The organism is Caryophanon latum (assembly GCF_001700325.1).
GTDB classification, from domain to species: domain Bacteria; phylum Bacillota; class Bacilli; order Bacillales_A; family Planococcaceae; genus Caryophanon; species Caryophanon latum.
The window spans coordinates 1-54,269 of the sequence record NZ_MATO01000025.1 but is presented as its reverse complement, the minus strand read 5'-3'; the positions used below and the strand labels follow the sequence as shown (position 1 = coordinate 54,269).

Genomic DNA, 54,269 nt, shown 5'->3' with positions numbered 1-54,269 from the left:
AGGCACGAACGACGAGGAGGCTTGAGGAAGGTGATAAACGCCACTACACGAGTCATCCCCTTCATGACAAACATCGTGTTCGCCTCCGCGCCCGCGGAAAGCCTGCCTCGACTTGAAAAGCAACCCCAAGTTATGGTGAAGAGCCAATAAATAACATGATTTATACAAGAAAAATGCTTGAAGTAGAATAAAATGTTGTTAGTGATAGTTATTTGATTTATAATGAAGGAAAATGAATGACTATTCATGAAAAAGGGGATGTTTCGAATGACGCTCGTACATACAGTGCAACAGCAGGCAATGACAACACCGACAAAAGTAGCCTATCATTTCGAAGGACAAAACGTGAGCTATGAGCAGCTAGAGCAGCAAGTAGGCAAGTTTGCACAAGGCTTACAGCAGCAAGGAATTGAACGAGGTGACCACGTAGCGCTGCTGCTTGGCAACACACCGCACTTTATCATTGCACTGTATGCCGTTATGCGCATCGGTGCAACGGCTGTACCTGTCAATCCGACATATACGAAGGATGAAATCAGTTATATTTTAAAAAACGCTGAAGTAAAAGGTGTGATCGCGCTTGATGTTATGTTGCCGCTTGTAGAAATTGCTGCGAGCGCATTCCCAGCAATTAAAACGTTCGTGCTTTGTGAGACGACGCCACATATTGCAGAGCGCATCGATGCAATGGAGCCGAATGTACGTGAAAAAACAAAGCTATTTCAGCGCGTGTTACAGCAAGTAAACGGTACGGCGGAAATCGCAAACATTCATGAAGATGATACAGCAGTTATTTTATATACATCAGGCACAACTGGTCAGCCAAAGGGCGCCATGTTAACGCACAAAAATTTATATAGTAATGCGCGTGATATTGGCGTCTATTTAAATATGAACGAGGATGACCGCATTATTGCGACGCTTCCAGTGTTCCACGTATTTGCACTGACAGTCGTTGTCAACGCACCGCTTATGAAAGGCGCTACAATATTGCTTGCACCGCGCTTTAGTCCGCAGCACATTTACGCGCTCGCAAAGGAACAGCAGGCGACGATTTTCGCTGGCGTGCCGACGATGTTTAACTTTTTACTGCAATGGCAAGACGGTGACCGCAGCGACTTCTCACATTTACGCTTAGCGATTTCAGGTGGGGCGTCGTTACCAGTGGCGCTATTACATGCGTTTGAAGAGCAGTTTAACGTGCGCATTTCAGAAGGGTACGGTTTATCGGAAGCCTCACCTGTTGCGTGCTTTAACCCGTTAGACCGCGAGCGTAAAGCAGGCTCAATCGGTACGTCGATTCCAAACGTTGAAAATAAAATCGTTAACGAGTACGGTGAGGAAGTGGCAATTGGTGAAGTTGGTGAGCTCATCGTGCGCGGACCGAACGTCATGAAAGGCTACTATAAAATGCCAGAAGAAACGGCGCTTGCGATTCGAGACGGCTGGCTTTATACAGGCGACTTGGCGAGGCAGGATGAGGAAGGTTATTTTTACATTGTTGATCGTAAAAAAGATTTAATTAACGTCGGTGGCTTCAACGTCTATCCGCGCGAGGTCGAGGAAGTTATTTATGCGCATCCGAACGTAGTCGAAGCGGCGGTCGTTGGTTTTCCAGACGCGACGTTTGGCGAAGCCGTTCACGCATTTATTGTGTTAAAGGAGCCGACGACAACAGTGGACGATATGGTCGCGCATTGTCGGGAGCATTTAGTGAAATACAAAGTGCCGACGACGATTGAGTTCATTGATGAGCTACCGAAAAATTCAACAGGCAAAATTTTACGACGCTCGTTTAAAGAGCAAATAGGAAGATAAATAGGAAGCACCGTTCGAATGTGGACGGTGCTTTCGTCGTTTCATACGTCATGATACAATTATTACGAAAATCGAAATAAAAGGAGCGAAACGATATGGAAATTGAAGATTTATATGCATTGCATTCCATTACAAACCCTCAGCTTGCACCGAATGAGCAGGAGGCAGTGTTCATTCGCACACAATTAAACGAAAAAGAAAATGATTACGAGGCGCATTTGTTCCATATTGATTTACAGACAGAAGAGGTGACGCAGTGGACGTTCGGGCATTCGCGCATCGCATCGCCAAAGTGGACACCGGACGGACGCGCTGTAACGTTTTTAAAAAAGCAAGACGATGTGCAGCAAGTGTGGTTGATGCAAAAAAATGGCGGGGAAGCGCGACCGATTACGGAGCTACCAAACGGCGTGTCGAGCTATTTATCGGCTCCGTGTGGCACGAAGCTGTACGTAACATCAATTGCAATTGATCGTGCACCGATTACCGAAAAAGCAGCGGACAAAAATGATAAAGATGTACAATCATATAAAGTGGACGGCATGAAATATAAGCTAGATGGCATCGGCTTACGTATGCAAAATCGCGTGCAGCATATTGCAGTTGTCGACGTTGAAACGGGAGAGGTGACGCAGCTAACAGACGGCGATTTTTCGTACACATTGCAGGCGATCAATCATGCAGGTACGCAAATTGTATATAGCGTCAACCGTACAGAAAACAAAGATTGGAACTTCGCCTCTCCGATGTATGTATATACGATAGAGACGCAGGAGGAAGTAGCAATTGAGCAGCGTGAAGGCTACTTCAGCGGTGCAGCATTTTCGTTTGATGACGGTTATATCGCATACGTCGGAGCAGATCAAACGTACAAAAACGCAACGCACTCCGATGTGTACGTATACGACGTGACGACGAGCATGACGATGAACATTACAGAGTATATTGATGCACCTGTTGGCGATTACGTCGTAGCAGACCATCAGCAAGCGGTGAATGCACCAGCTGTTGTGTGGACGGACACGAACGCGCTATACTTCCAACTATCGGTTATGGGAGATGTGCGCTTGTATTACGCAACGATTGACGGAGCGGTGTACCCAGCTTCACAAGAGGACGAGCACGTATACGATTATGCGGTCATGAAGTCAGGTAATACAGCGCTCATCGCGGTGAGTAACGCGGTATTCCCGGGTGAGCTATTTTACTATGACATTACGACAGGTGAGCGCACACAGCTAACACATTTTAACGATGCGTGGCTACAGCAAACACCGCTCGTGCAGCCAGAGCCGATTGTATATCGCGCAAAAGATGATCATTTCGACATTCATGGTTGGCTCATGAAACCAGCAAACTTTGAAGAGGGCAAAACGTATCCACTCATCGTCGAAATTCACGGCGGTCCGCATACGATGTACGGCAATTCGTTTTTCCATGAGCTCCAGCTGCTGGCGGCACAAGGTTACGGTGTACTGTACACGAACCCGCGCGGCAGTCACGGCTATAGCCAAATGTTTGTTGATGCATGCCGTCACGATTACGGCGGTGGTGACTATGAAGATATTATGGCAGGCGTTGATTATGTGTTAGCGCAATATGACTGGATTAATAAAGACGAATTAGGGGTAACGGGTGGTAGTTACGGTGGATTTATGACGAACTGGATTGTTGGGCATACGAACCGCTTTAAAGCAGCTGTGACACAACGTTCGATTTCAAACTGGATTAGCTTTTACGGTGTATCAGACATCGGCTATTACTTTACAGATTGGCAAATTGGCGACGACATGACGAACGTTGACAAGCTTTGGCAGCACTCACCGCTTAAATACGCAAGCAATGTGGAAACACCGCTATTAATTATGCATAGCGAAAATGATTACCGCTGTCCGATTGAGCAGGCGGAGCAACTATATGTGACGCTAAAAGCACAAGGCAAGGACACAGCATTCGTACGCTTCCCAAAGAGCGACCATAACTTGTCGCGTCAAGGTATTCCGTCGTTACGTGAAGCGCGTCTACGTGAAATGGTCGAGTGGTTCGCACGATATTTAGCGCATGACAAACAATAATGCCAATAGTAGAATGAACGTAAGTAAAAAGAACGTGTTGTAATTATTCATCATTTGTCAAAACGCAGGAAGGAGGGGGAAACATGGAAGTATTCGTTGGGAGACAGCCGATATTCGATGCGCAGGAGCAGGTCGTTGGCTACGAGCTGCTATATCGAACTTCGAAAGTGCGTACACATAGCGAAGTGAACGGAGATGATGCGACGACACAAGTGCTCGCCAATGCGCTATTGTCGATTGGCATTGATGAAGTAGCAAAAGGGAAGCTATGTTTTGTCAACTTTACCGAAAATTTATTAATGGGTCCATTGCTCGATTATTTAACACCGGCAATGATTGGCATTGAAGTGTTAGAGGACGTACCGATTACAGCAGCACTCATCAATCGTCTCGCTGTACTGAAAGCACGTGGCTTTAAAATTTCGATGGATGACTTCGTTGTGCAGCAAGATGTCGCACTATATGAGGAGCTGTTTCATTACATCGATTTTGTAAAGGTGGATTTTTTGACGACGACGCAGCAGGAGCGCCGATATATTGAGCATTTCATACGTGATCAGCATACGCACATTCAACTAATTGCGGAACGATTAGAAACGCGCAATCAATTCGATTTAGCATGTCGCGATGGTTATAGCATGTTCCAAGGCTTCTTCTTTGAGCAGCCACAGCTCGTGAAGTCGTATGAAATTCCAATTAATACGATGCAATATTTACAAGTACTTGCATTGTTAAAAGACCGTGACGTCGACATTAATGAGCTTGCGGTACAAATTGAGCGAGACGTGTCGTTGTCATTTAAGCTAATGCAATTTATTCGTATGAGTGATCCGCGCATTCGTCGCAAAGTGAGCTCGATTAAGCAAGCAATTGTTATGCTCGGGACGATCGAGCTACAAAAATGGATATACTTACTTGCGATTCGTGAAATGAAAAATATGCATGACTCAGGTGTATTTCAGCAACTGATGATTGTATCGTTATTTCGTGCACGCGTATGTGAGCAACTTGCACGAAAGCACCGTCGCAATCATTCCGAATACTTCTTAGTTGGCATGTTTTCACTCATTGATTCGCTACTGCAGCGGCCACTCCAGCAAATTTTAATGCAAATGCCGCTTGAAGACGCTATTGTCGACACACTCATCGGCGTCGAAACACCATATTCACCATTTTTAAAATTTAGCATTGCACTTGGTAAGTTGAAATGGGAAGAAGTGGAGAAGTATTATGAGCTACTGCGCATTACTGAAGAAGACGCACAGCAGCTGTATGATGATGCAATGACATGGGCGGAAAGTGCAGTCCATAGCACGATGAAATAAAACGTAGCCATTAGTGAATCCCACTAGTGGCTCGTTTCATTTACATAACTACAGAAGAAGTGAGGAATACAATATGACAAACGTACAATATGAGTTTAAAGATACGCTGCTTGAATACGTGTACGTCATTGCGGGAGCGGCAGTAATCGCGCTTGGCTTTAACTTATTTTTACTGCCGAACCAAGTCGCATCTGGTGGTGTGAGCGGAATCAGCACAATTTTAAACGGCTTATTCGGCTGGAATGCGGGGCTTGTGCAATATGCGTTTAACATTCCGCTATTCGTCGCAGGCGTTATGATTTTAGGCAAAAACTTCGGTATGAAATCACTCGTCGGAACGTTGACGCTTCCGGCAATTGTTATTTTGACGCAAAGCTGGCAGCCGGTAACGCTTAACCCGTTACTCGGTGCCATTTTCGGAGGGATCGTTGTCGGCTTCGGTATCGGTTTAGTATTTAAAGGAAAAGCATCAACAGGTGGGACGGACTTGCTCGCTCAAATTATTACGAAGTACACCGGTTTAACGTTAGGAACGAGCGTGCTGCTTATTGACGGCGTTATTGCGCTCAGTGCAGCACTCGTATTCGATATTGAAAAAGGGCTGTACGCCATTATCGGCTTATACGTCACGACGAAAACGATCGACGTTATTCAGCTTGGCTTTAGCCAGTCAAAAATGGTGTACATCATTTCCAATCAAGAGGACGAGCTGCGTGATACAATTTATGCGCAAATTGACCGCGGTGTAACGAAAGTACCTGCGATCGGCGGCTATACGAAAAAGGAGCGCTCGATGCTCATCGTCGTCGTATATCAAACAGAATTCACACGTTTGAAACAAATTATTCAAACGGTTGATCCGAAAGCGTTTGTCATCGTTTCGGATGCATATGAGGTGCTCGGAGAAGGTTTCAAGCGAGCGTAACGATGCTATAATAAAGAAGTAAATGCTTTTGAGGGGGAGAAAATATGAAAAAACGATTAGTAGCAACAATTGTATTAACGGCGTCAATGCTTATGGCGTGTAGCGCAGAAGAAGAAACGACAACATCAGAAGGGCCAGTAGATAGAGAGAAAGTTGTGACAGCATCTTGTGCAACATGTCACGGCGGCAACTTACAAGGTAAAGGCAACACACCGGCACTTAATGACGTTGGTGCACGCTTAACAGAGGCGGAAATTTTAGACATTATCGAAAACGGTAAAAACAACATGCCACCAGGTTTATTAAAAGGGGAAGAGGCAGAAGCGGCCGCAAAATGGTTAGCGGAGCAACAATAAGGAGTGGAGCGCGTCGAGTATTCGGCGCGCTTTTTTGCGTTGTCGGTGAAATGAATGTGCTAAAATAAATGAAGTAATAGGGATAGAGGTGTACATATGCAAGTAACGACAAGAGACGTAATGGAAGAATTTAATTTAAAGCTTGTTGGTGGCGAAGAAGGCATTGGGCGCACGATTGTGACGAGCGATATTTCACGACCAGGGCTCGAGATGGCGGGGTATTTCACACACTACCCAGCAAATCGTGTGCAGCTGCTTGGTACGACGGAGCTATCGTTTTTTGAAATGCTGCCGGAGCATACGAAAGTAGAGCGCATGCGCAAGCTTTGTTCGCTCGCAACGCCCGCAGTCATCATTTCGCGTGGCATTGACGTACCACAAGAGCTCATCGATGCAGCGAATGAGCATCAAGTACCGGTGTTATCGACGACGATGACGACGACGCGTTTTTCGAGCCGTTTAACGAACTATTTAGAAAGCAAGCTAGCACCGACGACCGCGGTACACGGCGTATTAGTCGACGTGTACGGCATTGGCATTTTATTGACGGGTAAAAGCGGCGTCGGTAAAAGTGAAACCGCGCTAGAGCTCGTAAAAAAAGGGCATCGTTTAGTGGCGGACGACTGCGTAGAAATTCGTCAAGAGGCAGAAAACTTACTCATTGGTGACCCGCCGCCGCTGCTTGAGCATTTACTTGAAATTCGCGGCGTCGGCATTATCGATATTATGACGTTATTTGGGGCGAGTGCCGTTCGACGCAACAAGCGCATTTCGCTCGTCATCGATCTTGAAATTTGGGATGAAAATAAAATGTACGATCGACTCGGACTAGACGAGCAAAAAATGAAAATTATCGACACGGAGCTAACGAAGCTTGTCATTCCGGTGCAACCCGGTCGAAACATTTCCGTTATTATCGAAGTGGCGGCGATGAACTATCGTCTAAAACGGATGGGTGTCAATGCCGCGGAGGAGTTTTCTCGCCGCTTAGATGCTATGATTGCAGATGAAGAATTTGAAGGATAGCGATGTGCGTAACTGAATCGTTTTTGATGCAGCGTACAGTGACCCATCGTGCAAGGCGAGACTCCTAGGGGAAAAGCGAAAGTTCCTTTTGCGACGAGTAATCGCAGGAGCATGAGCATTGAGACCCCACAGCGTAGCGAGGAGGCTCAAGCTATGCCCATAAAAAGCGAGCCGCCATGCACGAATGGGTCAAGTTCGAACGTGCACATCGAGAAAGGAAGAAACAGATGGATTTTTTAGTAGCGTTTGACCCGATCGCATTTGAAATCGGGGCATTAAAGGTGCGCTGGTACGGCTTAATTATCGTAACTGGCATTGTGCTTGCGTATTTATTTGCACAGCGCGAAGCAGTAAAGCGAGGATTGCCAGAGGACTTTTTAGCAGACTTGTTAATTTGGGCTGTACCAATGGCGATTATTTCTGCACGTATTTATTACGTCATTATGAAGTGGGAAAACTATAGCGATAACCCAATCGACATCATTAAAGTGTGGGAAGGCGGCATCGCCATTCACGGTGCATTAATCGGTGCATTCGTCACAGCGTACATTTTCTGTCGCATAAAAGGTGTGAGCTTCTTGAAAGTGGCAGATATCACAGCACCGAGCATTTTAATCGGGCAAATTATCGGGCGCTGGGGTAACTTCGTCAATCAAGAAGCGCACGGTGGGCCGGTATCGCGCGAGTTTTTAGAAAGCTTAATGATACCGAACTGGATTATCGACAACATGTATGTACAGCTCAATGGTGTCATGACGTACGTGCATCCTACGTTTTTATACGAGTCGCTTTGGAACGTCATCGGCTTAGTTATTTTAGTCATGCTGCGCAAGGCGAACTTAAAGCGCGGGGAAATGTTCTTTGGCTATTTAATTTGGTATTCAATCGGGCGCTTCTTCATTGAAGGGCTACGTACGGACAGCTTATATTTAATTGCGGAACTGCGCTCAGCACAAGTGGTGTCAATTATCGCGATTGCGTTTGCGGTCGGCATGATTATTTACCGCCGCTTCATTCAAAAGACGAGCGAGCACTACACCGACTAATACGGAGGTGACTACATGCGAAAAACAGAGCGTTACCGCATTCGTGAAGAAGCAAACGCATTATGGCACGTGTACGATACTGTATCGTTTTTTAAAGTGATGAAATGCTTTATCGTCATTCAAATTGGTCGTGTGACACCGGTCATGCGCTGGAAAAATTGGCTATATCGCACATTTTTGAAGATGGACATTGGTGATCGCGTGTCGCTTGCGCTCATGGTCATGCCGGATTCGATGTTCCCAGAGCGCATTACGATCGGCGACAACTCAATCGTCGGCTTTAATACGACGATTTTAGCGCACGAATATTTAGTCGATGAATACCGCCTCGGCGACGTCATCATCGGCAAAAACGTCATGATTGGCGCAAACTCAACGATTTTACCGGGTGTAACGATTGGCGACGGTGCGATCGTGTCGGCAATGACGCTCGTGCATAAAGACGTACCTGCAGGAAGCATGGTCGGCGGCAATCCGATGCAAATCATTTTCACGAAAGAGGAAATGGATGCGAGGAAAGCAGCGGACGTACCAGTGTGGGTGAAGGAGAAATAAATAGAGGATTGTGTTAACTGTCGAGAGGATGTTAACACAATCCTTTTTTGTTCATCACCGTAAGCTACGTACGGCGTATGAAGGTTGCTTGAAACAAGAGGCGGACTCCAGTGGGAAAAGCGAAAGTTTCTTTTGCGACGAGGAGGATTGAGGAAGGTGATAAGCGCCACTACACGAGCTATCACCTTCATAACAAACATCGTGTTCGCGCCTGCGGAAAGCGTGCTTCGATGTGAAAATCAACCGAAATGGACAGTGGAGAGAAATGCAAATCCAACACTGTTTCGCTAAGCGTTGATTTGTAGGCGCTTTCTTTTACAACGGGCTCGATTTTGTATTTGTTTCTCGTTCGCTTAGGTGTATAATTGACGGAATAATCAATACAGTGCGACGAATATTTACGGAGAAATCGCCATTTCATCAGTGAGAGGAAAGTGAGCTTTGACGAAGGAAGCGTAAACGATCCATTCCGTCTGTAACTGTTTAATGGAAAACATTGACGAAGGGCAACATATTCGTTAAAATACTTTTATATTCTACTACTCTAACACTCTAGTGTACTAAAGCGAAATAGGAAGTGACGAGCTAATGTCGATGATTCAAATGTTTGAAAAGCCACTAGGAATGCGTGATACATTCCCAGCTATATATGAAAAATTAGAAAACGTTCGGAAGACGGGGCGCAACTACTTACGTGCGCACGGCTACGAATTTATTAAAACGCCAACTGTCGAATATTACGACACAATCGGGAAAGCATCTGCCATTTACGATGCTTCATTATTTAAATTAGTTGATAGCCAAGGTAATACGCTTGTGCTACGTCCAGATATGACGACGCCGATCGCACGTGTGGCAACGTCAAAACTATTAAAGGAAAAAATTCCGCTACGTTTAGCGTACTTTGCGAACGTATTCCGCGCACAAGAAACAGAAGGCGGACGTCCTGCTGAGTTCGATCAAATGGGCATCGAGCTAATTGGCGATGCGAGCGTATATGCCGATGCGGAAGTTATTTTAACAGCGGCTGGTTTAATGAAAGAGTTTAGTGTGCCATCGTTTAAATTAACGATCGGGCATGCAGGTATTTTACAATCGATTTTAAATAGCTACACAGATACAGACGCACAAGCTGAAGAGCTGCGTATTTTATTAGTACAAAAAAACTTCGTTGGTTTTGAAGAAGCGGTGCTAGCATTTGAGTTACCGACGATGAAAACACAATCGTTGTTACAGTTTATCGAGGAAGCGTCGAACTTTTTATCGCTTTCGCAAATCGAAAAGTACGTAACGAAAAATGATGCGCTTTTATATATGAAAGAGCTTGAAGTGCTATTAACAGAAGCGGGCTTAACGGACGAAATTGCGTTTGACTTCACGCTTGCGAGCCATATGAATTACTACACAGGCATGCTGTTTGAAGTGTTCGCAGCAGGTTCAGGTTTCCCAATCGGCAACGGTGGGCGCTACGACGGTTTACTTCATTCATTCGGGCAAACAGTTGGCGCAACAGGCTTTGGGCTACGTGTTGACCGTTTACTCGAAGTGTTACCGAAAGAATTCGAGCAAGAAAGCGCAACGCTCGTATTATTTGAGCAAGGGGCGTACACGAAGGCATTAACGAAAGCGAACGCATTACGCGCACAAGGACAACGCGTAACGTTACAAGCGAAAGCATCATTAACAAACGAAGCAGCATTTACAGCAGGCTTTAGCGAAGTCGTTGTAGTCGGGCAGGAGGACTAACTATGAGCGTATTAACAATTGCGATGCCAAAAGGACGCATTTTTGAAGAAGCATATGAACTTTTAATACAAGCAGGCTTTAACTTACCAGCAGAAATGGATATGTCTCGTAAGCTAATGCTTGAAATCCCTGAGGAAAACATTCGCTTCATTTTAGCGAAGCCGATGGACGTACCGGTATATGTTGAGCATGGAGTAGCTGATATTGGCATCGCCGGCAAGGACGTATTACTTGAGCAAGGGCGCACGGTGCATGAGCTGCTTGATTTAAAAATTAGCACGTGCTACATCGCATCAGCTGGTTTACCGAACACGACGATGAACGAAATCGCACCACGTATCGCGACGAAATATCCTGAAATCGCAACGAAATATTATAAAGGCATCGGCGAGCAAGTCGAAATTATCGAGCTAAACGGTTCAATTGAGCTTGCGCCGATGATTGGCTTAGCAGACCGCATCGTCGACATCGTTTCAACAGGTCGCACGTTAAAGGAAAACGGTTTAGTCGAGTACGAGCACATTACAGACGTATCATCACGCTTAATCGCAAATCCTGTAAGCTACCGTTTAAAAGGAGAGCGCATTACAGACTTAGTGCGTCGCTTAAAGCCAATCGTAAATGAAAGGGTGGACGTATGAACATTTTAAACTTAAATGATGATGTGTCGTTAAAGCGCCCGTTAGAAGGTGGCAACGAGGCACAGCTTCAAACAGTACGTGAAGTGTTACAAGCGGTTCGCGAGCAAGGCGACGCAGCAGTAAAAGCATATACAGCAAAATGGGACGGCATTGAGCTTGATTCATTGCGCGTCACACAAGAGGAAATTGACGAGGCAGTTGCAGGCTTTGATCCACAGCTTTATGCGGATTTAGAGGAAGCAGCAGCAAACATTCGTCTTTACCACGAAGCACAAAAGCGCACAGGCTATGAAGTGCCATTGCAAGACGGCTCTTATTTAGCACAGCGCATTACACCACTTGATGCAGTTGGCTTATACGTACCAGGTGGAACAGCGGCGTACCCGTCGTCAGTACTGATGAACGTTATTCCTGCACAAGTTGCCGGCGTTGAGCGCATCGTTTTCGTTTCACCAGTGAGCAAAGACGGCAAGCAGCCAGCAGCAGTGCTTGTTGCAGCGCACATTTTAGGCATTACCGAAATTTATAAAATCGGCGGTGCACAAGCGATTGCAGCACTAGCATACGGCACAGAAACGATTGCGCCGGTTGATAAAATTACAGGGCCAGGAAACATTTTCGTTGCTCTTGCAAAACGTGAAGTGTTCGGTGAAGTTGATATCGATATGATTGCCGGACCGTCTGAAATTTGCGTATTAGCAGATGAAACAGGCTATGCGGACGAAATCGCAGCAGATTTACTATCGCAAGCAGAGCATGACGTCATGGCGTGTGCGGTGCTTATTACGACGAGCGATGATTTAGCGGACGCTGTAGCAGCAGAAGTTGAAAAGCAGCTGCAAAAATTACCGCGTGAGGCGATTGCGCGCAAATCGATTGAAACGTTCGGTCGCATTTACGTAGCCGAATCGATGGAGCAAGCGATCAAAGCGGTAAACACGCTAGCACCAGAGCATTTAGAAATTATTACAGCGAACGCAGAAGCGGATTCACAAAAAATTCGTCACGCCGGTGCGATTTTCTTAGGTCGCTACAGCTCAGAGCCAGTTGGAGACTACTTTGCAGGCACAAACCACGTGCTGCCGACGAACTCAACAGCGCGCTTTGCAAGTGGCTTAAACGTGGACGACTTCGTGAAGAAAACGAGCGTTGTTTATTATACGAAAGAAACGTGGGCACAAAACGCACCGAAAATTGCGCGTTTAGCACGTATGGAAGGCTTAGAAGGACATGCGCGTGCGGTTGAAGCGCGTGGCTGGAAAAAAGGAGAATAAACAGATGACAGAGCGTATTGCAAAAATTGAACGTAAAACGAATGAAACGCAAATCGCAGTCGAGTTAAACATCGACGGCTCAGGACAAGCAGAAATTAAAACAGGCGTTGGCTTCATGGATCACATGTTGGATTTATTCATTAAGCACGGCTTATTTGACGGCAAAATTGTCGCAAATGGTGATACGTGGATTGATGACCACCATACGACAGAAGACGTTGGCATCGTGCTTGGGCAAGCGTTCCGACAAGCGCTTGGCGACAAAAAAGGCATTAAGCGCTACGGCAATGCGTTCGTACCGATGGATGAGTCAATGGCACAAGTTGTTGTCGATTTATCAGACCGTCCAGCATTCGTCTACCGCGTTGAGCCGAAGTTAAACGAAAAAGTCGGCACGTTTGATACAGAGCTTGTGTATGAGTTTTTCTGGAAGTTCGCGTTAGAGGCACGCATTAACTTACATATTATCGTGCCATACGGACAAAACACACACCATATTATCGAGGCGATGTTTAAAGCAGTAGCGCGCGCGTTAGATGCAGCGGTGCAAATTGACCCACGCGTTAAAGGTGTACCGTCAACGAAAGGGCTGTTAGGTTCATGAAAATTGGTGTAATCGATTATGGAATGGGCAATTTATTTAGCGTCGAGCAAGCGTTGAAGCGTTTAGGCGTAGACGTTGTTGTGACAGCTGATGAGGCACAGCTTGAAGCAGCGGACGCACTTTTATTACCAGGTGTCGGCGCGTTCCCAGATGCGATGAAGCGCTTAGCGGAAACGAAGCTTGATGCGTTCATTTTAGCGCAAAAAGAGGCGAACAAGCCGCTTCTTGGCATTTGCTTAGGAATGCAGCTATTGTTTGAAGCAAGTGAAGAAGTAGCACCGACAAAAGGGCTAGGCATTTTCACAGGCAATATCGAGCGCTTTAGCGGTGTGTCACGCATTCCGCACATGGGCTGGAACGATTTACAGCTTCACCAAACACCGGCGTGGCTACAAGACGAACTACCAGCAGAGCGTCACGTGTACTTCGTGCATTCATTTTATGCGGCGAACATGGACGATGCGCAGCTTGTCGCGTTTGCGGACTACGAAGGCGTGCAAGTACCAGGTATCGTCATGAACGGCAGCTTCACAGGCATGCAGTTCCACCCAGAAAAATCAGGTCAGCTTGGCGTATTTTTACTGGAGCAATGGTTAAAAGGAGTGGCGGCGACATGTTAACAAAACGCATTATTCCATGTTTGGACGTAAAGGAAGGGCGCGTCGTAAAAGGCATTCAGTTTGTTGAATTGCGCGATGCGGGCGACCCGGTTGAACTTGCGAAGTTTTACGACGAGCAAGGAGCAGACGAGCTTGTATTTTTAGATATTTCCGCATCACATGAAGGGCGCGAAACGATGGTCGATGTCGTGCGTCAAACAGCGGCGAGCTTAGCGATTCCGTTTACAGTCGGTGGTGGCATTCGCACGCTTGACGATATGAAGCGCATACTTCGAGCAGGTGCTGACAAAGTATCGGTGAACACATCAGCGTTAGAGCGTCCAGAGCTTATTAAAGAAGGTTCGGACTACTTCGGTGCACAATGTATCGTCGTTGCTATCGATGCGCGCTACTCGGAAGAAGACGGCACGTGGATGGTTTACACGCACGGCGGCCGCAACAAAACGTCTTGGAAAGCAGTTGATTGGGCACAGGAAGCTGTACGTTTAGGCGCAGGTGAAATTTTACTGACGAGCATGAACCAAGACGGTGAAAAGTCAGGCTTTGATGTCAACTTAACGAAAGCGGTGCGCGACGCTGTAACAGTTCCAGTTATCGCAAGTGGCGGTGCAGGAAACGCCGAGCATTTCCGCGCAGTGCTACAAGACGTTGATACAGACGCAGCGCTAGCAGCAAGTATTTTCCACTATAAAGAAACGAGCGTAGCCGAAGTAAAGAGCTACTTACGTGAAAAGGGAGTTTGTGTACGATGATCGAAGGTTTAAAATTTAACGAGCAAGGCTTAATTACAGCTGTTGTACAAGATGCACGTTCTAAAGAAGTATTAACAGTAGCTTACATGAACGAAGAATCATTAAAAAAAACAATCGAAACGAATGAAACGTGGTTTTTCTCACGTTCACGTAACGAGCTATGGCATAAAGGGGCAACGAGCGGCAATACGCAACAAGTTGTATCAATTAAAGCTGATTGCGATCAAGACGCATTAGTTGTTGAAGTTGTACCAGCAGGACCAGCTTGTCATAATGGCACAACTTCTTGCTTCACAGAGACAGTTGTGCAAAACGAGCAAGTCGGCTCAGTCGGCATTTTATCGCAATTAAAAGACGTTATCGCACAGCGCGAAATCGACATGCCAGAAGGTGCGTACACGACGTATTTATTCGATAAAGGGATCGATAAAATTTGTAAAAAAGTCGGCGAGGAAGCGACGGAAGTTGTTATCGGCGCAAAAAACCGCGATGCAGAAGAAGTGAAGTGGGAATCAGCGGACTTACTTTACCACCTGCTTGTTTTATTACAAGAGCAAAAGGTAGATGTTTACGACGTATTAGGCGTATTAGAAGCGCGTCATAACCGTAAAAAAGGCGAGTAATTTCACGCTTTAAAAGGTGTATAGGCGGCAGGCAGCAACAGAAAATTGATGAAAGGCAAAGCGAGCGACGACGCAGCTTTGCCTTTTTACATGCGGCAATTTCGCTGTCATATGCTATAATAGGCGGAGTGATTTTTTACGCAAACTTTGTTTCGGAGGCAAAAAAATTTGGAAAATAATCGTCAACAAACACGAACTAACAATATTGTGTCGTTCATCCCAAGTGGCGCCTATTATAACGAGCGTGGAACAAAAGCGCTCAACGAAAATAAACTATTACAAGCACAGCGCTATTTACATCGCGCTTTACAATTTAATCCAACGTCTGTGGAATATTTAATTAATTGTGCATCAGTTGAAAGTGAGCTCGGTCATTACGAAGAGGCGCGACAACTATATTTGCAGGCGTATGAGCTATCGCCAAACGATGATGAAATTATTATTTCACTTGCAGAAATGGCATTAATGCTCGATGAATACGAGGGAGCTGTGCATTATGCGTCGCTTTATTTACAAAAGCATCCGCATGGCATGTATATGGGTGATGCATACGCCATTTTAGAAATGTACGCAATTGGTAATGATGATTCATTGCGCGTGCGTACGTTGCCAGAGGATCTTGTCGCGGCTGCGAAAATGCTTGAGCAGCAACAATTTATCGAGGCGCGAGATTATTTAGAAACGCTAGTTGAGCAAAACCCAAGCGTTGAGGCGTTTAACTTTTTAGCGCTGGCATATACGTATTTAACGGAATACGAGGAAGCGCGTGCAGTGCTGCATAATTTAGTGCGAACGGATCGTGCTAATTTAGAAACGTATTGCCAGATTGCGATGATTGCGTATTATGAAAGCGACCGTCAAGCGCTCGAAAAATATGTCACGATGCTTGAGGACGTGTACCCGCTGCATGTCGAAACAATTATTAAACTAGGTACGACGCTCGCTGTTGTTGGAAAGTACGAGCAAGCATATACCTCGTTTAAACGTTTAGAAGGCAATGAAATCGGTTCGGAGCGTGCGTATTATTATTGGCTAACGCAATGTGCTTATTACACAGGTGATTTTGATATCGCGGAGAAGTCGTGGCGAAATTTACTCGTGTTCTTCCCGGATATGGAAGGGTTTGAGCCATGGAAAGACGGTGTCGAGGAGCTCGATTTATTTGATTTAACACAAAACTGTGAGCGCATTATGACGCTGCTCCTTAGTCCGTTAGAACATGAGCGTATTTTCGGCATCCATTTGCTTGGACTATCGCCGTTTCGTCATCGTCTATTATCAGACCCGCATTTAATTCAAGTAGAAAACAGCACAGTGCTAGAAAAGCTATATTTAGGCAAAATGCTTGGGCATACGTTTAAAGGAAATTCGTCGGCGGAGCAAATTTTTGTGCGCTACGGACGTGTTGCGGATGCACTTCATGCGTCGTGCGAGGAAATTACGCGCGACAACGAGCCATTATTTCAGCTTTGGTTCGCGCTCGGTAGCATCGGGCTTGATCAAGGCTATGAATTTAACAATGTCGAGGCAATTGCGGCGGCTGTTCATTACTTATATGAAACGCTCATTGGCGACGGTGCGACGAAAAAAACAATCGCGGCACAGTACGGCACGACGACTGCGACATTGACGAAATATTTAGCGCATCTTGAAGCGTTTTTACATGAGCAAAAAAGTTGAGAAAACAAGATAAATCGTATACGATATATTGAAACGTACGTGTTGGTTCGCCGTTTTATGTTCATCACAGCAAGTTATGCTTGACGCATAAAAAGTTTGCTTGAAATAAGAGGCGGACTCCAGCGGGAAAAGCGTGAGCCTTGAGACCCCACAGCGTAGCGAGGAGGCTCAAGCCACGCCCGCGGAAAGCCTGTCTCGACGTGGAAAGCAACGCTAGCTTATGATGACGAGAGTGTTAACGAACACATTTAAATATTTAAGAACAGCAGTCGAAGGGAGAATTTTTTATGTCAGCAGTAGAAGAAAAAATTTATGACGTTGTAATTATCGGAGCAGGACCAGCAGGGATGACAGCAGCAGTGTACACATCTCGTGCAAACTTAGCGACATTAATGCTAGAGCGAGGTATTCCAGGCGGTCAAATGGCAAGCACAGAGGAAGTTGAAAACTACCCAGGCTTTGATACAATTTTAGGGCCAGAGCTTTCAACGAAAATGTTCGAGCACGCAAAAAAATTCGGTGCTGAATACGCATACGGCGACGTAACAGAAATTATTGACGGCGAAGAATACAAAACGATCATCGCTGGTAAAAAACAATATAAAACACGTACAATTATTATTTCTACAGGCGCAGAGTATAAAAAAATGGGTGTTCCAGGCGAAATGGAGCTTGGCGGTCGCGGCGTAAGCTATTGTGCTGTATGTGATGGAGCGTTCTTCCGCAACAAAGATTTAATCGTTGTCGGTGGCGGTGACTCTGCAGTAGAAGAAGGTGTATACTTAACGCGATTCGCGAACAAAGTAACGATCGTGCACCGTCGCGATGAGCTACGCGCACAAAAAATTATTCAAGATCGCGCATTTGCGAACGAAAAAATCGATTTCATTTGGAATAACACAGTGAAGGAAATTAACGATGGTGGCGGTAAAGTTGGCAGTGTAACGCTTGTAAATACACAAGACGGTACGGAATCAACAGTTGATGCGGATGGCGTATTTATTTACATCGGCACATTACCGTTAACGAAGCCGTTTGAATCACTTGGCATTTTAAATGCGGATGGCTACGTAGTGACGAATGAAAATATGGAAACAGCAGTGCCGGGCATTTATGCAGCTGGTGACGTTCGTGAAAAAATGCTTCGTCAAATTGTAACAGCAACAGGCGACGGCTCAATTGCAGCACAAGCAGCACAGCACTACATCGAAGAATTAAAAGAAAAATTAAACGCGTAATCAATAAAAGTGCTGATGTCTCGATTGTAGACGTCAGCGCTTTTTGTAATGCAAAAAAATACTCATTATTTCGGAATCATGATACTATTAATAGCTTGAATAGATACGCTATATATCACAATGATATAAGCAACGCGAGCGAACGTGATATAATAGTGAAAGAATGTTTTCGAAAGTAGAGGTGTACGTGTATGCAACGTATTGCAAACTTAATTATAAAAAAAGATAATCAAGTATTATTATTAAAAAAACCACGACGTGACTGGTATGTCGCACCAGGTGGCAAAATGGAGCCAGGTGAGTCGATTTTTGAAGCAGCGAATCGTGAATTTATAGAAGAAACGAACGCAACGCCGGTAAACGCACATTTAAAGGGCATTTATACGATGGTCATTAAAGATGGGCAGCAAGTGATTGATGAGTGGATGCTCTATACATTTTTAGCAACAAATTATACAGGTGTACCACTAGAGGAAAACCGTGAAGGGATACTGGAATGGCATCCAGTTGAAGCGTTGCACACACTTCCAATGGCGGAAGGTGACCGAACGAACTTATTGTTTGCGGTCAATGAAGCTGGCATGCAATATGGTACATTTGAATATACAGCAGATTTTGAATTGTTAAGCGAAAAAATTCAACAATCACAGGAAGCATAAGGGGCGGTCATAATGGAACAAAATGTAGAAGCAATCAATAATGAAGTAGTCATTATTACAGGTATGTCAGGTGCAGGGAAAACCGTTGCGGTGCAAAGCTTCGAGGATTTAGGCTACTACTGCATCGATAACTTACCCCCAGCCTTACTAGCTACATTTATTAAATTAATGCGCGAGTCTGGGCAGCACATTCAAAAAGTCGCGGTCGTAATGGATTTACGCGGCGGCGAATTTTTTGAGGCGCTCATTGACGCAATCGACCAAATGGAGCATCAAAAAGGCATTACGCCGCACATTTTATTTTTAGATGCGAACAATGAATCGCTCGTGCGCCGCTACAAGGAATCGCGTCGTTCACACCCGCTTGCGAAAAATAGCTTGCCGTTAGAAGGCATTGCACGTGAGCGCGAAATTTTAGCTGATGTGAAAATGCGTGCACATACGGTCATTAATACGTCGTTATTGAAGCCACGTGAACTACGCGAGAAGCTAGTGAGCGATTTTTCAGGGCAAAAGGCGAGCATGTTTACGATTAACGTCATGTCGTTTGGCTTTAAGCACGGTATGCCGATTGACGCGGACTTAGTGTTTGACGTGCGCTTTTTACCAAACCCGTATTACATCGATGAGTTGCGTCCGAAAACAGGCTTGCAGCACGAAGTATCATCGTACGTATTAGCGCAGCCAGAAGCGCAGGAGCTAGCCGAGAAGCTAACGGATTTATTTGCGTTTATGGTGCCGCAATATAAAAAAGAAGGCAAGTCACAGCTTGTCATTGCGTTTGGTTGCACAGGTGGTCAGCACCGTTCTGTCACGTTCGCGGAATATTTCGGCGAGCATTTAGCGAGACTGGAGCCAACGCATATTACGCACCGAGATATTAATTTACGAAAGGCGTGACCGCATGAAGAAAAAGAAGTTTCGAATTGTGATAGTAGGCGGGGGCACAGGACTTTCAACGGTGCTACGCGGTTTAAAGACAAGTGAACTTTTAGACATTACAGCGATTGTAACCGTAGCAGACGACGGAGGAAGCTCTGGGCGTTTACGTGAGGATTACCACATTCCGCCTCCAGGAGACGTTCGAAACGTCATCGCGGCATTATCGGAAGTTGAACCTTTAGTTGAGCGCATGTTCCAGTATCGCTTCACGCAATCGCAAACGCTCGGTGGACATTCACTCGGCAACTTAATGTTAACCGCATTAACGGACATTACAGGCGACTTTAATTATGCTGTTGCTGAAATGAGTAAAGTGTTTAACGTGCGTGGTAAAGTGTTGCCTGCATCAAACGAGCACGTGACATTGTACGCAGAGCTAGAGGACGGCACATTCGTCGTTGGGGAATCAAACATCCCGAAAGCGTCGGCGAAAATTCATCGTGTATATTTAGAGCCAGCGAACGCACAAGCATTGCCAGAAACGATTCGCGCCATTCGCCTTGCCGATTTAATTTTAATTGGCCCAGGTAGCTTATATACGAGCATCATCCCAAACTTGCTCGTGCCAGAAATCGGTGAAGCAATCGTCAAAGCGTCGGGACGTAAAGTGTATATTGGGAACTTAATGACACAAAAGGGCGAGACGTCTGGCATGTCTGCGAGCGATCACGTGGAGGCGTTGTATGAGCATGTCGGTACGCCATTTTTACATCATATTTTAGTGAATGATATGGAATTACCACAAGATGTGCGAAACGTATACAAGCAGGAGCAAGCTGAACCGATTGTTACGGACGTTCAAGCATTGCAAGCGATGGGCTTACAAGTGCATTGTTATCCAACTGCTACATATAAGGATGGCATTGTACGCCACGATGCGCAAAATGTACGGATGTGGCTTGAGGAATTTTTACGCACGCACGGCTCGACACGAAAACGCATATTAAAAACGATGTAACCATTTGAAAGGGGGAGCTAGCATGTCATTTGCTTCAGAAACGAAAAAAGAATTAACGCATATTGAAGCGGACGACCGCACGTTAAAAGCTGAAATTTCCGCCTTAATTCAAATGAATGGCTCGCTGTCGTTTGCGAATCGACAGCTAAGCTTAGACATTCAAACGGAAAATGCGGCGATTGCTCGTCGTCTTTATACGAACTTAAAACGTTTATACAACTACAATGTAGAGCTGCTCGTTCGTAAAAAAATGCGGCTGAAAAAAAATAACGTCTACATTTGCCGTATACGCGACGAGGCGAAAGTGCTGCTACAAGACTTACACATCATTACCGATGATTTTCAGTTCCAACACGAAATTGCAAAGGAGCTCATTCCACGTACGAATGAAAAGCGTGGCTATTTGCGCGGCGCATTTTTAGCAGGCGGCTCGGTCAACAATCCAGAAACGTCCGCGTACCATTTAGAAATTTCAACGCTTTATAAGGAGCATGGCGAATCAATTATGCACCTTATGAACGAGTTTGGCTTAAATGCGAAAACGATCGAGCGTAAAAAAGGGTTTGTTACGTACTTAAAGGAAGCGGAAAAAATTTCGGATTTCTTAAGCATTATCGGGGCAACTCAGGCGATGCTGAAGTTTGAGGACGTGCGCATCGTACGTGACGTGCGAAATAGCGTTAACCGCATCGTCAACTGCGAAACGGCAAACTTAAACAAAACGATTGGGGCGGCGCTGCGACAAGTCGAAAACATTCGCTTTATCGACAAGACAATCGGGCTCGACCAATTACCAGAAAAGCTACGTGAAATTGCGCGTCTACGTGTCGAGTATCAAGATGTGACGTTAAAGGAGCTAGGCGAAATGGTATCGACAGGCACAGTAAGCAAGTCAGGCGTTAATCACCGTCTGCGCAAAATCGATGAAATTGCCGAGTCATTACGCAGCAATCAACTTGGTTAATAATGAAAGCTTATGTTCGTTTTTTGAGCGAGATAAGCTTTTTCTTTCAGGAATGGTTGTTCTTTTGTAAGCGTTTCGATAATATAGAAATAAAGAGAAGTAGCGTGTATGAAATAAAAAAAGAGGTGAACAAAGTGGAACGTCAAAAAGAAATTACGTTAAAAATGGGCTTACAAGCACGTCAAGCGGCATTATTTGTCCAAGAAGCAAACCGTCACGGCGCAGATATTTTTCTGCAAAAGGACGAGAAAAAAGTAAACGCCAAATCAATTATGGGCATTATGAGCTTAGCGATCGCAAAAGGCTCAGTTGTCACATTAATCGCGGACGGTGACGATGCAGAAAAAGCGGTGAATGCATTAGCGAACTTAATTGGTGCGGAGTAATCGCGCACAAGTACATAGAGTCAATCGAAGCGGTAGAGGCAAACTCTGCTGCTTTTTTTATTGGCAAAAAGACTGGACCTTTTTAGTCGCTCGTGTTCTTAATGTTTTCACCACTCATACGACGCGCTTTGAACGACGAAAAAGCGGCGCACAGCCAATCGCTGCACGCCGCCAAAGTACGCCCTCGGAGGACGTTTGATACTCTTTTAAAGCCTTGGTATTATTGATTGATGAATTAATTTGTGTAGAAAATGTGTAGAGAATATATTAAATTAAGTTACGCTGCTAAAAAGGAAAATCCTTGATATTTGTTATTAATTTAGACTTTGTGCGCTTAAACAGATCCCTTGTACTAATTTGTTTAATAAAGTACACTACCAATAGAATTACAAAAGAGATTTCGGATTTAGTCTACTAAAAACAGACGTATCAGAGCGTTTTTAACATTCTTTAGAAAACCTCTAATTTTATTGACTCTAACAAATAACCTAATAAACCGATATTTAAGTAAATACATTTTATAAAAGGGGAGTATAATTTATATGACACCATTTAGTTCTACTATTGCATTCAACGATTTTGACTTGCCAATAGTATTAGACAGGGATTCGGACTATCTTAATGAATTACGTCGTATTCTAAATAGTTATCTTAAACAAGTCCAACAAATTTCCAACCTCCCTAATTCTGTGAAATGTAGTACATCAAGAAATATAAGTCTTATATTGGACTGTGTGGAAGACTATTTTAACTATGATATAGCAACAGCGAGTAACAAAATAAGTTCGATTTTAAATAAATATAAAAATAGTCCATTCTTTATATCTCAGGTTTGTTCTAATTATGCATTTAAGGGCATTAGCAAACATACTGGTATGCCGAATTTTTACAGAGCTCGAAAAGGGAATTTCGAATTCCAAATAAATGATTTACTACATATTCCTTTAAATAAACGTGGCATAATTTCCACGCAAAGATTTAGTATACCAGGCATTCCCTGTATTTATTTAGGTACTACTTCATATGTATGTTGGTTGGAACTAGATAAACCATTAGATAATGAATTAAATATTTCATCATTTAATATTCCAAATATAAAGGTATTAAATTTAGCACTTACACAACATTTAATTAATGGTCATTCCAATGTATTAGATACTGAAGATCCAAGCTCTCCTGAAGTGAAAAAATTATTCCATATGATAGAACTTTGGCCTTTAGTTTGTGCAACTTCTTTTAGAATTAAAGAAGCTAATCGTATTTTCAAATCAGAGTATATTGTTTCTAATTTAATAATGCAAAACATCGTAAAACTAGATGTTGACGGTGTAGCATACATATCTAAAAAAGTTAAAAATGATTCAATGTCATTTCCTCAGGCAGTTAATTTAGCAATACCCATAAAAAAACCAGTGAGTAATCAAGCTTACGGAGAATTGTGCAGAAAGATTAAAATAACTGATCCAGTGAATTTTGGAGAATTTATAAAAATAAAACACCGATTAATGAATAATCTAACTAGTTTAGTAAACCAATTCGAAGGTTTTAGCACTCGTATTGATTTTGCTGGAGAACAAATTGATTACCATACTTTAGATTTTAGTAAACTTGATGATTACCTTCTTTCAAAAGATTTTAAAACACCTACTTTTTAAAATCTTTTGCAATTACTACTATTTAATCTTGTATAGAAAAGCACTTCAAAACCTTGATTAGTAAGGTTTTGAAGTGCTTTTTGAATTTAGCTTAGTCTATCAGAATCTAATTACGCCCTCGGAGGGAATCGAACCCCCAGCCTAAGAACCGGAATCTTATGTTTTATCCATTAAACTACGAAGGCAAGCTGTTGATGCAATCGTACGCAACAACATTCACCATTATACACGTTAGGAAATGAGGCTTCAACTAAATTCCAGGAAAAAGCGTAATGCGATGAATCGAATCGTTAAAACGTGTTTGATGAAATGATCGAAGCAGTGTAGCGCATCGTTTAACGTTGAAATGTGGCACTACGTTATGTGAATTGCTGGACGCGTGCGGCGGCGAGACTCCTTGGGGATAAGCGTGAGACTTGAGACCCCGCAGCTGTGAGGTACGAGCAGCGAGGAGGCTCAAGCCACGCCCGCGGAAAGCCTGCCTCGATGTGGAGAGCCGACGAACAAAATGCTAAAATACATTCACCGTCTATATAGTCGGAAAACATTTCAACAAAAGACGTTTATCGAATTTCAATTTAAGGGTACAATAGGTTATGCAAGCATGTAGGCACGTAGCGAGCGTTCGTGGCGTGTCGATACATAGTAAAAGGGGCGCTTTCGCTATACGTTATTTGTGTGAGTATATCATTTGACCTTTTCTGACTAAAGTGTGTATGATAAGGCTAACGCTAATGATTTAGCAAAGAAGCGACAATAAGGAGGAAATTCAATGAACTTAATTCCTACAGTTATTGAACAAACAAACCGCGGTGAGCGTGCGTACGACATTTACTCACGTCTATTAAAAGACCGCATTATTTTACTAGGAAGCGGCATCGATGATAACGTAGCAAACTCAATTGTTGCACAGTTATTATTTTTAGCAGCTGAGGACGAAGAGAAAGACATCTACTTATACATTAACTCTCCAGGTGGTTCAATTACAGCTGGTATGGCGATCTATGATACGATGCAGTTCATTAAGCCAAAAGTACACACAATTTGTATCGGTATGGCAGCGTCAATGGGTGCGTTCTTATTAGCAGCAGGCGAGCCAGGTCACCGTTACGCATTACCAAACGCTGAAGTAATGATTCACCAACCACTTGGCGGTGCACAAGGGCAAGCGACAGAAATCGAAATCGCTGCGAAACGCATTTTATTCCTACGCGAAAAATTAAACAACATTTTAGCTGAGCGTACAGGTCAAACGTATGAAACGTTAGCGCGCGACACAGATCGTGATAACTTCATGACAGCTGAGCAAGCAAAGGCATACGGCTTAATCGATACTATTATGGAAAACTCAAAATAATGAATGAACGGGCGTGCTTCAAGTTTAAGCTTGGTGCACGTCTTTTTATTGTGTCTGTTATTTTAGTAACAAATTGATTTTAATGGTAAACCGGTTTCACATGAAGACGAAATTTTTGATGTAGCGAGCATTTTTTCGTCAAAGTCAAAAAGAGTTGTGGAGATAAAACAGTAGATAATTATGTTACTTTCATGTAAAGTAAGGGATGTTCATATGAATGCGATTTATATGAATACCATTTTACTGTTTCAATATATATATATTTTTTTATAGAGGAAAAGCATTACCCGGTAGTTTAGCAGCGTACTGGCAATGCTTTTTCTCATGTACCTGAAAGCTCCCTAACGTCGAGGGGGCTTTTTTATTGTACAGAAATGCATAAAAAAGCACATATATGCACGAAATATACATAAAAATTTAAGTGAATGCATAAAAATCGAACATTATACTTGTGTTCTCGAGGTGTGGGTATTATAATCATGTCATTGATTATACACACACTTTAATTTTCAGATAAAAGATTTCAGTAAACGGAGGAAACGACAATGAACAAAAAGAAATGGTTAGCAGTGCCAGTATTCGCAGCGGCGTTATTATTAGGCGCTTGCGGTGGCGAAGAAGAGTCAAAAACAGATGAGAACGGCAACATTACAAAAATTGTTGCAGGTACAGAAGCAACTTACGCACCGTTTGAATATATGGACGATAACGGTGAAGTACAAGGCTACGACAAAGAAATTTTAGAAGCGATCGGCGAAGAAATGGGCTTTGAAGTAGAAATGAAAAACTTAGGTTGGGAGCCGACGTTCAACGCGGTAACGACAGGCGAAATCGACTTAGGTGCATCGGCGATTACGATTACAGATGAGCGTAAGGAAAACTACGACTTCACAGATCCATACTATCAAGCAAAATTATTAATGGTCGTGAAAGAAGATTCAACAATTGCATCATTTGATGAATTAAAAGATAAAAAAGTATCAGTACAAATTTCAACGACTGGTCACATCGCAATGCAAGAGCTACAAGGTAAAGGTAGCTCGGACATTTTAGCGTATGAAAACTTACCGATTGCCATTCAAGAAGTCGTGAACGGTACGACAGACGCAGCACTTGGTGATAACGCGGTTGTACTTGAGTACATTAAAAACAACCCAGACAAAAAGTTAAAAGTAATTGAAGACGATTCATTCGCAGTAGATGAGTTCGGCTTCATGGTGAAAAAGGGCAACACGGAAGTATTAGATGTATTAAACGAAGGTTTACAAAAAATTAAAGACAACGGCAAGTTAGCTGAAATTACAGGAACTGAGCTAGAGTAGTTTGATTGTACGTACGCCACTCGTTCGTCTAGAGCGAGTGGTTTTGTCTGTGGAAAATTAAAAACATACAGACGGATTTTTATGGGTAACGTATAGTATGTATGAAGACGAATAGTAGCTCGAAGCAAGAGGCGGACTCCAGCGGGAAAAGCGTGAGCGTGAGATTACAAGCTCACGCCACGCCCGCGGAAAGCCTGCCTCGACAGCGAAGAGCGAGTACATTCAAAACTAAAAACTGAATTAAAAGGAGGAAACCTTCGATGGATTTCATTCAATGGGAAATGATTTGGGACTATCGTGAAATGTACTTAAAAGGTATTTGGGTCACGATTAGTTTAACAGTATGCGGCTATATTGGCGGCGTCATTTTTGGTTTATTTTTAGGGCTTGGGCAAATGTCAAAGAAAAAATGGATTTACTGGCCAAGCAAAATTTATGTCGATGTGTTCCGAGGCACACCGATGCTCGTACAAATTTTCATCATTCATTTGGCGCTATTGCCATCAATATTTGGGCATTCGTTTGGCTGGTTTACATCAGGGGTAATTGCACTCGTATTAAACAGTGCCGCATACAACGCAGAAATTTTCCGAGCAGGTATTCAAGCGGTGCCAAAAGGTCAAATGGAAGCCGCACGTTCACTCGGTTTAACGCATACACAGGCGATGCGTAAAGTCATTTTACCGCAAGCATTCCGTCGCATGATTCCACCACTAGGAAACGAATTTATCGCATTATTAAAAGATTCATCATTAGTGATGGTTATTGCCGCGCAAGACATTTTATACGTAAGTAAAATTGTTGCAGGTACGTATCAGCGTTTCTGGGAGCCGTACATTTTTGCAGCGCTTATTTACTTAGTATTAACGTACGCGGTAACGAGACTTGTCGCGTACATTGAAAAACGCACAAACAACACAATTAACCCACGTAAAGGAGCGCGCGCATAATGATTAAAGTAGAAAATTTACAAAAGTCGTATGGTGACCTGCACGTATTAAAAGGGATTGATTATGAAATTCATGAAGGGCAAGTCGTTTGCGTCATCGGTCCTTCAGGTTCAGGGAAAAGTACATTTTTACGCTGCTTAAACTTACTTGAAGAAGTAACGGGCGGTGCAGTGTACATTGAAGGTAAGCAAATTAACGATCCGAAAAACGACATTAACACAATTCGTGCGGACGTTGGTATGGTGTTCCAGCAGTTTAACTTATTCCCGCATATGTCGGTGCTTGATAACGTAACGATGGCTCCGATGCAAGTGCGCAAAGTATCAAAGGAAGAAGCGGAGAAAAAGGCGCTCGTGTTACTTGAGAAAGTCGGGCTTGGCGAAAAAGCAGACAACTTCCCAGAGCAGCTTTCAGGCGGTCAGCAGCAGCGTGTTGCTATTGCGCGTGCGCTAGCGATGGAGCCGAAAGTGTTGTTATTCGATGAGCCGACGTCAGCGCTTGACCCAGAAATGGTAAAAGAAGTGCTTGCGGTGATGAAAGATTTAGCCGAAGAAGGCATGACGATGGTTGTCGTAACGCATGAAATGGGCTTTGCGCGTGAAATGGGCGACCGCGTCATCTTTATGGACGGCGGTTACATCGTTGAAGAAGGCGAGCCAGAAGCAGTGTTTGGCAACCCACAGCAAGAGCGCACGAAAGCATTTTTAAGCAAAGTACTATAAACTAGAGCGTAACGGCATGTCCGTTGCGCTTTTTTTATTTCAGGAGGTCAGGTCTGTTGACGCCATTTTATACAGCTCAATGGCTTGTTTTCAATAGCAAGACGGAAATGAAAGCTGCATTTTAGTGGCATAGAGCGTGCGTCGACCCTAGGAACGCGAGCTGCCATACGCGAAATGCCAGTTGAACGGCTAATCAATACGCTTGTCAGGAGGTAATGAAATGGAGCTTCTATTATATACACGCCCGAACTGTCCGCTTTGTGACGACGCAAAACAGCTGTTACATTTGCTTCAAGACGATTTTTCGTTTACGTGGCAGGAAGTAAACATTGAAGAAAACGACGCATTGCACGAACAGTTTTGCATAATGATTCCGGTCATCGTGCATAACGGCGACATTTTACAGCAAGGCAATGTCGACTACATCGAGCTAGAGGAAGCAATTACGGCCCGTCTTTGAATAGAAAATAAGTAATTTATAGCGAATTGTTGCGGTAAATAATGAATGATTGTATAATGAACTCGATAAATGAATTTTTTTACGTTTTGTGGGACGGTTTTTAAATTGTAGGGTTGGAAAATGTCCCTTTTGTAAGTTGGAGGAATGGAATAGATGTTATTAGAGCAAGAAGCACAGCTGAAATTGTTGCCAGAGCTGCAAACGTTACTGCAAGTGCGCTATCGTATTTTACAAATGATTCAGCTGTCAGGTCCGATCGGCAGACGTCCGTTATCAGAGCTGCTTAATTTACCTGAGCGAGAGGTGCGTACTGAAACGGAGCGTCTGCGCAAACAAGGGCTCGTCGTTGCTGAAACGAAAGGGATGCACGTAACGGAAGCAGGAATGGAAGTGCTCGACGTACTGCGCCCTGTCTATTATGAATGGTCGGGCATTTCAGAGTTAGAAGAAAAGCTACGCCGCAACTTTAACATCGCGCGCGTCGTAATTGTGCCAGGCGATACAGAGCAAGACCCGCATGCGCGAATGCTTATGGGGCAGCAGGCGGCACATGTGCTTATGAACACGATGCAGCGAAACGACATTATCGCTGTAACAGGCGGTAGCTCGATTGAAGCGATTGAAAACTTTTTAGTGGAAAGTGATATTTCGCAAAGCGTGCAATATATCGCCGCGCGCGGCAGCATCGGTCACGAAATGCGCCGTCAAGCAAATACGCTCGCCGCAAGCTTTGCGACAAAATCAAATAGCGCCTACAAAACGCTATATTTGCCGGAAAATTTAAGCGAGCATGTGTACGTCGCATTGAAGGAAGAGCCGATCGTACAGGAAATGCTTGCGCTATATGAACGTACAAACATCGTCGTACACGGTATTGGGCGCGCTGATACGATGGCAGAGCGCCGTCAAGTAAGTGAGTTAGAAATGCGTTACTTGCAAGAAGTCGGGGCAGTCGGTGAGGCGTTCGGTTATTATTTCAATGAAAAAGGCAATACCGTTCATCGTGTGCGCGCGATCGGCATTGCGGAGCATCACGTGAAAAAAAGCCGCAACATTTTAGCCGTTGCTGGTGGACAGCATAAAGCAGCCGCCATTTGTGCTTACTTTGTACACGCGCCGAAGCAAACGATCTTTATTACAGATGAAGCGGCGGCGAAAGAAGTGCTAGCACAGTTGAATGAAGCGTAAAGCAAACGACTATATAAATTGAACTTTTAAATAGAACGTGAGGAAAGCATCGTTACCGTATGAAGTTCAATATATATAACTAAACACTTTGGAGGAACAACAGATGACAATTAAACTAGCAATTAACGGATTTGGACGTATTGGACGCTTAGTATTTCGTGAAGCAATGAAGCATGATGAGTTCGAAGTTGTCGCAGTAAACGATTTAACAGATGCAAAGCAATTAGCACATTTGTTGAAGTTCGATTCAGTTCATGGTGTGTACGATGCAGAAGTAGAAGCGGAGTCAGATGCATTTATCGTCAACGGTCAGCGCGTACAAGTGTTATCAGAAAAAGATCCAGCAAGCTTACCGTGGGGCGAGCTAGCTGTCGATGTTGTACTCGAGTGTACCGGTCGCTTCCGTTCAATGGAAGACGTATCAAAACATGTGCAAGCAGGGGCGAAAAAGGCGATTTTATCAGCACCAGCAAAAGGCGACATGCCGACGTTTGTAATGGGTGTTAACCATACGGAGTACGAGCCGTCGATGAACGTCATTTCAAACGCTTCTTGTACGACGAACTGTTTAGCACCAATGGCAAAAGTAATCGACGAAGCGTTCGGCATTAAGCGCGGGTTAATGACGACGATTCACTCGTATACGAACGACCAACGTATTTTAGATTTCCCACATGAGGATCCGCGACGCGCACGTGCAGGCGCGGTGTCGATGATTCCGACGACGACAGGTGCAGCCGTTGCCGTATCAAAAGTGTTGCCACAATTAAAAGGAAAGTTAGACGGCTTCTCGATGCGCGTGCCGACGCCGAACGTTTCATGTGTCGACTTAGTTGTCGAGCTTGAGAAAGACGTGACGACTGAATCGTTAAATAAAGCGCTTCAAGATGCGGCGAACGGTCCGTTAAAAGGCATTTTAGCATACAATGAGTTGCCGCTCGTATCGATCGACTATAACGGTAACCCAGCCTCTTCAACAATTGATGGCTTATCGACAATGGTGCTAGAAGGGCGCATGGCGAAAGTCGTTTCATGGTACGATAACGAAATCGGCTACTCGACACGTTTAATGGACTTAGCGCTATACGTAGCAGAGCAAGGGTTTGACGTGTAAGATCGACTTACTTCAGGTCTGTTCATTAGCTTCTTTGCTGCATTGCCAATTTAATAGCGTATCAACACTTGTGTACTTGCTCATATACAGAATATTTCCACTACAATTGAATAACACATTTTCGTAAAGAAAGTAAAAAGTGTAACATATTTATCATATTAGCGCGTAAAAAGTATAGCCTTTTTAGGGCACTTGCTTATATAATGGATAGGGACGTAAATCAACCCGATTCGCGTCTACATGTTACACACTTTACGAAAATTGCATATAGACTTTTGCGTCATGCGAAAGTCTATTTTTATACGAACAGATGACGATAACATATACGTGCCAAAAGCGCACAAACGGTAAAGATTTTGCTACAATCGCACAAAAAGTAGAAGCAAAGTTTAATATAGGGAGGGCCTAACAACATGTTAGCAAAGAAATCAATTCAAGATGTAGAACTTCAAGGGAAACGCGTATTCGTGCGTGTCGACTTCAACGTACCGATGGAAGATGGCAGCATTACAGATGATACGCGTATTCGTGCAGCAATTCCAACAATCCAAGCATTAGTGGATCAAGGTGCAAAAGTGATTCTTGCATCACATTTAGGTCGTCCAAAAGGTGAAGTGAACGAGGACATGCGCCTTACAGCAGCAGGTGAACGTTTAGCGCAATTAATGAACAAAGATGTAAACAAATTAGACGAGTCAATCGGTGAAGTAGTAGAAGCAGCAATCGCGAACATGAACGACGGCGACATCGTATTACTTGAAAACGTGCGCTTCCATAAAGGTGAAGAGAAAAACGACGAGGAGCTAGCAAAAGCATTTGCGAACTTAGCAGACGTTTACGTAAACGACGCATTCGGAGCAGCTCACCGCGCACACGCAACGACAGAAGGAATCGCAAAACATATTCCGGCTGTATCAGGTCTTTTAATGCAAAAAGAGCTTGAAGTGTTAGGCAAAGCGTTATCAGCACCAGAAAAGCCATTTACAGCCATTATCGGCGGCTCAAAAGTAAAGGATAAAATCGGTGTAATCGAAAACTTATTAAATGAAGTGGATCACTTATTAATCGGTGGTGGCTTATCATTTACGTTCGTAAAAGCGTTAGGCTACGAAATCGGTAACTCGTTACTTGAAGAGGATAAAATTGAGCTAGCAAAATCATTCATCGAGCAAGCAAAAGCAAAAGGTGTACAGTTACACTTACCAATCGATGCGGTCGTTGCAAAAGAGTTTTCAAAAGATGCAGAAACACAAGTTGTTGACATCGACGCGATTCCAGAAGGTTGGATGGGCTTAGATATCGGACCGAAAACAGTCGCGCAGTTTGAAGAAGTGATCAAGTCTTCAAAATTAATCATTTGGAACGGACCAATGGGTGTATTCGAAATGGATAAGTTCGCAAACGGTACACGTTCAGTAGCAGAAGCGATGGCAACGACAACAGGTTACACAATTATCGGTGGCGGCGACTCAGCAGCAGCAGTTGAAAAATTCAACGTAGCAGACGACATGAACCACATTTCAACAGGTGGCGGTGCATCGCTTGAGTTAATGGAAGGTAAAGACTTACCAGGCATCGTAGCGTTAAACGATAAATAAGAAGTAAAACGAATTTTTTTATTGTTATTACGATGAATGAAAGCATATGTATTGAATTGATGGAAGCGGAATCGGCGAGACTCCTTGGGGAAACGCGTGAGACTTGAGACCCCGCAGCTGCGTATGCGGCGAGGAGGCTCAAGCCACGCCCCAGGAAAGCGAGCCGAATGGAGCGAACATCAATTTGTACCAATGCAATAAAAGGAGGTTCTACAATGCGTAAACCAATTATCGCAGGGAACTGGAAAATGTATAAATCATTCGAGGAAGCGGCAGATTTCGTCGACGAAGTGAAATCGCTTATTCCGTCAAATGAACAAGTCGATGCGGTCATTTGTGCCCCAGCGATTTACTTAGCAACACTTGTTGAAATCGCAGACGGCTCAGACGTAGCAATCGCAGCGCAAAACATGCACTACGAGGATGAGGGCGCATTCACTGGCGAAGTGAGCGCACCACAGCTTGCGAGCATCGGCGTTGATTACGTCGTGCTCGGTCACTCGGAGCGTCGTGAATACTTCAATGAAACAGACGAAGCGATTAATAAAAAAGTACGTGCAGCATTAAACAATGACATCGTACCAATTATTTGCTGCGGTGAAACAGATGCAGAGCGTGAAGCTGGTCAAACAGAAGCAAAAGTCGGCGGTCAAATTGAGGCAGCATTACAAGGCTTCACGCCAGAAGAAGTGCAGCATATGGTTATCGCGTACGAGCCAATTTGGGCAATCGGTACGGGCAAAACCGCAACAGCAGACGATGCAAACGCAGTATGTGGCGCAATTCGTGCCGTGATCGCGAAACAATTTGGCGACGACACAGCACAAGCAATTCGCATTCAATACGGCGGTTCAGTAAAGCCTGAAAACGTAGAAGAACTATTATCAAAAGAGCATATTGACGGTGCATTAGTAGGCGGCGCAAGCTTACAAGTCGCGTCATATGTGAAATTAGTGGAGGCCGGCGCAAATGCCTAAACAACCAACAGCATTAATCATTTTAGACGGTTTTGCATTCCGTGAAGAGGAATTCGGGAATGCAGTAGCACAAGCAAACAAACCAAACTTTGATCGTTATTGGAACAACTTCCCGCACGCAACACTTACAGCGAGCGGTGAAGCAGTAGGTCTACCAGACGGTCAAATGGGTAACTCAGAAGTAGGTCACTTAAACATCGGCGCAGGACGCATCGTATACCAAAGCTTAACGCGCATTCATAAATCGATTCGTGAGCGCGACTTTTTCACAAACGCTGCATTTTTAGAGGCGATTGAGCACGTTCGCGCAAACGGTAGTAAGCTACATGTAATGGGGCTTTTATCGGACGGCGGCGTACATAGCCATTACGACCATTTATTCGCATTATTACAGCTTGCAAAAGAGCAAGGGCTAGACGATGTATTCGTACACGGCTTCCTTGATGGGCGCGACGTCGGTCCGAATACGGCAGTTGGCTACATCGAGGAAACAGAGCGTCAAATGAAGCAAATCGGCATCGGACAATTTGCATCGGTGCACGGTCGCTACTACGCGATGGACCGCGACAAACGTTGGGAGCGCGTAAACTTAGCGTACGATGCAATGGTTGACGGCGTTGGACCAATTTTTACGTCAGCGCTTGCAGGTGTTATGGCGTCATACGACCAAGACATTTTAGATGAGTTCGTCGTGCCATTCGTTGTAACAGATGAGGACGCACAGCCTGTTGCAACAATCGATGCAAACGACGCGATCATCTTCTTCAACTTCCGTCCAGACCGTGCGATTCAATTATCAGCGGTATTCACAAACGACGAGTACAAAGGCTTCGTTGAAAGTGATAAGGAGCTAACAAATGTGAAATTCGTATCGTTCACGCACTATAGCGATGACGTAACAGCGACCGTAGCGTTTGAAAGCGACAACTTAAAAAATACAGTCGGTGAAGTAATTGCGGCGAACGGTTTAACACAGCTGCGCATCGCAGAAACTGAAAAGTATCCACACGTGACGTTCTTTATGAGCGGTGGTCGTGAGGAAACGTTCGCAGGTGAGGAGCGCATTTTAATCGCGTCACCGAAAGTTGCAACGTATGACTTAAAGCCAGAAATGAGCGCATATGAAGTGACAGACGCATTAGTCGCTGCCATTGAAGCGGATCGTTTCGACGCGATTTTATTAAACTTCGCAAACCCAGACATGGTTGGTCACTCAGGTATGCTTGAGCCAACGATTAAAGCAATCGAAGCGGTAGACGAGTGCTTAGGGCGCGTTGTTGATGCCATTTTAGCAAAAGGTGGGAACGCGATTATTACAGCGGACCACGGTAACTCAGATGAAGTTGTCACAATTGAAGGGCAACCGATGACAGCGCACACGACAAACCCAGTACCAGTCATCGTTACAAAAGAAGGCATCACGTTAACAGACGGCATTTTAGCGGATTTAGCGCCAACAATGCTGAAGCTATTAAACGTTGAACAGCCAGCTGAAATGACAGGAAAACCATTATTTTAATAGCTAAGCGCTTTGCTTTTCTATATATTAATGTGTCGTAAACTCATGTCGTGAAATACTGCAACATGTTGATGTTCGCGTCATGCGGCTTCGCGTTCCTGGGGCCCGGCTCAAGCCTCCTCGTCGTTCGTACCTTACGACTGCGGGGTCTCGAGGCTCGGGCTGTTCCCCAAGGAGTCTCGCCGCAACGCTTCCATCAACGGCTATGCTGCATTTTGCACAAATAGTGAACGAACACAAATGGTGAAGCATTAACGCGGCGGTCGTTGCTTGAAGCAAGAGGCGGACTCCAGCGGGAGAAGCGAAAGTTTCTTTTGCGACGAGTAACCGCAGGAGCATGAGCGTGAGATTACAAGCTCACGCCACGCCCGCGGAAAGCCTGCCTCGCCGCGAAAAGCAACCTAATGCAATGATGAATAGCCAATCCACTTAAACTTTACAAAACAAGGAGATTAACATTATGCCATTTATTACACAAGTTTATGCTCGTGAAGTATTAGATTCACGCGGTAACCCAACAGTAGAAGTAGAAGTATTCACAGAATCAGGTGCTTTCGGGCGCGCAATCGTTCCATCTGGTGCATCAACAGGTGAATACGAAGCAGTTGAGTTACGCGATGGCGATAGCGACCGTTACTTAGGTAAAGGTGTTTTAAAAGCTGTAGAAAACGTAAACACAATTATTGCTGAAGAATTAGAAGGTCAATATTCAGTATTAGATCAAGTTGTAATCGATGAAGCATTAATCGCTCTTGACGGTACAGAAAACAAAAGCAAATTAGGTGCAAACGCAATTTTAGGAGTATCGATGGCAGTAGCGCACGCAGCAGCTGACTACTTAGATGTACCACTTTACCAATACTTAGGTGGTTTCAACTCGAAGCAATTACCAGTACCAATGATGAACATCATTAACGGTGGTGCACACGCTGATAATAACGTAGACATTCAAGAATTCATGGTAATGCCAGTAGGTGCTACAAGCTTCAAACAAGCATTACGCATGGGTGCTGAAATTTTCCATAACTTAAAATCAGTATTAAAAGCAAAAGGCTACAATACAGCTGTAGGTGACGAAGGTGGTTTCGCGCCAAACTTAGGTTCTAATGAAGAAGCGATCACAGTAATTATCGAAGCAGTTGAAAAAGCTGGCTACAAAATGGGTGAAGAAGTACGCATCGCTCTTGACGTTGCATCTTCTGAGCTTTACAACAAAGAAACTGGCAAGTACGTATTAGCTGGTGAAGGCGTAGAAAAAACGTCTGAAGAAATGGTTGCTTGGTACGATGAGTTAACGTCTAAATACCCAATCATCTCAATCGAAGACGGCTTAGACGAAAACGACTGGGCTGGTCACAAATTATTAACTGAGCGCATCGGTAACCGCGTGCAATTAGTAGGTGACGATTTATTCGTAACAAACACGAAAAAATTAGCACAAGGTATCGAGCAAGGTGTTGGTAACGCGATTTTAGTTAAAGTAAACCAAATCGGTACGTTAACAGAAACGTTTGACGCAATCGAAATGGCTCAACGCGCTGGCTACACAGCAGTTATTTCTCACCGTTCAGGCGAATCAGAAGACGCAACAATCGCTGACATCGCATTAGCAACAAACGCTGGTCAAATTAAAACAGGTGCTCCATCTCGTACAGACCGCGTAGCGAAATACAACCAATTATTACGCATCGAGGACCAATTAGGTGCTACAGCGAAATACTTAGGTTTAAAAGCGTTCTACAACTTAAACAACTAATTTAATAAAAAGCTCTCAGCGTGGGGATCACGTTGAGAGCTTTTTTGCGTTTGCGTAACGGTGCTTTCCACGAACTGCCGTTGAATGGCTAATTAACATATTGGATATTATAATTTGAAAATGTGTTAAAGTAAGCTGATTAAATTGATATTTTAAGCACTCCTACATTGACATACAAAAAGTTGCCCGACAATTATTCATCGGGCAACTTTTTTATGTTCTGGAATTATATTTTTTAATGTGAAATGGCTGTGAGCGTAGCGGCGAGACTCCTTGGGGAAAAGCGTGAGCGTGAGATTACAAGCTCACGCCACGCCCCAGGAAAGCGAGCCGCAATACGCGAACGGCTGTTTAATGGTTAATCAACACGCTGATTATTGAATAAACTTCAGCACATCTTCTGATACATAAAATGTTTCATCGTTATAAAAATGCACGCTGTTAAACGTTTTCGTCATCGATAGCACGCGTCCGTTTGCAAGTTTGCGGTCTTTTTGTACCGTGTTTTTATTTTCATCTAAAATGTACGTCACGTTATTTTTCGTTGCAACAAGTGCAGGGTTATGAGCATCTGTCGTGTCGATCGTCACGTCAAAACCTTTTTGCGTTAAAGCGGCTTGTGCATCGTTAAATAATGTCGCTGTCGTTTCAGCTAAATTAACGTTTAACGTTTCTGCCATAATGCGCGCTAAGTCTGTATTTTCAACGAGCCCTGTTGGACGGTTTGGACCGAAGCTGTATAAAAATACGTCGTCCCCCGTATGACCACCCGTTGTAAAGCCGATGTTTGCACGTTTGCTCAGCAGCTGTGACATCGTTTGTCCTAAGTTTTTCGACTGCTGCAGTGCTGTGCGCTCCTCAGCTGAAAGATTCGTTAAGCCGTAAAGTGCTGCTACTTCCTCTAAGTTTGAGCGATCTTCTTTTAGCTGTGATAATGCACCTTCAACCGTCATTTTTGCTTCGCGTAACGGATTGATGTAGTTCGTAATGTCCATTTTATCGTAGCCGCTCGTTGTGAATGTGTTGCCAATTGTAATACCAGAGTTCGCATGGTCTGTTACTGCAATGACAAGTGTATTGCCGTCATCTTTTGCGAAATCGAGCGCTTCTTTTACTGCTTCATCAAATGCGATGTAATCGGTAATCATACCAATTGGGTCGTTGGCGTGTGCGGCCCAGTCAATTTTACTACCTTCTACCATTAAGAAGAAGCCGTCCTCATCTTGATTTAACGTATCGATCGCTTTTTTCGTCATGTCAGCAATTGACGGCTGCTCCGAATTTAGCGCTTGTCGATCTAAATTATAAAGCATCGCGCTCGGTGCAAAGGCGCCCCAAATTTTATCGCTCGTCGATGCAAGCAGTTCGTCGCGTGTCGTTACGACGTCATACTTTTGCTTTTCAAGAACAGGCAATAAATTTTCGCCGTCTTGACGTTTTTCGTGAAGAGATTCTACGCCGCCACCGAGCACGACGTCCATGTTGCGGTACACTTGCTGCTCCGCGATGTCGTTATAGTTGCTGCGGCTTTTTGCGTGTGCTGAGAAGCCAGCTGGTGTTGCGTGCTGAAGCTCTGACGTTGATACAATCCCTGTTGCGATGCCGCGCTGCTGTGCTGCTTCTAACACGTTTGCGACTGGCTTGTATGCATCTGCCTCGTCACCTTGCACGTTTGGCATCGTAATTTTTGCGGGTAAAACACCAACGAAGCCCGAATTTGATTTAAAGCCTGTCGCAAGTGCTGTTGCAGCAGGAGCGGAATCGGTAATAGCCGATTCTGCTGAATATGTACGCACCGCACCAGATAAAATTTCATCCATTGCGTTGTTTTCGCCTTTGTACCAGCGAGCGAGCGTCGAAACGTTATCGCTTGAGCCGTCCATAACAAGCATAATGACGTTCGTCGGCTCGTTCGCTTTCGTTTCTTTTTGCACATCGTCATTTGCACTTGCAGGCACTGCGCTGACGCATAAAGCTGCTGCTATTAATGATGCACCGAATTGTTTTTGGTAGTTTTTCATGATGTATTCCTCCGAGTATATGTATTAAGTATGTATGAAATTCGTCCGATTGTTTCGCTTATAGGATCGCTAGAAGCATGTGGTGAATGCAAGCTGCCACCATTGAAGGCGACACAATAGACGCTGCTATGATTTTTACTATACAAACGAAATATGAAGACACTATGCTGTTTATGTGAAGGATTGTTAAGGAATATGAACGAACATGTCGTCAAGTAATAAAAATGATGCTACAATAACGAACAGTATTGAAAGGAAGTGTAAGTTTGAATGAAAGAGCAGTTTAATGAACGATTGTACGAAAAACGCACGCAAATTATTGCGTCTTTTTTAGTTGCAGCGTTTATCGGGTTATTCAATGAAACAGCGCTAAACATGGCGTTCGTTCAATTAGGAAATGACTTTGGAAAAGATACATCAACGATTCAATGGCTAACGACGGGCTACTTATTAACGCTCGGTGTACTCGTGCCGATTTCGTCGATTTTGATGCAAAAGTTTACAACGCGCCAACTATTTACAGCATCTTTACTTTTCTCGATTGCAGGAACGCTCATTGCGGCGTTATCTCCTGTATTTGAAGTATTATTTGTCGGTCGTATCGTGCAAGCGATTGGGACGGCCATTATTTTACCGCTTATGACCCAAGTTGTGTTAATGGTGTACCCGATGAGTAAACGCGGGGCAGCGATGGGGAAAATCGGGCTCGTTATCGTCTTCGCACCAGCTATTGGACCGACGATTGCCGGCTTTATTTTATCGGATTTAACGTGGCATTATATTTTTTGGATCTGTATTCCGTTTTTAATTATTGCGTTATTAATGGGCTTAAAGTTTATTGAAAATGTAAGCGAAACACGTCCAGTGAAGTTCCACATTCCATCGATTTTATTATCGACAATTGCGTTCGGTGGCATCGTGTATGGCTTTAGTATTTCAGGCTCACTTGGTACGTTTTTTGATGCTGAAGTACTCGTTGCAGTAGGTGTCGGTATTGCAGCGCTGATCGCATTTAGCGTCATGCAAATGAAAATGGAGCAGCCGATGCTAAACTTACGCGTTTTCCAATATCCGATGTTCGTGCTAGGCTTAGGGATCGTCATGTCGGTTATGTTAATTATTTTGTCGACGATGGTCATGCTGCCGATTTATTTACAAAACGTCATGCTATTAACGACAGTCGTCGCTGGTTTAGTGTTATTACCAGGTGGTGTCATTAATGCATTTATGTCGGTCGTGTCAGGCAATTTATTTGACCGCTTCGGACCGCGTGTTATGGTACCAATTGGTCTTGGTTTTGCCATTGTTGCGCTATTTTTCCTGCGCGGCATTGATGCAGAAACGTCAGCGTACTTCATCGTCGCACTTCACATCGTTTTATTTATCGGTATTTCGCTCGTTATGATGCCTGCGTCAACGAACGGTTTAAACCAGTTGCCACCTGCGCTTTATCCAGACGGCTCAGCGGTAATGAACACGTTGCAGCAAGTGGCAGGAGCAGTCGGTACAGCAATCGCCGTAACGATCATGTCGATTACAGTAGCGAATGCAACGCGCGACGGAGGTATTGAGGCAGCGGGACAAGGGGCGATTGAAGGAATTCAAAACGCCATTACGTTCGGCTTAGTGCTAGCGATTATTGGCTTCATACTATCGCTATTTTTAAAAAATGTACGACAACAAAAAGGTATGTAAAAAAGATGAATGGCTGTCCGATGAGCAATTTTCGGGCAGCCTATTTTTGTTTGTATTTTCTATAAAAGCGTTTTATATTGCGCTTTATGCGATTTTTTTGTTACTTTGAATGTAGCGGCTTATCATTTATTTCGGATATGCTGCTCGTCGCTGAGGTGGACGCTAACGGGAAGATCGAACATCGAGCTTGCCTCGATATAGAAAAAGAAAAATATAGGAGGCGGTTAACATGAACAAGCTAGCAATATTAGGCGTGCCGATGGATTTAGGGCAGGCGAGGCGCGGTGTCGATATGGGGCCATCTGCAATTCGCTATGCAGGTGTAGCGGGGCGGCTTAAAAAGCTCGGCTATACAGTGAAAGATTACGGCAATGTAACGGTTGATAACGGCACAGCACAGGAAGAAACGCACGGCAATTTAAAAAACCTAATTGCGGTAACACAAACGAGCCGCCGCATTCGAGATGCTGTGAAAACGATGCTAGAGGACAATTCGTTTCCGCTCGTGCTTGGCGGCGACCATAGTATGTCGATTGGCACGCTTGCTGCAATGACAGCGCATTACAATAATTTAGGTGTCATTTGGTACGATGCGCACGGTGATTTAAACGTGCCAGCAACATCGCCAACAGGAAATATTCACGGCATGCCGCTTGCGGTAAACTTAGGCTATGGGCATGACATGTTAACGCAAATTGGCACGCGCAAGCTAAAGACAGAAAACGTCGTATTAATTGGTGTGCGCGATTTAGATGAAGGGGAGCGTGCGTTCATTCGCGAGCACAATATGTTAGCGTTTACGATGCATGAAGTGGACGTACTCGGCATGGCGGCGGTCATTGAACAGACGCTTGCACATTTAGCACATACAGATGGCATTCATTTATCGCTCGATTTAGATGCGCTCGATCCGATGTATTGCCCAGGCGTCGGAACACCGGTGCTAGGTGGCTTAACGTATCGTGAAAGTCATTTAGCGATGGAGCTGCTCGCCGCATCAATGCGCATTGTGTCTGCGGAGTTCGTCGAGGTGAATCCAATTTTAGATGAGCGCAATAAAACAGCGGAAGTGGCGGTCGCACTTATTGCGTCGCTGCTCGGTGATACGCTATTATAGCAAAAGGCGAGCAGCGCAATTGCGGCTCGCCTTCTATTATTAATCGCGGTCTTCTTCTACATATACAACGTCGCCTGTTACTGCGTTTAAGTTAATTGTATATTCGATATGCCCGTCTTGGAATTCAATTTCGTAATGTGCACCGTTATAATCTTGATCTAGCTCGATATCGGTCATCGTTCCTTTAGCGTGTTGCTTGGCGATGTCGATTGCTTCATCCGCTGTAATGATGTTCGTCGGTACTTCGCGGAAATCATCATCTACATCGACATGACCAGCGCTTGATTCAATGTATTGGTCGTCATCTTGCACGATATTGCTAGGCACGCCCACTTTGTTTAACGTGTTAGCGACTGCTTGCTCCACTTGCTGCTCTGCTGTATCCATTTTCACTTCGATTTGCTGCTCTGCTTGAGGGAATACGGCATTGCCTGCTAGTAATACACCGCCACCTAAACCTAATGCTACAATTGGTACTAAAATGAATGTTTTTTTCATAATGTCATTCCTCCGTGTCGTTCGTTATTTGTTAACTTCATCATATAAAATGAAGATGAGAGGAACTTTAACGCAACATTAAGATTTGATGAGAAAATTAATCGTCATACACAACGGATAAAATGTCGCCAGTTAGTGCATGAATTTGCATTGTCACTTCTTGATCACCAGCTTCTAGCTCGATATCGTAATAACCACCGTTTGACGAGGGGACAAACTCAATCTGTTCAACAGAGCCAGCAAAGCGAGCAGTTGCAATGCGTAGCGCCTCATCGCTCGTCATTTGCGTTGGAGCAGGTGGTGGAGTCGGCTTTACTTCAGGCTTCGGTTCCTCCTGAGGTGCGGTCTCTTCCTTTAGTGCGTCAGTTGCGATTGTTTGCGTGAGCGCGACAATTTGCCCGTGCGCATTTACCGTTGCATCGTATTGTCCGGTCGCACTTGAAAACGTAATCGCAAATGATTCTCCTTTTGTGTAGCTTTCTAGCACTTCGGCGTTATAAGCTTGTGCAATTTTTTGCTCCGCCTGCTGCAGCGTAATGCGTTCATTCGTTTGCAGTAATACGAGCGTCAGCACAATGAGCCCGATAGCTGTAACGGTTAAAACAATTAGCTTTTTCATCGCGGCTCCCTCCATGTGACGTAAATCGTTGTTCCTTCATTGACGACGCTTTGTACCGAAATGTCGACATACAATTTGTCGGCAAGTGCTTTTGCGATCGCTAAGCCAAGCCCGCTTCCACCTGCTTGACGGTTGCGGTGCGCATCGACGCGGTAAAAGCGTTCAAATAAATGCGGAATGTGCTCCTCGGCAATGCCTGGACCAAAATCTTGAATCGCAATCGAATGTTCGCTCACATGGACGATTACTTCACGCTCGCTATATTTCAGCGCGTTTTCGATGAAGATGAACAGTAGTTGCTGAAGCGGTGCGCGGTAAATCGCCTTCGTTACGTCGTCGCCTCGTACGACAATGTCGCGTGCATACGTCGCCGCAAGTGGGGCAGTGCTCGCTTCTAGCCACGGAATGAGCGCTGTTTCCTCGATCGTATGTGCAAGCGGTTCGTTGCGGGCGATGAGTAGCATTTGTTCAATGAGCTCCTTCATATGCTCCGTTTGGGTCGTAATCGCACTGAGCGCCTCGCCTGTAATCGCTTCGTTTTGTGTGCCTCGTCGCTGCAATAGCTTCGCGTAGCTTTCAATGACGGTCAGTGGCGTTTTCAGCTCATGTGATGCATTGCTAACGAACTGAGCTTGCAAGTCATGATGGTGCTGCAGACGTGCCATTAAGTCGTTGTACGTGCTGCTTAGCTGAGACAGTTCATCGCGCGTCGTCGGCTGCTCTAGCTGCAAGTACGAGCCGTTTTGAATGTTTTGCTGCATTGTGTCGTTTAGCTCATCAATCGGCTTACGAATTAATCGGCTAAGCGTCGCGCTCGCTAAATAAATCGGAATGAGCGACAGTGCCGCGATTACGAGTAAAATGACGCGCAGCAGCTGTAAATTTTGTGTGACATCATTTAACGGCTGCACGAGCTGAAGCGTCACCGGCTCACCGTTTACCCAAATCGCTGCGGTTGCCGCCTGAAGTAGCGATACACCGTCATGCTCGTTTACAGCGTAGCCGACAATATTGCTCGTCGGGTAGTGCGGTGCGTCGTTCCCTTGAATGAACAGCTTCGTCTCGCCGTTCATATCGGTTACCCGAATCGCGCCGTTCGCTGGCAAATAGACGCGTAAAATCGTTGCTGCTTCATCGCGCGTCGTCGTTTTCGCAAGCAGCGGCAACGCCTTTTCAGTGCGCGACATAAGTTGCTCGTATTCCGTAGAGTATGCCATCTTTTCATAAATGACGTAAATGGCACTAAAGCTACAAACGACGATAAGCAGCGTCACAACAGTCGTCAATAAATGAATTTTCGTGCCAAGCTTCATTGGCGCTCGTCCTTAATGACGTAGCCGACGCCGCGCACCGTTTGTATGCTAGATGGGTCGAGCTTTTGGCGTAAGTAGCGCACGTACACATCGACAACGTTCGTATCGCCGTAATAATCAAAGCCCCACACAGCGTTAAGCAGTTGTTCGCGCGTTTGTACGTTGTTTTTATTCAATAAAAAATGGTGCAGTAAATCAAATTCACGTTGCGTTAGCTCCACCGTTTTGCCGTTATATGTAACGTCACGCGCTGCTTCATTTAATACAATGCCGTTTGCGCTAATCGTCGTCACAGTCGCTTGCTTTGGCTGGGCGAAGCGTAAATGCGTGCGAATGCGGGCAAGCAGCTCCTCAAATTCAAACGGCTTCGTAATGTAATCGTTCGCCCCTAAATCAAGCCCTGCTACTTTATCGCTCGTATCGTTTTTCGCCGTTAATAAAATAACGGGTGTCATGCGCTCATCTGTACGAATGCGCTTTAACACGTCTAAGCCGTTCATCTCCGGCAACATAATATCAAGTAATACTAAATCAAACGGCTGCTCGCGGTACGCAATGAGCCCGTCCGTTCCTGTATGTGCAATCGTCACGTCATAGCCTTCAAATTGCAGCTCAAGCTGTAATACGCGCGCAATTTGCGGCTCGTCTTCTACGACTAAAATGTGCTCTGTCATGTTTATTCCTCCCATTCCTCTTTATCGTAAAATATTTTTCGCGAAAACCCAACTAATTAATTGTACCGCTTATGCAGGAAATGTTTCATTATGCGTAAAATGTGGGATACGTAAAGTAAAATGGAAGGGGAGAAGGGCATGAAAAAATGGTGGATGCTGCTGGCGTCGACGTTGCTTGCACTGACGCTAGCTGCTTGTGGAGACAATAACGACAACAATAACAGCGACGATGATAACGACAACGGCATGTTCAACAACGATGACGATAATAACGGTATGTTTAACGACAACGATAACGACAATGACAACGATGGCGATAACGATGATGACGACAATGATAATGACCGTGATGACGATGACGACGATGATTGATTTGAAACTAGTTTTCAGCAATAAAACGGGCTTCTCGCCGCAAGCTATAGTTGACGCATAAAATAAGAGCTATCCGAAGTTGAATTCGGATAGCTCTTATTGTGTATTATTGTTTAGCCGCTTCTAAAAACTCTAAGTTCACTAAACCGGTAATATCGTCTTTCGTTGTATAATCTGCATCAAGTGAAATTTTCGCCATTTCTTGTAGCACGTCCTCTTTCACTTCCGTTGTCGGTGTTACGCGATCAAACGCCTTCGTTACTTCCTCTTCAGAAAGTGCTTTACCTGTAATTTCCTCGATATGTGCTAAAAATAAATCGATTGCTTCGTCGCGATTTTCTTCAATGAATTCAACTGCTTGCACGTGCGCACGTAATGCCGCCTCCGTTAACTCTGGGTTGTTATCAGAAAATTTCGTTGTAGCAACGACAACCGTGTTCGTTGATTCGTTACCCCAAGCAAACTCGTCTGCACCTTCAAGTAAGTTTGCGCCTGCATTCGTTTCGATATTTACACCCCAAGGCTCTTGTGTTGCCGCTGCATCGATTTCACCTTGTAAAAATAGCGCTGCTGTATCAGCTGGTGCTTGTTTAATTAATTCCACGTCGTCCGCTGTTAAACCAGCTTTTTGTAACGTTTTACGTAAGCCGATATCTTGCGTTGAGCCAAATGTTGGAATGGCAATTTTTTTACCTTTTAAATCTTCAATCGATTCGATGCCTGAATCCGCACGTGTTACAAGTACGGCACCACCATTTACCGCACCAGCGATAATTTCATGCGCCGGATTTTTTAAATATGTGTTTAGCGCTGGTGTTGGACCGACTGTACCGTAATCAACATTACCTGTAGACATTGCCTCCATGAAGCTACCGCCGTCTGGGAATGTCGACGTTTTAATTTCAATGTCCGCACCTAATTGTTCTGTGAAGAAGCCTTTTTCAAGTGCAACGATCGTCGTAATGTGCGTCATGTTCGGGAAATAGCCGATGTGAATTTCTTCTTTATTTTTATCGTCGCCACATGCGGCAAGGGTTAAAGCTGAGAATAATGCTGCTGATAATAACCATTTACGTTTCATAAGTGAATCCCCCTAGTTTTGTTGAGGCGTAATGCCCCATTTCGTTAATACGCGCTTTTCGATTTTGACAAATACGAAGTTGTCGATCAGTGAGCCGACAATACCGATAATGATCATAATGCTAAATACCAAGTCCATCGCTTGTAATGAACGTCCTAAGTCGAGCAACGTACCTAAACCGCCGCTACCGCCCAATAATTCCCCGGCAAGTACAGCACGCCATGCAAGCGCCCAAGCGATACGGAAGCCTGAAATAATTTGCGGCACTGTAGCAGGGAAGATGATTGTACGGAATAAGTGGAAGCCGCTTGAGCCCATCGTTTTTGCGACGCGAATGTGAAGCGGTGATACACTTTTAAATGCCGTGCTCGATGTAATCGTAATCGATAACGTTGCTCCGAGTACGACGATAAAAATAACGGATGATACACCTAAGCCGAACCAAAGAATCGCCAGTGGGAACCAAACGATATTTGGAATCGCTTGTAATGTAGTGACGAAGAAGCCAAGTGTTTCATCAACGACTTTATACTTATAAATTAAGAAGCCAAGGGATAGTCCAAGAAAAATAGAAATAATAAATCCGATAAACAATCGACTAACAGATATCCACGTTGCTTCTACTAATTGACCTGACATGATGCTTTCAATAAATGTTTTAATAATTGTGACGCCACCATCTTCATTTGGAAGAATGACAGGCGGCCACATGAACGCAGGAAATACTCCTGCTTTAGATATCGCTTCCCATATAGCGATCAGGACTACTAGAAACCCGATCCGTTTTAAGGCTATAATCACTACCAAACTCCTCCTTCAACACTTTTTCCATTTCTTGCTCAAGCTCTTCTAAAATGCGGTTTTCTAAATGTGTCGTTAAGCTATCAGCCGTACGAGGACGCGCTGCTTGTACTTCGAATACATTTTTAATGCCGCCTGGACGTGTTTTCATTAGAACAATTCGGTCAGATAACACAACAGCCTCGCGAATGTTATGCGTAACGAAAATAATCGTCTTCTTCGTTTCACTCCACAATTTTTCAAGCTCTTTATGTAGCACCATGCGTGTTTGCTCATCAAGTGCGGCGAATGGCTCGTCCATTAATAAAATTTCTGGGTCCATGACGAGCGCGCGGGCAATCGCTACACGCTGCTTCATCCCACCTGATAATTCGTGTGGCTGTGAATGCGCAAATTTCGTTAAATGTACTTTTGCAAGCCATTCCATCGCACGCGCTTCCGCCTCTTTTTTATCAATTCCTTTAATAAGTAAACCGTACATAACGTTTTCAAGCACGCTTAGCCAAGGGAACAAACCCGATTCTTGGAACACGACGATGCGGTCATTGCCAGGTCCTGTAATTGGCTTGCCGTTGACGAGTAGCTCACCTGACGTTTGTTGGTCAAGCCCTGCGATAATATTTAGTAGCGTCGATTTCCCACACCCAGAAGGACCGAGCAGTGAAATAAATTCGCCTTTTTGAATCGTGAAGTCAACGTTATCTAACGCGATCACGGGGTCATTTTTCTTTACGTTGAATGCTTTGTGCAAATTGTTTAGCACAATGTGATTGGTCGTCATAGTTGGCGAACTTCCCTATCTCTTATAAAACATAGTCAAATACTATGAATTGAATGATAGGCTATATTTCATGCCGCGTCAACAATTTTTCGATTTTAAAAATTAAATTTTCTAACATTAAATGAGAATGATGGAGAATCGACTTAAAATGAATTGTAAAGTATAATAAATGAACATCGTTATTTCCGATGAATTTACGTGGTTTTTAGCGGCGATGTGACAATTTGTAGCGAGTTACCAGTCGGAAATAAAACGAGCTTGCGGCAATCATTGTCAGTCCACTATTTATTTGGTATAATGTAGAACGTTGTGAAGTTTCTATTTAGGGGGTGCTTATATGCATGAAGTATTAATGGCGCTATTGGTTATTGTTTCTTTAGCGATTATCGTTCTAGTTTTATTACAATCTAGTAAAGGTACAGGTTTGTCAGGTGCCATCTCGGGTGGAGCTGAACAACTTTTCAGTAAACAAAAAGCACGTGGACTAGACTTAATTTTACACCGCATTACGATTGTGTTAGGTGTATTATTCTTCGGTTTAGCATTAGCGATTACGAAATTTTAATACGTACATTATGCGCCTGGCCAGCAAAGCGGTTAGGTGCTTTCTTTTACTCATTTTTCGTAAGCCCCAAAATGTTAAAAAAGCGCAAATAGCGTACAAATTACGTTTTTACGCTTATAATGAATATAGTCGGCAAAGGGGGGCTCGTTTATGAAAACGAATAGTCAGCAGCCGTTCTTTTTTGAGGCTGGACGACGCGCTGTGTTACTATTACATGGCTTTACCGGCAGCTCAGCGGATGTGCGTATGCTTGGACGCTTTTTAGAAAAGCACGGCTATACGAGCTTAGCACCACATTACCGCGGACACGGTGTTGCACCAGAGGAACTGATCACAACGAACCCATCACAATGGTGGGCTGACGTCTTAACTGCATACGATGAGCTACGTGAACGCGGCTATGACGAAATTGCTGTTTGTGGTTTATCGCTCGGTGGTGTCATGGCACTGAAGCTTGCGTTAAACAAACCGTTAAAGGGCGTTGTCACAATGTGTGCCCCGATGACGATGCGCACAACAGATGTCATGTTTGAAGGTGTGCTCAAATACGCAGCGCAATATAAAAAATTCGAACGAAAAGACGATGCAACGATCGAACGAGAAGTTGCGGCAATCCGTGAAGCGGGCATGCCGTCACTTGAACAGTTACGTGCGTTCGTACTCGATGTACGCGAGCAAATAGACGAGCTATACACACCGCTATTTGTCGTACAAGCACGTCATGATGAAGTCATTGACCCAAACTCAGCGAACATTATTTTTAATGCGGCTGAATCAACAGAAAAACAATTGACATGGTATGAAGAAGCCGGACACGTCATTACGTTAAGTCGTGAAAAAACGCAGCTTCATGAACATATATATGAATTTTTACAAAGCCTTGATTGGCAAGATTGAACGTGTTATGTTGATGAGCTATTATGGCTGAGCGCGTACGACGAGACTCCTTGGGGAACAGCTCGTGACTCAAGACCCCGCAGCGTAGCGAGGAGGCTTGAGCCGAGCCCCAGGAAAGCGAGTCGTAACGCAAACTCAGCCTAATGAAGAACTGATCGACAAACACAAATGAAAAATACAAATCCCTATAAATAGGGGAGGGAGAATTGAATGACAGAAAATATTTTACAAGACCGTGTATTAGCGGCAATGAACGAAGAGGAATACAAAGCATCAACAGTGAGCGAGCTAGAAGGCTTACTCGGCTTAACAGAAGCGACGGAATTTAAAGATTTAGTGAAGACGCTCGTACGCATGGAAACACAAGGGCTGATCGTCCGCTCTCGCTCAAATCGCTACGGCTTACCGAAACAAATGAACTACTTGCGCGGTAAATTTATCGGGCACGCAAAAGGGTTCGGCTTCGTTGCACCAGAAGAGCAAGGAATGGATGACATTTTCATCCCGCCGACAGAGACGAACGGCGCAATGAACGGCGATATCGTCCTTGTGCGCGTGCAAAAGGAAACGTCAGGCGACCGTCGCGAAGGCATCGTCACAAAAATTGTGGAGCGTGGTCAAACGACAATTGTCGGCACGTTCGAAGATAATCGCGGATTCGGCTTCGTCGTACCAGACGACAAAAAGTTAACGGTGGACGTCTTTATCGCAAAAGAGCATACACTCGGCGCGATCGAAGGGCATAAAGTTGTTGTTGAAATTACGCAATGGCCAGAAGACGGCAAATCGGCAGCCGGCATGGTGAAGCAAATTTTAGGGCACCGCAATGACCCAGGCGTTGATATTTTATCGATTATTTATAAGCACGGCATTCCACCAGAGTTCCCGCAAGAAGTAGTCGATGCAGCTGCAGCAGTGCCAGAACAAATCGACGAGAAAGATTTAATCGGTCGCCGCGACTTACGCAACGAAGTGATCGTTACAATTGACGGCGCGGACGCAAAAGACTTAGATGATGCGGTAACGGTAACGAAAAACGACGACGGCACGTACAAGCTCGGCGTACACATTGCAGACGTTAGCTATTACGTAACCGAAGATTCAATTTTAGATAAGGAAGCGTATGAACGTGCGACGTCTGTTTATTTAGCAGACCGCGTCATTCCGATGATTCCACACCGCCTATCAAACGGCATTTGCTCGTTAAATCCACAAGTTGACCGTCTAACGCTATCATGCGAAATGATTATTGACGCAGCAGGTACAGTCGTAAGCCACGACATTTTCCAAAGCGTTATTAACACGACCGAGCGCATGACGTACTCAGACGTATACAAAATTTTAGAGCACCGCGACGAGCACCCAGAGCTAGTAGAACGTTACGAAAATTTAATTCCGATGTTCGAGCGTATGGGCGAGCTTGCAAAAGTGTTACGCGAACGTCGTGCAGCACGCGGCGCAATTGACTTTGACTTTAAAGAATCGAAAGTGCTAGTCGATGAAGATGGCTGGCCGTCAGAAATCGTCGTGCGTGAGCGAACTGTAGCGGAACGTTTAATCGAGGAATTCATGCTTGTCGCAAACGAAACAGTAGCCGAGCATTTCCACTGGATGAACGTGCCATTTATTTACCGAATTCACGAGGACCCAAAACCAGAGAAATTACAGCGCTTCTTCGAGTTTGTAACGAACTTCGGTTTAGTTATTAAAGGCTCAGGCGCATCGGTGCATCCGAAAGCGTTACAAGCAATTATCGAAAAAATTGAAGGCTTACCGGAAGAACCTGTTATTTCTACGATGCTACTTCGCTCACTACAGCAGGCGAAATATTCATCGGAGTCGCTCGATCACTTCGGCTTATCAGCGGACTTCTACACGCATTTCACATCACCGATTCGTCGTTACCCAGACTTAATTGTGCACCGTTTAATTCGCACGTATTTAGTTAATGGCGACACGTCGAAAGAAACGATTGGCTACTGGAAGAGCGTCATGGATGAAATTGCCGACCATACGTCAAGCCGCGAGCGCCGTGCAGTCGATGCAGAGCGCGACGTTGATGCACTGAAAAAAGCGCAGTTTATGCTTGATAAAGTGGGCGAGGAGTTCAACGGGATCGTATCATCTGTTACAAACTTCGGTATGTTCATCGAGCTTGAAAACACAATCGAAGGCTTAGTGCATATGCGCAATATGAACGACGACTACTACCGCTTTGACGACCGTTCGATGTCGTTAATCGGCGAGCGTACAGCGCGTCAATTCCGCATCGGTGACGAAGTACGCATTAAAGTAACAGCGGTCAACTTAGACGAATCGGCAATCGACTTTGAAGTAGTCGATATGGTATCAAACCGTGAGCGTCGTCGTGTCGAAGCACCGCGCGTTATTGATGCAGGGCGCAAACGTCGTCGTCCAGAAGGCGGCACACGTAAACGCGAGCAACCAGGTGCAGCAAGTGCAGACAAAAAGCCAGAAAAGCGTCTTGGCAGCAGTAAAAGCGTGCGTGCCGGTCGTCGTAAAGATAAAAAAGACGACCCACGCGGCCAAAAAAAATCAGACGGCCCGAAATTTTACGAGCGCATCGTCAAAAAGAAAAAGAAGAAAAAATAACATGACGACGAGGTAGCCCCGCGCTGCCTCGCCTGTAACGAGGTGTTTTTAGTGGCAAAAGGAACTGGAAACGTGCTTGCGCAAAATAAAAAAGCAAGCCATGATTATTTTATTGAAGATACGTACGAGGCGGGCATGGTATTAACCGGCACAGAAATTAAAGCCGTTCGTGCCGCGCGCGTGCAGCTAAAGGAATCATACGTACAAATTAAAGGCGGCGAGGCATGGGTACAAAACATGCACATTAGCCATTTCGAGCAGGGCAATCGCTTCAACCACGAACCACTGCGCCCGCGTAAGCTGCTCCTTCACCGCAAGCAAATTAACGACTTAATCGGTAAAGTAAAGCGAGACGGCTACACGCTCGTACCGCTGAAAATTTACATTAAAGATGGCTACGCAAAGCTACTGATCGGCTTAGGTAAAGGGAAAAAAGATTACGATAAACGAAACGATCTGAAGAAGAAGGAAGCAAAGCGTGACGTCGAGCGTGCCTTCAAAGAACGTCAGCAATAATAGGAGACTATGATGAAAACGAGTACAATTAATAAAGTAAGCTTTGGATTAGCCATCGTTTGTTTTTACTTCGCTTTAACATGGCTATTCCCAATGTCACATATTTCATTTTCACCCGTCATTACGTTTGAGTCTGAGGAGAAAAACGCAAAAGCAGTCGAAACGTTATCAACGAGCTTTCACGACAGCGCGAACGTAGACGACAAACTAGCAGAAGCACTCGGTCAACCGTGGGCAATGCAAAAGTCACCGATCGCAATGAACGATAAAAGCTTAGACTACATCGAAACGCAGTTAAACGTCGCGCTCAAAAGCATAACAGACGAAGCGGCTGTTAAAGAGCTACAAGCAGCAAAACGCGACTTAGCCGTTGTGCAGGAGCGCAGCTGGAAAACGCGCTATACGATTCAAGACTACATCGCCAAAGTGCAAGCGCATTTACTAAACGCGATGGAAGCGTACGACAAAACGTTATAATACATAACGAGCGTAGCTGAAACAATTCAGCTACGCTCGTTTTTTTTGATGTTAAAACGGATCCGCGTCCAATGCACTCGAAGTAATTATACGAATAACGAGAGAAACGAGCGACAACTTCACACTCCTTTTCGCTCACCGCTACTTTTCCCTTGAAGTTTGACGTACTTTGTCTTATACTAAACATACATTGCCAGCAGTATTTACTCATACAATACTGATTACGATAGTGTGTTGTTTCACTATTGCCGTCGCAGCTCGTCTGCACCTCGAATATTCGGGGACGTTACGGATTCGACAGGGGTGGTTCAAGCTCTGGTCGCGCGTCGGAGGTCTCGTCTTCGTCATCAACGGAAGTTATATAATAACTGGCAAACAACAAAACTTAGCTTTCGCAGCGTAAGCTCGTAGGCGTTCGGCTTTTGCATCGCCCATGTGCAAAAATCCCGGACTCAACTTTAGTGGGATACGATCACTGGTGCCACCTGAGTCAGTGTTAAGAGACTAGTAGGTTAGCGCTCTGGACGCCTGTTTACCGGCATAAGGAAACGCGAATTGCAAATAGGTAGACTACACGCGTAGAAGCCGGCGTATTGGAGCTTCTGGACGCGGGTTCGACTCCCGCCGTCTCCATACATCTAAATCATATGATTTTAAAAAAGACCGAAACCCTTGGTAAATAAGGGTTTAGGTCTTTTTTGTTTAGCAAGCAAATTCAATCAATATCAATGGTATTTCCATTCATATTATTTCTTTTCGACATTATACTGGAAAAGTATTGAGGTAAGACTTCTATCTGGAATGTAGAATGAATTAGATTTTTTAGCATTTTTAATAAAATACAAGACTTTAAAATGTATATAATTGGTATAATAATGATGTGGTATAAATCGAGATAAGTTTTAATAGGTCATATTATATCCAGCTAAAAATGTATAATATATTGCAAGGATTGTAAGAATACGTACTGAAAAAGAAGTGCAAATTTATTGTGCATTGTTGTTATATGAGCGCTTAAAAAATGGTAAAGAAATTGTGAAGACGGATAAAGCAATATATTGTAACTCGCGTAGAACGTTCATTCAACGTGAGATTAGCAGTAGAAAAAGCTCCGTAATAATGGGAAATTGAACTAGTATTTTGGATGATTAAAAGTCTACACTTTAACGACAAAAACGCCGAAGTGGCTACATAATGTTGTAAGAAGTCTAATGGTAATCAAGCTAATATATTAAGGGAGAGCATATGTATGAGTAGTTATTTAGCAGATCAAAAAGTGAAAACATTAATTGAAAATGAATATTTAAATATATTTACTATATATAAGGTGAAAGAAAATTAGAGTTTCAAACACAGTCTATTCACCGTATTTTTAGGTGTTTGATTGATCATTTGGAT

Annotated in this window: 50 protein-coding genes, 1 tRNA gene and 1 other RNA gene; 43 read left to right on the top strand and 9 right to left on the bottom strand. The window is 44.4% G+C overall.

From position 1 onward, the window contains the following. Positions 1 to 267 precede the first annotated feature (267 nt). From A6K76_RS06255 to A6K76_RS06145, 23 genes are all read left to right on the top strand, one after another. On the top strand, positions 268 to 1,818 hold the full coding sequence (locus A6K76_RS06255; protein WP_066463179.1) for a fatty acid--CoA ligase family protein: 1,551 nt from the start codon (positions 268 to 270) through the stop codon (positions 1,816 to 1,818). Between the two features lie 95 nt (positions 1,819 to 1,913). Next, on the top strand, positions 1,914 to 3,893 hold the full coding sequence (locus A6K76_RS06250; protein WP_066463178.1) for a S9 family peptidase: 1,980 nt from the start codon (positions 1,914 to 1,916) through the stop codon (positions 3,891 to 3,893). An 83-nt stretch (positions 3,894 to 3,976) separates the two neighbouring features. After that, the gene (locus tag A6K76_RS06245; protein WP_066463176.1) at positions 3,977 to 5,218 is read left to right on the top strand and encodes an EAL and HDOD domain-containing protein; all 1,242 of its coding nucleotides are present in this window, start codon (positions 3,977 to 3,979) and stop codon (positions 5,216 to 5,218) included. Between the two features lie 73 nt (positions 5,219 to 5,291). Beyond that, entirely contained in the window at positions 5,292 to 6,143 is an 852-nt protein-coding gene (locus A6K76_RS06240) for a YitT family protein (RefSeq protein WP_066463174.1), read from the top strand. Between the two features lie 44 nt (positions 6,144 to 6,187). Further along, positions 6,188 to 6,499 (top strand): c-type cytochrome, encoded by a 312-nt coding sequence (locus A6K76_RS06235; protein WP_066463173.1) that lies wholly within the window; start codon positions 6,188 to 6,190, stop codon positions 6,497 to 6,499. 96 nt (positions 6,500 to 6,595) lie between these two features. Further along, on the top strand, positions 6,596 to 7,525 hold the full coding sequence (gene hprK, locus A6K76_RS06230; protein WP_066463172.1) for an HPr(Ser) kinase/phosphatase: 930 nt from the start codon (positions 6,596 to 6,598) through the stop codon (positions 7,523 to 7,525). Positions 7,526 to 7,752: 227 nt separating this feature from the next. Then, positions 7,753 to 8,571 carry a prolipoprotein diacylglyceryl transferase gene (gene lgt / locus A6K76_RS06225; protein ID WP_066463171.1) on the top strand — a complete coding sequence of 273 codons (819 nt, stop codon included), beginning with the start codon at positions 7,753 to 7,755 and terminating at the stop codon, positions 8,569 to 8,571. Between the two features lie 15 nt (positions 8,572 to 8,586). After that, entirely contained in the window at positions 8,587 to 9,126 is a 540-nt protein-coding gene (locus A6K76_RS06220) for an acyltransferase (RefSeq protein ID WP_066463170.1), read from the top strand. A 588-nt stretch (positions 9,127 to 9,714) separates the two neighbouring features. Then, positions 9,715 to 10,872, top strand: a complete 1,158-nt coding sequence (locus A6K76_RS06215; protein WP_066463168.1) for an ATP phosphoribosyltransferase regulatory subunit — start codon at positions 9,715 to 9,717, stop codon at positions 10,870 to 10,872. Positions 10,873 to 10,874: 2 nt separating this feature from the next. Next, complete coding sequence (hisG, locus tag A6K76_RS06210) at positions 10,875 to 11,513, top strand: ATP phosphoribosyltransferase (RefSeq protein ID WP_066463167.1); 639 nt, start codon at positions 10,875 to 10,877, stop codon at positions 11,511 to 11,513. Continuing rightward, positions 11,510 to 12,787: a histidinol dehydrogenase gene (gene hisD, locus A6K76_RS06205; protein WP_066463166.1), complete on the top strand. Its 1,278-nt coding sequence runs from the start codon at positions 11,510 to 11,512 to the stop codon at positions 12,785 to 12,787. The genes hisG and hisD overlap by 4 nt, the downstream gene beginning before the upstream one ends. 4 nt (positions 12,788 to 12,791) lie before the next feature. Further along, on the top strand, positions 12,792 to 13,391 hold the full coding sequence (gene hisB, locus A6K76_RS06200; RefSeq protein WP_066463165.1) for an imidazoleglycerol-phosphate dehydratase HisB: 600 nt from the start codon (positions 12,792 to 12,794) through the stop codon (positions 13,389 to 13,391). Next, entirely contained in the window at positions 13,388 to 14,011 is a 624-nt protein-coding gene (gene hisH, locus A6K76_RS06195) for an imidazole glycerol phosphate synthase subunit HisH (protein ID WP_066463163.1), read from the top strand. The genes hisB and hisH overlap by 4 nt, the downstream gene beginning before the upstream one ends. Continuing rightward, a complete protein-coding gene (hisF, locus tag A6K76_RS06190) occupies positions 14,005 to 14,763 on the top strand; it encodes an imidazole glycerol phosphate synthase subunit HisF (RefSeq protein WP_066463162.1) in 759 nt (252 codons plus the stop codon). Before hisH ends, hisF begins: the two co-directional genes overlap by 7 nt. Then, positions 14,760 to 15,386 carry a bifunctional phosphoribosyl-AMP cyclohydrolase/phosphoribosyl-ATP diphosphatase HisIE gene (hisIE, locus tag A6K76_RS06185; RefSeq protein WP_066463160.1) on the top strand — a complete coding sequence of 209 codons (627 nt, stop codon included), beginning with the start codon at positions 14,760 to 14,762 and terminating at the stop codon, positions 15,384 to 15,386. Before hisF ends, hisIE begins: the two co-directional genes overlap by 4 nt. Before the next feature lie 168 nt (positions 15,387 to 15,554). Further along, complete coding sequence (locus A6K76_RS06180; protein ID WP_066463155.1) at positions 15,555 to 17,066, top strand: tetratricopeptide repeat protein; 1,512 nt, start codon at positions 15,555 to 15,557, stop codon at positions 17,064 to 17,066. Positions 17,067 to 17,353: 287 nt separating this feature from the next. After that, complete coding sequence (gene trxB / locus A6K76_RS06175) at positions 17,354 to 18,304, top strand: thioredoxin-disulfide reductase (protein ID WP_066463154.1); 951 nt, start codon at positions 17,354 to 17,356, stop codon at positions 18,302 to 18,304. Positions 18,305 to 18,495: 191 nt separating this feature from the next. Next, positions 18,496 to 18,963, top strand: a complete 468-nt coding sequence (locus A6K76_RS06170) for an NUDIX hydrolase (protein ID WP_066463153.1) — start codon at positions 18,496 to 18,498, stop codon at positions 18,961 to 18,963. A gap of 12 nt (positions 18,964 to 18,975) precedes the next feature. Then, on the top strand, positions 18,976 to 19,863 hold the full coding sequence (gene rapZ, locus A6K76_RS06165) for an RNase adapter RapZ (RefSeq protein WP_066463152.1): 888 nt from the start codon (positions 18,976 to 18,978) through the stop codon (positions 19,861 to 19,863). A gap of 4 nt (positions 19,864 to 19,867) precedes the next feature. After that, entirely contained in the window at positions 19,868 to 20,863 is a 996-nt protein-coding gene (locus A6K76_RS06160) for a gluconeogenesis factor YvcK family protein (RefSeq protein WP_066463150.1), read from the top strand. 22 nt (positions 20,864 to 20,885) lie between these two features. Next, a complete protein-coding gene (gene whiA, locus A6K76_RS06155) occupies positions 20,886 to 21,827 on the top strand; it encodes a DNA-binding protein WhiA (RefSeq protein WP_066463149.1) in 942 nt (313 codons plus the stop codon). A gap of 134 nt (positions 21,828 to 21,961) precedes the next feature. Beyond that, entirely contained in the window at positions 21,962 to 22,213 is a 252-nt protein-coding gene (locus A6K76_RS17020) for an HPr family phosphocarrier protein (RefSeq protein WP_281181421.1), read from the top strand. Positions 22,214 to 22,755: 542 nt separating this feature from the next. After that, positions 22,756 to 23,868: a hypothetical protein gene (locus A6K76_RS06145; protein ID WP_066463147.1), complete on the top strand. Its 1,113-nt coding sequence runs from the start codon at positions 22,756 to 22,758 to the stop codon at positions 23,866 to 23,868. Between the two features lie 113 nt (positions 23,869 to 23,981). Here the strand turns inward: A6K76_RS06145 and A6K76_RS06140 are convergent. Beyond that, positions 23,982 to 24,053, bottom strand: a tRNA-Arg gene (locus A6K76_RS06140). Between the two features lie 587 nt (positions 24,054 to 24,640). Between A6K76_RS06140 and clpP the strand changes: the two genes are divergently transcribed. The 11 genes from clpP (at position 24,641) to eno (ending at position 36,831) form a co-directional block, all read left to right on the top strand. Further along, positions 24,641 to 25,225: an ATP-dependent Clp endopeptidase proteolytic subunit ClpP gene (clpP, locus tag A6K76_RS06135; protein ID WP_066463144.1), complete on the top strand. Its 585-nt coding sequence runs from the start codon at positions 24,641 to 24,643 to the stop codon at positions 25,223 to 25,225. 545 nt (positions 25,226 to 25,770) lie between these two features. After that, positions 25,771 to 26,547 (top strand): basic amino acid ABC transporter substrate-binding protein, encoded by a 777-nt coding sequence (locus tag A6K76_RS06130; RefSeq protein ID WP_066463142.1) that lies wholly within the window; start codon positions 25,771 to 25,773, stop codon positions 26,545 to 26,547. Positions 26,548 to 26,807: 260 nt separating this feature from the next. Further along, a complete protein-coding gene (locus tag A6K76_RS06125) occupies positions 26,808 to 27,497 on the top strand; it encodes an amino acid ABC transporter permease (protein ID WP_066463140.1) in 690 nt (229 codons plus the stop codon). Continuing rightward, the gene (locus tag A6K76_RS06120) at positions 27,497 to 28,219 is read left to right on the top strand and encodes an amino acid ABC transporter ATP-binding protein (protein ID WP_066463137.1); all 723 of its coding nucleotides are present in this window, start codon (positions 27,497 to 27,499) and stop codon (positions 28,217 to 28,219) included. The genes A6K76_RS06125 and A6K76_RS06120 overlap by 1 nt, the downstream gene beginning before the upstream one ends. A gap of 220 nt (positions 28,220 to 28,439) precedes the next feature. Further along, the gene (locus tag A6K76_RS06115; protein ID WP_066463135.1) at positions 28,440 to 28,679 is read left to right on the top strand and encodes a glutaredoxin family protein; all 240 of its coding nucleotides are present in this window, start codon (positions 28,440 to 28,442) and stop codon (positions 28,677 to 28,679) included. 153 nt (positions 28,680 to 28,832) lie between these two features. Continuing rightward, a complete protein-coding gene (locus A6K76_RS06110; protein ID WP_066463134.1) occupies positions 28,833 to 29,867 on the top strand; it encodes a sugar-binding transcriptional regulator in 1,035 nt (344 codons plus the stop codon). A 103-nt stretch (positions 29,868 to 29,970) separates the two neighbouring features. After that, complete coding sequence (gene gap / locus A6K76_RS06105; RefSeq protein ID WP_066463132.1) at positions 29,971 to 30,981, top strand: type I glyceraldehyde-3-phosphate dehydrogenase; 1,011 nt, start codon at positions 29,971 to 29,973, stop codon at positions 30,979 to 30,981. Positions 30,982 to 31,394: 413 nt separating this feature from the next. Next, positions 31,395 to 32,579 (top strand): phosphoglycerate kinase, encoded by a 1,185-nt coding sequence (locus A6K76_RS06100; protein ID WP_066463130.1) that lies wholly within the window; start codon positions 31,395 to 31,397, stop codon positions 32,577 to 32,579. Between the two features lie 215 nt (positions 32,580 to 32,794). Further along, a complete protein-coding gene (tpiA, locus tag A6K76_RS06095) occupies positions 32,795 to 33,556 on the top strand; it encodes a triose-phosphate isomerase (protein WP_066463128.1) in 762 nt (253 codons plus the stop codon). Further along, the gene (gpmI, locus tag A6K76_RS06090) at positions 33,549 to 35,075 is read left to right on the top strand and encodes a 2,3-bisphosphoglycerate-independent phosphoglycerate mutase (RefSeq protein WP_066463126.1); all 1,527 of its coding nucleotides are present in this window, start codon (positions 33,549 to 33,551) and stop codon (positions 35,073 to 35,075) included. The genes tpiA and gpmI overlap by 8 nt, the downstream gene beginning before the upstream one ends. 460 nt (positions 35,076 to 35,535) lie before the next feature. After that, positions 35,536 to 36,831: a phosphopyruvate hydratase gene (gene eno / locus A6K76_RS06085; RefSeq protein WP_066463125.1), complete on the top strand. Its 1,296-nt coding sequence runs from the start codon at positions 35,536 to 35,538 to the stop codon at positions 36,829 to 36,831. Between the two features lie 374 nt (positions 36,832 to 37,205). Here eno and A6K76_RS06080 read toward each other — a convergent pair whose 3' ends face one another. Then, on the bottom strand, positions 37,206 to 38,852 hold the full coding sequence (locus A6K76_RS06080; RefSeq protein WP_066463124.1) for an alkaline phosphatase: 1,647 nt from the start codon (positions 38,850 to 38,852) through the stop codon (positions 37,206 to 37,208). A 270-nt stretch (positions 38,853 to 39,122) separates the two neighbouring features. On the opposite strand from A6K76_RS06080, the gene A6K76_RS06075 reads away from it, so the two are divergent. Then, on the top strand, positions 39,123 to 40,547 hold the full coding sequence (locus A6K76_RS06075) for an MDR family MFS transporter (protein WP_066463123.1): 1,425 nt from the start codon (positions 39,123 to 39,125) through the stop codon (positions 40,545 to 40,547). A gap of 229 nt (positions 40,548 to 40,776) precedes the next feature. After that, positions 40,777 to 41,664, top strand: a complete 888-nt coding sequence (rocF, locus tag A6K76_RS06070; protein WP_066463122.1) for an arginase — start codon at positions 40,777 to 40,779, stop codon at positions 41,662 to 41,664. A gap of 39 nt (positions 41,665 to 41,703) precedes the next feature. On the opposite strand, the gene A6K76_RS06065 is transcribed toward rocF, so the two are convergent. From A6K76_RS06065 to A6K76_RS06050, 4 genes are all read right to left on the bottom strand, one after another. Beyond that, on the bottom strand, positions 41,704 to 42,162 hold the full coding sequence (locus A6K76_RS06065; protein WP_066463121.1) for a PepSY domain-containing protein: 459 nt from the start codon (positions 42,160 to 42,162) through the stop codon (positions 41,704 to 41,706). Positions 42,163 to 42,259: 97 nt separating this feature from the next. Then, positions 42,260 to 42,781, bottom strand: a complete 522-nt coding sequence (locus A6K76_RS06060) for a PepSY domain-containing protein (RefSeq protein WP_066463115.1) — start codon at positions 42,779 to 42,781, stop codon at positions 42,260 to 42,262. Then, on the bottom strand, positions 42,778 to 44,094 hold the full coding sequence (locus A6K76_RS06055; protein WP_066463113.1) for a sensor histidine kinase: 1,317 nt from the start codon (positions 44,092 to 44,094) through the stop codon (positions 42,778 to 42,780). The genes A6K76_RS06060 and A6K76_RS06055 overlap by 4 nt, the downstream gene beginning before the upstream one ends. Continuing rightward, on the bottom strand, positions 44,091 to 44,768 hold the full coding sequence (locus tag A6K76_RS06050) for a response regulator transcription factor (protein WP_066463112.1): 678 nt from the start codon (positions 44,766 to 44,768) through the stop codon (positions 44,091 to 44,093). The genes A6K76_RS06055 and A6K76_RS06050 overlap by 4 nt, the downstream gene beginning before the upstream one ends. Before the next feature lie 138 nt (positions 44,769 to 44,906). Between A6K76_RS06050 and A6K76_RS06045 the strand changes: the two genes are divergently transcribed. Then, on the top strand, positions 44,907 to 45,140 hold the full coding sequence (locus tag A6K76_RS06045; protein ID WP_066463110.1) for a hypothetical protein: 234 nt from the start codon (positions 44,907 to 44,909) through the stop codon (positions 45,138 to 45,140). A 106-nt stretch (positions 45,141 to 45,246) separates the two neighbouring features. Here the strand turns inward: A6K76_RS06045 and A6K76_RS06040 are convergent, their stop codons facing one another. Genes A6K76_RS06040 through A6K76_RS06030 form a run of 3 tightly spaced genes read right to left on the bottom strand, consistent with a single transcriptional unit; the run spans position 45,247 to position 47,803 of the window. Then, positions 45,247 to 46,221: an ABC transporter substrate-binding protein gene (locus tag A6K76_RS06040; RefSeq protein ID WP_066463108.1), complete on the bottom strand. Its 975-nt coding sequence runs from the start codon at positions 46,219 to 46,221 to the stop codon at positions 45,247 to 45,249. 12 nt (positions 46,222 to 46,233) lie between these two features. Next, on the bottom strand, positions 46,234 to 46,932 hold the full coding sequence (locus A6K76_RS06035) for an ABC transporter permease (RefSeq protein ID WP_083995302.1): 699 nt from the start codon (positions 46,930 to 46,932) through the stop codon (positions 46,234 to 46,236). A gap of 22 nt (positions 46,933 to 46,954) precedes the next feature. Beyond that, positions 46,955 to 47,803: an ABC transporter ATP-binding protein gene (locus A6K76_RS06030; RefSeq protein WP_066463104.1), complete on the bottom strand. Its 849-nt coding sequence runs from the start codon at positions 47,801 to 47,803 to the stop codon at positions 46,955 to 46,957. A gap of 337 nt (positions 47,804 to 48,140) precedes the next feature. Here A6K76_RS06030 and secG point away from each other — a divergent pair, with 337 nt between their 5' ends. The 6 genes from secG (at position 48,141) to ssrA (ending at position 53,507) form a co-directional block, all read left to right on the top strand. Further along, complete coding sequence (gene secG, locus A6K76_RS06025) at positions 48,141 to 48,368, top strand: preprotein translocase subunit SecG (protein WP_066463102.1); 228 nt, start codon at positions 48,141 to 48,143, stop codon at positions 48,366 to 48,368. Between the two features lie 150 nt (positions 48,369 to 48,518). Then, entirely contained in the window at positions 48,519 to 49,265 is a 747-nt protein-coding gene (locus A6K76_RS06020) for an alpha/beta hydrolase (protein ID WP_066463099.1), read from the top strand. A gap of 210 nt (positions 49,266 to 49,475) precedes the next feature. Next, a complete protein-coding gene (gene rnr, locus A6K76_RS06015; RefSeq protein WP_066463098.1) occupies positions 49,476 to 51,878 on the top strand; it encodes a ribonuclease R in 2,403 nt (800 codons plus the stop codon). Between the two features lie 51 nt (positions 51,879 to 51,929). Next, positions 51,930 to 52,394, top strand: a complete 465-nt coding sequence (smpB, locus tag A6K76_RS06010; protein WP_066463097.1) for an SsrA-binding protein SmpB — start codon at positions 51,930 to 51,932, stop codon at positions 52,392 to 52,394. A gap of 12 nt (positions 52,395 to 52,406) precedes the next feature. After that, entirely contained in the window at positions 52,407 to 52,871 is a 465-nt protein-coding gene (locus tag A6K76_RS06005; RefSeq protein ID WP_066463096.1) for a hypothetical protein, read from the top strand. A 279-nt stretch (positions 52,872 to 53,150) separates the two neighbouring features. Next, positions 53,151 to 53,507, top strand: a transfer-messenger RNA (tmRNA) gene (ssrA, locus tag A6K76_RS06000). Positions 53,508 to 54,269 lie beyond the last annotated feature (762 nt).

Bases quoted from the DNA above. Each gene is read 5' to 3' on its own strand.
- A6K76_RS06255 (WP_066463179.1), top strand. From the start codon at position 268: ATGACGCTCGTACATACAGTGCAACAGCAGGCAATGACAACACCGACA.
- A6K76_RS06250 (WP_066463178.1), top strand. From the start codon at position 1,914: ATGGAAATTGAAGATTTATATGCATTGCATTCCATTACAAACCCTCAG.
- A6K76_RS06245 (WP_066463176.1), top strand. From the start codon at position 3,977: ATGGAAGTATTCGTTGGGAGACAGCCGATATTCGATGCGCAGGAGCAG.
- A6K76_RS06240 (WP_066463174.1), top strand. From the start codon at position 5,292: ATGACAAACGTACAATATGAGTTTAAAGATACGCTGCTTGAATACGTG.
- A6K76_RS06235 (WP_066463173.1), top strand. From the start codon at position 6,188: ATGAAAAAACGATTAGTAGCAACAATTGTATTAACGGCGTCAATGCTT.
- hprK (WP_066463172.1), top strand. From the start codon at position 6,596: ATGCAAGTAACGACAAGAGACGTAATGGAAGAATTTAATTTAAAGCTT.
- lgt (WP_066463171.1), top strand. From the start codon at position 7,753: ATGGATTTTTTAGTAGCGTTTGACCCGATCGCATTTGAAATCGGGGCA.
- A6K76_RS06220 (WP_066463170.1), top strand. From the start codon at position 8,587: ATGCGAAAAACAGAGCGTTACCGCATTCGTGAAGAAGCAAACGCATTA.
- A6K76_RS06215 (WP_066463168.1), top strand. From the start codon at position 9,715: ATGTCGATGATTCAAATGTTTGAAAAGCCACTAGGAATGCGTGATACA.
- hisG (WP_066463167.1), top strand. From the start codon at position 10,875: ATGAGCGTATTAACAATTGCGATGCCAAAAGGACGCATTTTTGAAGAA.
- hisD (WP_066463166.1), top strand. From the start codon at position 11,510: ATGAACATTTTAAACTTAAATGATGATGTGTCGTTAAAGCGCCCGTTA.
- hisB (WP_066463165.1), top strand. From the start codon at position 12,792: ATGACAGAGCGTATTGCAAAAATTGAACGTAAAACGAATGAAACGCAA.
- hisH (WP_066463163.1), top strand. From the start codon at position 13,388: ATGAAAATTGGTGTAATCGATTATGGAATGGGCAATTTATTTAGCGTC.
- hisF (WP_066463162.1), top strand. From the start codon at position 14,005: ATGTTAACAAAACGCATTATTCCATGTTTGGACGTAAAGGAAGGGCGC.
- hisIE (WP_066463160.1), top strand. From the start codon at position 14,760: ATGATCGAAGGTTTAAAATTTAACGAGCAAGGCTTAATTACAGCTGTT.
- trxB (WP_066463154.1), top strand. From the start codon at position 17,354: ATGTCAGCAGTAGAAGAAAAAATTTATGACGTTGTAATTATCGGAGCA.
- A6K76_RS06170 (WP_066463153.1), top strand. From the start codon at position 18,496: ATGCAACGTATTGCAAACTTAATTATAAAAAAAGATAATCAAGTATTA.
- rapZ (WP_066463152.1), top strand. From the start codon at position 18,976: ATGGAACAAAATGTAGAAGCAATCAATAATGAAGTAGTCATTATTACA.
- A6K76_RS06160 (WP_066463150.1), top strand. From the start codon at position 19,868: ATGAAGAAAAAGAAGTTTCGAATTGTGATAGTAGGCGGGGGCACAGGA.
- whiA (WP_066463149.1), top strand. From the start codon at position 20,886: ATGTCATTTGCTTCAGAAACGAAAAAAGAATTAACGCATATTGAAGCG.
- A6K76_RS06145 (WP_066463147.1), top strand. From the start codon at position 22,756: ATGACACCATTTAGTTCTACTATTGCATTCAACGATTTTGACTTGCCA.
- clpP (WP_066463144.1), top strand. From the start codon at position 24,641: ATGAACTTAATTCCTACAGTTATTGAACAAACAAACCGCGGTGAGCGT.
- A6K76_RS06130 (WP_066463142.1), top strand. From the start codon at position 25,771: ATGAACAAAAAGAAATGGTTAGCAGTGCCAGTATTCGCAGCGGCGTTA.
- A6K76_RS06125 (WP_066463140.1), top strand. From the start codon at position 26,808: ATGGATTTCATTCAATGGGAAATGATTTGGGACTATCGTGAAATGTAC.
- A6K76_RS06120 (WP_066463137.1), top strand. From the start codon at position 27,497: ATGATTAAAGTAGAAAATTTACAAAAGTCGTATGGTGACCTGCACGTA.
- A6K76_RS06115 (WP_066463135.1), top strand. From the start codon at position 28,440: ATGGAGCTTCTATTATATACACGCCCGAACTGTCCGCTTTGTGACGAC.
- A6K76_RS06110 (WP_066463134.1), top strand. From the start codon at position 28,833: ATGTTATTAGAGCAAGAAGCACAGCTGAAATTGTTGCCAGAGCTGCAA.
- gap (WP_066463132.1), top strand. From the start codon at position 29,971: ATGACAATTAAACTAGCAATTAACGGATTTGGACGTATTGGACGCTTA.
- A6K76_RS06100 (WP_066463130.1), top strand. From the start codon at position 31,395: ATGTTAGCAAAGAAATCAATTCAAGATGTAGAACTTCAAGGGAAACGC.
- tpiA (WP_066463128.1), top strand. From the start codon at position 32,795: ATGCGTAAACCAATTATCGCAGGGAACTGGAAAATGTATAAATCATTC.
- gpmI (WP_066463126.1), top strand. From the start codon at position 33,549: ATGCCTAAACAACCAACAGCATTAATCATTTTAGACGGTTTTGCATTC.
- eno (WP_066463125.1), top strand. From the start codon at position 35,536: ATGCCATTTATTACACAAGTTTATGCTCGTGAAGTATTAGATTCACGC.
- A6K76_RS06080 (WP_066463124.1), bottom strand. From the start codon at position 38,852: ATGAAAAACTACCAAAAACAATTCGGTGCATCATTAATAGCAGCAGCT.
- A6K76_RS06075 (WP_066463123.1), top strand. From the start codon at position 39,123: ATGAAAGAGCAGTTTAATGAACGATTGTACGAAAAACGCACGCAAATT.
- rocF (WP_066463122.1), top strand. From the start codon at position 40,777: ATGAACAAGCTAGCAATATTAGGCGTGCCGATGGATTTAGGGCAGGCG.
- A6K76_RS06065 (WP_066463121.1), bottom strand. From the start codon at position 42,162: ATGAAAAAAACATTCATTTTAGTACCAATTGTAGCATTAGGTTTAGGT.
- A6K76_RS06060 (WP_066463115.1), bottom strand. From the start codon at position 42,781: ATGAAAAAGCTAATTGTTTTAACCGTTACAGCTATCGGGCTCATTGTG.
- A6K76_RS06055 (WP_066463113.1), bottom strand. From the start codon at position 44,094: ATGAAGCTTGGCACGAAAATTCATTTATTGACGACTGTTGTGACGCTG.
- A6K76_RS06050 (WP_066463112.1), bottom strand. From the start codon at position 44,768: ATGACAGAGCACATTTTAGTCGTAGAAGACGAGCCGCAAATTGCGCGC.
- A6K76_RS06045 (WP_066463110.1), top strand. From the start codon at position 44,907: ATGAAAAAATGGTGGATGCTGCTGGCGTCGACGTTGCTTGCACTGACG.
- A6K76_RS06040 (WP_066463108.1), bottom strand. From the start codon at position 46,221: ATGAAACGTAAATGGTTATTATCAGCAGCATTATTCTCAGCTTTAACC.
- A6K76_RS06035 (WP_083995302.1), bottom strand. From the start codon at position 46,932: ATGTGGCCGCCTGTCATTCTTCCAAATGAAGATGGTGGCGTCACAATT.
- A6K76_RS06030 (WP_066463104.1), bottom strand. From the start codon at position 47,803: ATGACGACCAATCACATTGTGCTAAACAATTTGCACAAAGCATTCAAC.
- secG (WP_066463102.1), top strand. From the start codon at position 48,141: ATGCATGAAGTATTAATGGCGCTATTGGTTATTGTTTCTTTAGCGATT.
- A6K76_RS06020 (WP_066463099.1), top strand. From the start codon at position 48,519: ATGAAAACGAATAGTCAGCAGCCGTTCTTTTTTGAGGCTGGACGACGC.
- rnr (WP_066463098.1), top strand. From the start codon at position 49,476: ATGACAGAAAATATTTTACAAGACCGTGTATTAGCGGCAATGAACGAA.
- A6K76_RS06005 (WP_066463096.1), top strand. From the start codon at position 52,407: ATGAAAACGAGTACAATTAATAAAGTAAGCTTTGGATTAGCCATCGTT.